A 57671-nucleotide genomic window follows, 5' to 3' on the forward strand; every position below is an offset into this window, starting at 1 on the left:
CGTTGGACTCGGTGAGCGAGATGCCCGGCAGGCGCCGCGCCTCGATCAGCAAATCGCCCTCGTCGAGCTGCGGTACGAACTCGGCGCCGACCCGGCCCGCGAGCCCGATGGCCACCGCGAGGCCGGCCACCGCGGCCCCCACCGTCCAGAGCCGATGGCGCATGCATGCACGAAGCGCAGGGACATAGCGCTCGTGCACCTTGCGCACGATCCATGTTTCGCCCTCGTGGGGGCGCACGAAATAGCTCGCCAGGACGGGCACCAAGGTGAGCGAGAGCAGGAAGGCGCCGAGGAGGGCGAGGAGCACGGTGATGGCCATGGGCCGGAACATTTTCCCCTCGATGGACGACAACGTGAGGATCGGCAAATAGACGATGGCGATGATGGTCTCGCCAAAGACGCTGGCCGAGCGCACCTCCAGGGTCGCGGCCTCCACCACGTCGCGGCGCTCGTCGGGCGAGAGCGCCCGGTCCATGGCGCGCTGGCGCTCGGTGAGCCGGCGCACGGCGTTCTCCACGATGATGACCGCGCCGTCGACGATGAGCCCAAAGTCGATGGCGCCGAGGCTCATCAGGTTCCCCGAGAGCCCGAGCGCGTTCATGGCGATGATCGCAAAGAGCAGCGCCAGCGGGATGGTCACCGCGACCACCAGGCCCGATCGCACGTCGCCCAGCAGCAAGAGGAGCACCACGATGACCAGCGCCGCGCCCTCGGCCAAGTTCTTTCCGACCGTCTTGATGGTGCGCAAGACCAAGGTGGAGCGGTCGTAGAACGGTTCGATGCGCGTGCCCGGCGGGAGCGAGGCCTGGATGGCCGCGAGCTTCTCCTTTACGGCCTCGGTGACGGTGCGCGAATTTTCCCCCAGGAGCATCAGGGCCACGCCGATGACGACCTCGCCCTCGCCGTTCATGGTGGCCGCGCCCCGCCGCAGGCGCCCGCCGAACTCCACGTCCCCCACGGTGGCCACCGTAATGGGCACCCCCTGCGGGGTGGACCCGATGACGACCTTGCCGAGATCGTCGAGGTTCTTCACCAGGCCGCGGGTGCCGATGACGAACTGCTCGCGATCGCGCTCGATGTAACCGCCGCCGGCGTTGGCGTTGGATTTTTCGAGGGCGGTCACCACTTGCGCGATGGACACCCCGGCGGCCTGCATGCGCTTGGGGTCGAGGCGCACTTGGTATTGCCGATCCTGACCGCCGAAGCTGTTGACCTCGACGATGCCGGGCACGATCCGCAGCTGCGGGGCAATTTGCCAATCGAGGACCTCCTCCAGCTCCATGAGCGAGAGGCGCTCGTTGCGCACGGTGAATTGATAAATCTCGCCCAGCCCCGAGGTGATGGGCCCCATCGAAGGCTTGCCGTAGCGATCGGGCACATTGTCTTGCGCTTCGCGCAGCCGCTCGCCGATTTGCTGGCGCGCAAAGTAGATATCGGTGCCGTCGCGAAAGACGATGGTCACCACGGAGAGCCCGTACTTCGATATCGAGCGAATCTCGGTGGCGCGCGGGACGCCGGCCATGGCGCGCTCCACCGGCACGCTGATGTACTGTTCGACCTCCACCGGCGCGAGCGCGGGGGCGGAGGTGATCACCTGGACTTGCACGTTGGTGACGTCGGGCACGGCGTCGATGGGCAAGCGCAGCGCCTCGTAGATGCCGGCGGCCACGAGGAGCAAGGTCCCGAGCACCACGATGGCGCGGTTGTGCAGCGAGAAGCGGACGACCGCGGAGAGGAAGGCCAGCATTACTCGGCCTCCGCCAGGGTGCCGCGCAAGACGGCGCTCTTGAGGGTGAACGCGCCGCGCACGACCACCGGCTCGTTCTCGCGAAGGCCGGAGACGACCTCCACCTCGCCCAGCGCCCCTTCGCCGAGCACCACCTCGTGCAGCTCGAAGTCGCCGTCGGCCTCGCGCACGAACACGATCTTCTTGTCGAAGGCGTCGATCACCGCCGTGCGGGGCACCACCAGCGCCGCGGTGCGCGGGGTGCCGCTGGTGATTTCGACCTTGGCGACCCCGAAGAGCCCGATGCGCAGGCGGTCCTCCTCGTTGGTGAGGCGGACCCGCGCCGTGAGGGTGCGCGCCACCGGGTCGATCTCGCGCCCGATGTACTCGAGCTTTCCGGCGAAGGGCTGATCGGGAAAGGCGTTGAGCCGCACCTCGGTGGCCGAGCCAACCCGGAGCCTCCCGAGATCTTTCTCGAAGACGCGCCCGAGGAACCAAGCCTCCGACAGGTTGGCGATGGTGGCGATGGTGGCCTCGGTGCTCACCGGCTGCCCCACCACCGCGTCGCGCCGGGTGACCACCCCGGCGATGGGCGCGCGGAGCACGATGCGCGAGCTGACCGCGTCGCCCGGCGATCCCATGGCGCGCACCAGCTCACCGGCGGCCTTGGCCTGGGCGTCGAGGGCGTCGGCCTCGGCGCGCGCGGAGCGGACCTCTTGATCGGCGGCGAGGCCCTTGGAGGCGAGCTCCGTCAAGCGATCGGCGTTGAGCTTCGCGGCTTGTGCGCGCGCGACGCTGCCGGCGAGATCGGCCTTGGCGCGCGCAAAATCCGGCACGCGGACGGCGGCCAGCACTTCGCCTTTCTGGACGGTGCTCCCTTCGCGGAAGCTCACCTGCTCCAGGCGTCCGGCGACGGGCGACGCGATCTTGGCGATGCGATCCGGATCGGCGGCGATCTCGCCGGGGAGCTCGAGCACGTTGGCGAGCACTTTGCGCGCGGCGGGCGCGGTTTCGATTTTGGCGTCGGCCACCGCGCGCGGGGTGAGCTTGACCCGCTTCGGGAGCTCTTCGTGCTCGGGTTCGTCGGAGTGCTCGGGGTGGTCGGTGGGCGCTTTCGCGGGTTTCGCGGCGGCGGGCGCTTTGGCGGCGGGCTTTTCCTCCGCGGCCTTCGTCTTGGAGCACGCGGGGAAGAACGTGATGAGCGCGGCGCATGCGGCGAGGCGCGCGGCGCGGGTGGCGAGGCGCGCGGCGCATGCGGCGAGGCGCGCGGCGGGCGGGGCGAGCGTGGTGCGGTTCATCGGGCGCTCCCTTCCAAGGCGACGCCCGTCACGCGGGCGAGCTCCACCGAGGCGAGGCAAAGCTTTCGCCGGGCCTCCACCGAACCAAAGAGCAAATCGATGAGCGAGCGTTGCATGATGAGCGCGTCGCGCAAGGCGAGCTTTTGCGCGGCGACTTCGTCGGCGATGGCGCCGAGGGCGATCTCCGCCTTGCGCACGGCCTCCGGATCGAACTGCTCGGCGGCGCGCTTGCGCCGGGAGAAGGCCTCGACGGCTTGCACCACCTGCACCGCCGTCTCGCGCCGCAGCTGCTCGGCGCCGGCCTCGGCGCGCTCGGCGAGGGCGTTCGCCTCCGCGATCTCGCCGGCGTTCGTTCGTCCGACCGGGGAGGGCAGGGGAATCGGGAACGACAGACCGACTCCGAAGCCGCGCTCCTCGGGCCAATCGCGGCGAAGGAAGATCGACACGGTGGGGTTGGGAATGCGCATGCGCCGGAGCACCCGCGCGCGCGCTTCTTCCGCGCGGCGCTCGGCCACGGCGGCGGCGATCTCGGGTTTTCCCGCCAACGCCGTCGCCGTCAGCGCGGCCGTCGGTGCTTCGCGCACCGCCACCGGCGTCAAGCTCCCCATGGCGCGCGCACGCTGGGAGGCAGGATCGCCCCCGACCAACATGGTCAGCAAGGTCGCGGTCTCCACCCTCCGCTGCTCCGCCTCCAGCGCCAAGGTGGTGAGCTGCGTCGCCTCCGACTCGGCGAGGACGGCGTCCACCGGCGCCGCCAGCCCAATTTGCGCGCGCGCCGAGGCGTACCCTTTGAGCGCCCTGGCGAGCTTGGTGAGCTGCTCGGCGATGCGTTCGCCCTCCACCGCCGCGAGCTGATCGAAATAGGCCGACAGCGCCGCCGCCGCCACATCGCGCCGCGCCGCCACCAGGCGATGGCGTTGCGCGCTTTGCTGCGCCTCCGCCTGCTCCACCCGCGCCCCGCGCTGCCCTGCGATCTCCAGCTCCTGCGAGAGGGTGGCGCTATAGAGCGTATTCGCCTGCCGCATCGGAAGATCCGTCGGCGTGCCCAAGGTGAGCGACAGCGAAGGATTCGATGGCAAAACGACGGACGCCGCCTCCCGCCTTCCTTCGCCCGCGCGCACGCCGCGCTCCTCCGCGCGCACCGTCATGCTGCGGGCGAGCGCGCACGCCACCACCGTCTCCCGCGTGACATCCGTGCACTGCGCCCGCGCCTCACGCGCGAGCGCGACCGATGCAGCAAACCCTGCCACCTTCGCAAACAAAACCCAACGATTCATAAAAGACCCCTGCGTTACCGCGACATCCGCCAAAGGGCGCGCCACGGCTCCCCGCATCGAGCCTGCCCGAGTGCTCTGCGCGCGTGAACGCGAAACGCTGCGCATCCATACGCGCGGCACACGGGTTGAGGCTCGAGCGATGGACCTTGCCCGAGGCCACGCCCAACCCATTCATCTTTCGAGCTCGCGAGCTTGACCAGCCCGACCCGCTTGATCCGCTCGACGTGCTCGAACGAAGCGCCCGAAGGCGCTTTAGGCTCGAGGTGGGCGGTAGACGGATCGCGGGGGTGGCGAGCGCGGAATATCCGCCTCGTAGGGCGTTATCGTTCCGCGGCTCAAGGTGGGAAGCCGATCCATCGCCATGGCTTCCGTCCTTGGTACCACCGGCACACCGGCATGGGTGCAATGGCAGGTCGGACAGCCCGTGGGGCAATCGCAGCCACCGCGCTCGTCGCCGCCGCAGTCGCCGCACAAGTCGGGGGTTACTTCACCCTGGACCATTCCAACCACGAGCGGCACCACCCCGGAGAGCGGCACCGTTCCGACCACCACCAGCACCCGCGCCACCGCAAAAAACAACGCGATCCCCCATCGGGACAATCGTTGCGCGCGGTAGCTGCGGCCCATGCGGATCACGGTCTCGTGGGAAACCTAGCACGCCCGCCGATCTTCGGTACCGCGGACCATCGAAATACCGTGTCCCGCCCGGTCGAGCGATGCACGGCATTCGAACCGACCGGTGCTCTCCGAGCCACCGCCCACGGCGGAACACCGCACGATCGCCGGCGACGACGCGACCGAGCCGTGCCGCCGGAGTCCACGCAGAACCTCGAGCAAACGAAGATCGATACGATGCCTGCACATACCTGCCGCGCAGGGTAGCCTCATCGAACGTGCCATGACGGGTTCGAGCGAGGCCGATCGTCGAAGCGAGGGGTGGATTCTTCGAGGATCCTTCGACGATGTGCTGTTGGTTCGACCCGGCCACGAAGGGGATCGCGCCTCGTGGACGCGCGAGCGGCCGGCGCCCTGGGATATCGAGCGATGGCTGGAGGATCCGTTCGCGCGTTCGACCTTGCTCGACGTGTACGAGGCCCTTACCGGGCGTTCACAGTGCGGCGGGGCGGGCCTTTCGGTACCGTATGCCGGGGCCGGCGATCCCGCGATCGACGGCGCGGTCGTCCGCGCGATCGTGGACGCCCTCGACATGGGCGAGCTGGTCGCGCGGATCGCACCTGCGCCGAGCTTGTTCGCGCGCCATGTCGAACCGGAGCCGCCGCCGCCCCGCCCCGTCCCCACGGAGGATTGGATCGTGATCCGGCTCGTGGGCGAGGATCGGCGCCCGATCGCCGGGCAAACGTACCGGGTTACGCTCCCGGGTGGCGCCATCATCGAGGGTGTCCTCGGGTCGAACGGCGAAGCGCGCATCGACGGAATTGCTTCGGGCCACTGCAAGGTCGAATTTCCCGATCTCCATCCGAACGAATGGGCCCCCGGCACATCGCAATAGTCGTTGTCGACTCGCACTTCGCGGCGCCCCGGGCGCTACGGGCGTCGCCGCAGCTCCCGAAGATCGAGTGCTCGGGGGTTGCCCGTTCCGCGTTGGACGTCCCATACGCCGAACACGTCCCGGTCCGTCTCGGTTATTAAGTTTGGACCGATGAACAAGATGGATATCACCGCGCCGAGATCTTCCGGCGAGCGAATTTCGTGCACCAACTTACCGTCCTTCAGGTCGAAGATTCGAACCAGCCCGGCCCGATCCAGAACCACGAAGCGCCCCTGTTCCGGCGCCCAAAGCACGCGCAGGGTCGGATTGGGGCACGCAAGGATCGCGATGCGCTTACCCGAGCGCAAATCCCATAAGAACAATCGAACGACGTGCTCCGGCTCGGTTCCCTGGGAGAGCGCGCGGTCGCCGCCGGGCGAGAGGATCTCGTAGGGCTGCGTCCAACCGCGCACGTACTTTTCGTGCGTGAAAGGGAGATGGAGGACGGTTTTTCCCGTGGCCGCCTCGTGGACATCCACGTCGCCTCGGCCATCGTTCGTGGGCGCAAGGAGGTATTTGCCATCGGGTCCCCAGTCGACGCTTTCCGCGAGCGGCGGCCCCAAGACGATGGCTCTTCCCGTTTCCGAATTCACGAGCTCCGAAGGGCGATGTCCCAGCCAATCGACGCTCAAGAGCTTACCCCGCGGCTGCCAAAGGACCCGATGAACCCCATGAAGTGGAAACGTCGATTCCATGGGCTCCGCGTCTCGCGTACGGAGGACATGCAGGTCATGATTCGAAATCATGGCGATGGCCTCGCAGTCGCGCCGCACGCCCCAGTCGGAGAGCGGTGCCGTCTCTCCCGCCGGATTCGAGAAGCGTCGAACGAACCGCGGCGGCTCACTCTCCCATTCTTCGATGGCCGATGGTGTGCGAAGGAAGACCTCTCTTCGTCCGCTCCCGATCCCTGGCTTCACCTCCCGCTCGCAGTACCGCACGCCCTCGATCGTTCCGGAGGTCGGTCCGATTTCTCCGCGTCGATTCCCGTCGACCGACCAAAGTGGCATGACGTCGTCGTGCGGTTCGCCGATGAAGCCGGCCGTCCCGAGCGGGGTCGGAAAATCGGCCCACTCGTCCGCGAGCGCCGAAGTCGCCGTCACCCTTCCCGATGCGGGCTCCCATAGCCACACGTGATCCTCGCCGGTCCCCACCAGGACGATTCGCTCGTTGTAGGTGAGGATCCCATGCCGCCGGCCGCGATGATGGCCTGCATCGTCCGCCGCGGGCGAGGCTACGGAGGAGACAGCCGGCGCCGCGGCATCGGTGGAAGCTCGTCGCCCGTCGTTGCGCGATGGATGGCATGCGCACGAGCACGCGGCGATGGTGCAAATAGCCCACGCCCGGCGGGCTCGATGCACGGCACCGCCTCGGTGCTCAGGGATCATCGTGGCGCGTGACCTGGTGCATGAAGTTTGGTGGCCATATTTCGAAGCCCGCGTCCTTGGCGTCGGCCCCGCCCGGGAGAACCGTGAAGCGTGGCTCGGTCCGGGTGCCCGCCGTTGCCAGTGCCGTCCAGCTCGCGTTGATGAGCTGGATCTTCTCGTTGTTCTCGTCGCGCAGCGGCCTCCCATCGGGGCCGGGGACATCGTCCAGTTCTTTGACTTCCACGACCCCGGACACGTCGGCTTCCCACGCAATATGCGCGTAGACCACGACCGAATGCGGTGCATCCTTGCTGATCGCGGCGAGCGCCGTGCGAAACTTCATGCTCCCATCGATCCTGCGAATGCTGGCATCCTTGTGTCCCGGATGCTTCAGGGGGAACGACAAGGTCCTTGGTGAGTCGAAAAATTGCACGACGAACTCGTTGCCCCAGCGCTCGATCGTGATGGCATTCGTATTCGTCGCCTTCGGAAAATGCTGGAGCGGATCATCGACGTCCCGGTCGTCGGTATCGACCACCGGGACCTTGGGCAGATGCTCCCGCGATTGCTTCGTCACGAGCGCGTCGTTCACGTAAGTCGCCGTTACATCGGTTCCCGTGCCGTTGCTGAGCATGTTCAACGCGACGGAATCGATGCCCAGCCGATGGTCAAACGAGATACCGCCCCCGACGAGCCGGACATCGAGCATCGATGCCCAACCATGGTTGGGCGCGGCGCCGCTCACGACCTGGATTGCCCCGGAACCAAGTCGAGAGGCGGACCCCGAATACCCGCTCCCCGGATTCGCGTGTATCTTGCTGCGCGGCCTGAGCACCTGCACAGCGACGAAAACGACATTCCACACGATGGGCGGCGACCCATCGGTACCCGTTGCCTGCACCGAAAAGGTACCTTGCTGCGTCGTCTTCAGCACGGCTTTGCGCCCGCCGTCGATGGGATCGAGCGCCGGTGGCGAGGCCGTATTGTCATTCGCCATGACCGACCAGGTGACGGGCTGGTTCGCCTTGTCCGTCTCCGCCTCGAGAAGCACGTTGATCATTCCCAGCAGCAGGACGACGGGCGGATTGGCCCTCAAATCGGCGCTCGTCGACGCGCTGCTCGCGAGCTGCTGGAACCCCGGAACCGCGGTCACCGCGCTGCCGTCCGCGTGACCCGTCACGGGGGCGAACCCCAGGATCTTCGTCACCTTGACCTTGGAGGTCAGGACGAATTCGTGCTTTTGCCCCGTCGGCACGGTCACGGTTTTTGGGTCGCCCATGCGTGCCCCACGGTATCATTGCGCTCGCCGCCCGAGGTGGGCGGTCCCGCGGCTCAGGTCGAGGACCGCAGCTTTCCGAGCCACGGTCCGCGGTAGAACACCACCACGTTGCCCGAGATCACCAGCAGGAGCCCCAGCAGCGACGCGGGCGTCCACACATAGCCCTCCGCGCGGGCGGAGATGTTGAGCGCCACGATGGGAAAGAGCACCGCGCAATACGCCGCGCGCTCGGCGCCCAGGCGGCCCACCAGGGTGAGGTACGTGTGGAACGCGACGATCGAGCCGAAGAGGGTCAGGTACACCAAGGTGCCCACATAGACGGGCGATGCATCGAAGCGAAGCCGCTGGCGGCTGGCCAGCGCGTAGAGCGATATGACCACCGCGCCCACCAGCATGCCCCATGGATTGGTCTGCGCGGGGGTCTGACCTTTTTGCTGCAAGAGGCTCGACGCCGAATTCCCTACGGAGAAGCAATAGGTGCCCGCGAAGGCCAGGCCCATGCCCCAAAACGTCTCCGTTCGCCAGAGGTTCTTCGACACCTCGGTGCCGAACAACACCAGGAGCCCGGCCACGCCCAAGGCGCTCCCCGCGAGCACGCGCGGCGCCAGGGGTGTGCGCCGAAAGAGGCGGGCGTTGAAGGCGTTCCACAAGGGGGCGGTGGAGAAGCACACGGCCACCAGACCGCTCGCGATCCATCGGCTCGCGTTCAGCATGCACACGAAGTTGAGGCAGAAGAGACACAAGCCCTGCACGGCCACCAGCGGCCAGAGCGCGCGCGGGGGCAGCTCCAGGCGGCGGTGGCGCACGAAGCTCCAAGCGAGCAGCACGGCAGCGGCCAGCCAGAAACGGTAGGCGATGGACCAGGCGATGGGGACCACGCCCAGCTGCAGCTTCAGCGCAAACCAGGTGGTGCCCCAGATCAGCACGGTCGTAACGTAAAGCAATGCCGTGGACATAACGGAAATCTGCCGCGGCGCGCGCGCCCGGGGTGGCAGGAACTTGCGCATTTGTAGGTGGCGGGCGCGCGCGGCACGCGGGCAGCTCGATTAGAATGAGCGCCATGGATGCCCCGCTGGCCAACCGCTTTCCCCTGTTTGCCGATTTGCTGCGCTCACGCGCGACACCGCTGCGATCCACCGCGGTGGGGCGAGACGGCACGTGGTTGGTGCATTGGCACAACGCCGATACGGAGACCGTCTATTCGCACCCCGGGCACCACACGCTCTCCTGCTACCTGCGTGGAGGCCACGGCGTGCGCTGCGTCCAGGCGCCCGAAGCCCGCGGCGAGCCGGGGGTCATGTGCAGCATACCGCCCGAGCACGAGTCCAAGTGGTATGTTCGAGGCTCGCTCGAGCTGCTCCACGTGTACTTGCCGCGGCTGTCGCTCGAGCAGGCGGCGGAGCGTTGGTTCGACTTGGATCCCCGCGCCGCCGAGCTCGTGGATCGGGTCCTCTTTCACGACGCGCAGCTGGCCAGTTCGTGCGCCCGATTGGCGGCCGAAGACTGGACGCACCCCGATGCCCCGCTGCGGCTGCAGCACCTGGTGCTGGAGGTGCAAGCCCGCCTCCTGACCCAGCACGCCGAACGCCGTCGCGCGCCGCTGCCCACCTTGCGCGGCGGTCTGTCCCCGGCCGCGCGCCGCCGCGTGCTGGAGTGGATCGAGACCGCGCTCTCCGAGGGCGGCGCGTCGCTCGATCTCGCCGACTTGGCCCAGATCGCGTGCCTGTCCGAGTTCCACTTTGCGCGCATGTTCAAGGCGAGCTTTGGCATGAGCCCCCACGTGTGGATCATGCAGCGCCGCTTGCACCGGGCGCGCGCGCTGCTGCACGAAGGTCGCTTGAGCTTCGAGGCTGTCGCACATCGCTGTGGCTATGCGCACCTGCAGCATCTCAACGCGGCCTTGCGCCGCGCCGGGTTTGGCTCGGCCTCGCGCTACCGCGCAAGCGTGGGCGCCCGTCGAGCTTGATGAGCCACCCTGCGCGAACCGCAGGGGATGGCGTATGACGCGTCGCTTCCAATCCAATGATGGCACAAGGTTGTTGGATTGACTCCCGCCGTCCCGTACTATGGGCGAGACATCGGATGTTTTGGCCGATGGCCCGTATTTCAGGGAATGACAACGTTATCGGGACGAAGGGAGCGACCGCGATGAAGCAAGGAATCGTGCTGGGGTTGTCGGCCGTTTGCGTACTCGCGGGATGCAAATCGGGTAAGGAGACCGATTCGGCGCCCGCGGCTGCTACCGGTGACAAGAACGTCGCGGCGGTCGCGGAGGCCAAGCCCAAATCGGGAAAGCGCACCATCGCCTATATTCAAAAGCAGGGGGATCAACAGTACTTCGTCGATCAGGCGGCGGGGGCCCGGGAGGCGGCGGCGAAGCTCGGGGTCGAGGTGAAGGTCTCGAACGTGGCGCTCGACTCCAATCTGGCCGTGAGCACGCTCGAGACGATGATCGCGCAAAACGTCGATGGAATCGCGGTCGTGGTGCCCGATCAGCGGATTGGCCCGCAGGTGATCGATCGGGCCAAGCAAGCCGGCATTCCGCTGGTGGCCTCCGACGATGGCATCAGCGACGCCGCAGGCAACGCGGCGCCGTTCGTGGGCTTCGACGGTGGGGCCATGGGGCGCGAGGTCGGCCTCAAGGCGGGGGCGCTCTACAAGGCGAGCGGCTGGAAAGCGGCCGATACGCGCATCATCAGCTCCTCCAAGCAGGATCTCAGCGTCTGTCAGGACCGGGTCAACGGCGCGAAGAAGGCCTTCATCGAGGCCTCGGGCGAGTCGGGGGTGAAGGTGGTGGATCTCGGCACCGACAACACGCCCATCGATGCACAAAACCGCACGGCGGCGCTCATCACGGCCAACCGAGGGGTCAAGCACTGGGTGGTGTGGGGCTGTAACGACGAGAACGTGAGCGGGGTGGTCACCGCGCTCGCCAACGCCAATGTCGAGGCGAAGGACGTCATCGGCGTCGGCCTGGGCGCATACCTGGCGTGCAAGGATTGGAAGGCGGGCAAGCAGACCGGCATGAAGGCGGCCCTCTTCATCGACGGACGCGATGTGGGCGCCGCGGCCGTGCGCGTGCTCTCGGAGTCGATTCAAAACAAGACGCCGCTCCCTGCCAAGACCATCGCCGAGACCCATATGGTCGACGCGACGAACTGGCAAAACGCCGGGGTCAAGTGTGAGTAGCCGCGTGATGCCATGAACGACGCAGCCACGACCGCGCTCACCCTCGAGGGCGTGAGCAAGGGATTTTCTGGCGTCCAGGCGCTCTCCGGGGTGACCCTCGCGTGCCGCGCCGGCGAGGTGCTCGCGCTCATGGGCGAGAACGGGGCCGGCAAGTCGACATTGCTCAAAGTGCTGAGCGGCGACCACCAGCCCGATGCAGGCCGCATCCTCGTGGAGGGCACGCCGCGCGTCTTCCGTACGCCCGCGGAGGCCCACCGCGCCGGCGTGCGGGTCATCTATCAAGAGCCCGAGATCATCCCGCACGTCTCCGTGGCCGAGAACGTGTACGTGGGCGCGCTGCCGCATCGCTTTCATTGGTTCGATCGCCGCGGGCTCCTCCGGCGCTTTCACGAGGACCTCGAGCGCTTCGGCTTCTCGGGCATGCTCGACCCCGAGCTGCGCGGGAACCAGCTGTCGGCCGCGCATCGGCAGCTGGTGGAGATCCTGCGCGCGCTGGTGGGCGACGTGCGCATCCTCGCCTTCGACGAGCCCACGTCGTCCTTGGCCGAGGGGGAGACCGACGTCCTCTTTGCGCTCATCGAGCGGCTGCGCGCGAGCGGGGTGGCCATCATCTACGTCTCGCACCGCATGCAGGAGATCTTCCGCATCGCCGACCGGGTGGCGGTGCTGCGCGACGGCCGCTACGTGGGCGATCGCCCGGTGCGCGCGGGGCGCGGAGAGCCCGCGGAGCTCACCGAGGACGAGGTGGTGCGGATGATGGTCGGGCGCGATCTCTCGGCCATGTACGTGCGGGAGCCGCACGCGCCCGGGCACGTCGTGCTCTCGCTCGATCGGGTGACCAACGCCGACGTCCACGGCGTCAGCTTCGAGGTGCGCGCCGGCGAGATCGTGGGGTTGGCCGGCTTGGTGGGCGCCGGCCGCACCGAGCTGGCGCGCGCCATCTTCGGCGATGTGCCCATCGACTCCGGCCGCATCCTCTGGGGCGGCGACGATCCTCCGCCCGGCGGCGATGCTCCACCCGGCGGCGCGCGCCCTCTTCGCGAGCTGCATTTGCAGAGCCCGCGCGACGCGATCCGGGCGGGCATCGGCCTGGCGCCCGAGGAGCGAAAGACGGAGGCGCTCCTGATGAAGCGCTCCGTGCGCGACAACACCTCCTTGGCGGTGCTCGATCAGCTGCGCCGATTTCGGTTCATCCGCGGCGACCTCGAGCGCGATCTGGTGCGTGAGTACGCGAGCAAGCTGCGCGTGCGTACGCCCTCGCTCGAGCGCGAGGTGCGCACCTTGTCGGGCGGTAACCAGCAGAAGGTGGTCCTCGCGCGGTGGCTCGCCCGCCGGCCCAAGCTGCTCATCTTGGACGAGCCCACCCGCGGGGTCGACGTGGGGGTCAAAGCCGAAATCTACGCCATCATCGCGGAGCTGGCGCGCGAGGGCATCGCCGTCTTGGTCATCTCCTCCGATCTGCCGGAGGTGATCGGCCTCTCCGATCGCATCGTGGTGATGCACTGCGGCCGGGTGACCGGCGAAGTGCATCGCTCGGAGGCCACCGAGGAACGTATCATGGCCCTCGCGATGGCCGACTACCTCAAGGTCCCCGCGGCCTCCGTGTCCGCGCGGGCGCAACAAGAAGGTGCATCGTGAGCCTAGCTGCCGCCAAATCCATGCCGATTCGCGACGAACGCTCCCTGCCGCGCCGGGTGCTCGACGCCGTGGGCGCGCAGAACCTCAGCCTGCTCATGGCGCTCGCGGTGGTGGTGACCATCATCGGCGTGCAAGACGCGAACTTCTTCTCGCCGCGCAACATGGTGGCCATCGGCACCACGGTGGCCATCGCCGGGCTGCTCGCGTCGGTGCAGACGGTGGTGGTCATCCTGGGGGCGCTCGATATCTCGGTGGGCTCCATCACCGGGCTGACGTCGGTGGCCTGTGCCATGGTGTTCACCTCCACCCGCAGCGCGTCGCTCGGCGTGGTGGCCGCGCTGGTCATCGGCCTTTGCTGCGGCTTGGTCAACGGCGCCACCATCGTCTACGGGCGGGTAAACCCGGTCATCGCGACCCTGGCCACCCTCGCCACCTTCAAGGGCCTGGCGCAGCTCGTCTCCGGCGGCCGCGCGCAAGGCTACACGGGCGGCGACGACGTCTTCATCTTCCTCGCGCGCGGCAGCTTCGCCGGCATCCCCACGTTGATCTGGGTGCTGGTGGCCATCGCCGCCGCCCTCCACGTGCTGCTCAAGTACACGGATATCGGGCGAAACGTCTACGCGGTGGGCGGCAACGACACCGCCGCGCGCCTGGCCGGTATTGCCATCAACAAATACGTGATTGGCGCATATGCGCTCTCGGGCGCCATCGCGGGGATCGCCGGCGTGCTCTTGACCGCCCGCACGGGCTCGGGGCAACCCGTCTCCGGGAGCGAAGGTCTGGAGCTGGAGTCCATCACCGCCGCGGCGCTCGGCGGGTGCGATTTGCGGGGAGGGAAGGGCGCCGTACCCAGCACCTTGCTGGCCGTTCTTTTGCTCGGCGTTCTGAGCAATGGGATGACCGTGCTCGGTGTGAATCCCTTCTGGCAAAACGTGGCAAAAGGGACTTTGCTGGCGGTCGCCGTCATCATCCAACAAAAGCGCAGCGGCGAGCGCGCGGTCGGTCTTCCGCGCTAGCATTGCGATAACCACGAAGGTCCGATCTCATGCGATTGTTCGTTACGGGTGGCGCGGGGTACATCGGGAGCGTGGTGGCGGCGAAGCTCCTCGAGGCGGGCCATCGGGTCACGGTCTTCGATGATCTCTCGACCGGTCACCGCGAGCTCGTCCCCCGAGGCGCCCGCTTCGTGCAGGGGGATCTCCTCGACCGCGCAGCCCTCTGGAGCGCCCTGTCGGAGGGCTTCGACGCCATCTTGCACTTTGCCGCCAAGTCGCTCGTGGGCGAGTCGGCCGAGAAACCCATCTTCTACTTCGGGACCAACATCGGCGGCGCCGTCCATCTCCTGGACGCCATGCGCGAGGCATCCATCGCGACCATCGTCTTTTCGTCGACGGCCGCGGTTTATGGCGAGCCCGAGTCGGTTCCCATCCCCGAAGAGGCGGCGGCGCGCCCCGGAAACCCCTACGGCGCCTCGAAGCTCGCGATCGATCAGCTGCTCGGCTTTGCCGCGCGCGCCCACGGATCGACGGCGGTGAGCTTGCGCTACTTCAATGTCGGGGGAGCCTACGGCGCACAAGGCGAGCGCCATATGCCCGAGACGCATTTGATCCCGCGGGTGCTCCTGGCCGCGAGCCGCGACGAGGCCATCGACGTCTATGGCACGGACTACGAGACCCCCGATGGAACCGCCATTCGCGACTACGTGCACGTGGCCGATCTCGCCGACGCACACCTCCTCGCGCTCGAGGGCGGCAAGCCCGGGGAGCACCGCATCTACAACCTAGGAAACGGCGAGGGCTTCTCCGTGCGCGAGGTGCTGGCCGTGGCGCGGCGGGTCACGAAGAAGCCGATACCGGAGAACCCGCGCCCGCGGCGGGCCGGCGATCCCGCCCGCCTGGTGGCCGCCAGCGAAAAGGCGCGCCGCGAGCTCGGTTGGAGGCCGCGGCGCTCGGAGCTCGAGCGCATCGTGAGGGACGCGTGGGCCTTCATGACGAACGGGGTTGCGCGATGAGCGGGCCGTCGAACGCGGAGCTCCTCGAAACGCTGCGCGCGGAGCTTCAGGCCCTGACCGGGCACGCGCCGGAGGGCTTCTGGCGCGCGCCCGGGCGGGTCAATTTGATCGGCGAGCACACCGACTACAACGACGGTTACGTCTTTCCGCTGGCCATCGACCGGCACGTGGTCATCGCCGCATCGCCGCGCCGCGACGGCATTCTTCGGGTGCGCTCCGTCGAGAAGCGCGAAACCGTGGAGGTGCCGCTCGCCGATCTGAGACCGGGTCCCACGTGGAGAGGCGCCTGGGCGGCCTATGTGGCCGGCACGGCGTGGGCGCTCATCGAGGCGGGGCACGCCATCGGCGGGGCGGATCTGGTCATCGGCAGCACGCTCCCGGCGGGGGCCGGCCTCTCGTCGAGCGCCGCGCTGGAGTGCGGAACCGCGCGCGCCCTGCTCGATCTCCACGGCGCCGCGATGCCGGACTTGGCCCTCGCGCGAGCTGCACAGCGGGCGGAGAACGTCTTCGTGGGCATGCCGTGCGGCTTGATGGACCAACTCTCGTCGACCTTCGGCCTCCGGGGCCATGTGCTCTTCATCGACGTGCGCGCGCTCCACGTCGCGCCGCACCCCTTCGACCTCGAGGCGGCGGGTCTTTCGTTGTTGGTCATCGATACCCGCGCCCACCACGCGCTGGTCGACGGCGGCTACGCCGATCGGCGCGCGGCCTGCGAGCGCTCGGCGACCAAGCTGGGCGTGCCCGCGCTGCGCGACGTGTCCCTCGCCCAGCTTCCGCGCGCCCTCGAGACCTTGGCGGACCCGCTCCTCGCGCGGCGCACGCGCCACATCGTCACCGAGAACGACCGCGTCGTGCGGGTGGCCGATCTCCTCCGCGAGGGCCGCGTGGCCGAAATCGGCCCGCTGCTCGACGCGTCGCACGTCTCGCTCCGCGACGATTTCCAAATCTCGTGCGCAGAGCTCGACCTGGCCGTCGAAACGGCGCGAGCCTCGGGCGCGCTGGGGGCGCGGATGACGGGCGGTGGCTTCGGTGGATCGGCCATCGCCCTCGTTCCCGAGGAGAAGGCGGCCGCGCTCGAAGAGGCCACCCTCCGCGCCTTCGCCGCGCGCGGTTTCACCCGTCCCTGGATCTTCCGAGCCGTTGCCGCCGACGGCGTACACCGAGTCCACCCGTGACCATCCCCACGAACAAGACCCGCACGGTTCTCTCCGACGGCCGCGAGCTCATTTACTTCGACGATCGGCCGGGCATCCCACGAACCGCCCCCGATCTCCGCAACCTCGCGCCGCACCGTCCGCAGTCGGAAATCCGCTACGATCCCGTCCTCGACGACTGGGTCATCGTGGCGGCCCACCGCCAAACGCGCACCAATCTCCCTGCCGCCAGCGAGTGCCCGCTCTGCCCCACCCGCGGCGCCTCCCTCTCCGAAATCCCGGCGGACGACTACCACGTCGTCACCTTCGAAAATCGCTTTCCATCCTTGGGAGGGGCCTACGAGGGGCGAGGGGACATCGCGGGCGGGGGCGTGCGGGGTGCCCCGGGTGGTCTCGCGGACGACGGCGCGCCATCCGCCGCCTTTCAGCCCATCGAGCCAGGCGTGGGTCGGTGCGAGGTCGTCTGCTTTACGAGCGATCACACCTCGTCCTTCGTTCGTCTCTCCCCGGAGCGACTGCACACGGTCGCGGCGGCCTGGGTGGACCGCACCCTTCACCTCTCCCAGGTCCCCGGCGTGGAGCAAGTCTTCATCTTCGAGAACCGAGGCGCCGAAATCGGCGCCACCCTCGATCATCCCCACGGCCAAATCTACGGCTACCCCTTCGTCACCTCGCGCACCTCCCGGGCCCTGGCATCGGCCGCGCGCTGGCGTGATGGTCACGGCAGCACCAGCTGCCTCTTTTGCGCCATCATCGCCGACGAACGCGAAAAACGCCTCCGCATCGTCGAAGAGACGCCCTCCTTCATCGCCTTCGTCCCCGCCGCCCCTCGTTTCCCCTACGAGCTCCACGTCTACCCGCGCCGCCACGTCCCCGACTTGCCGTCGCTCACCGCCCCCGAGCTCACCGAGCTCATGTCCCTCCAAGTCGATCTCCTCCGCCGCTACGAGCGCCTCTTCGACAAGCCGATCCCCTACATGGCTTGCTGGCACCAAGCCCCCGTCCGCGTCGGTCGCGACTTGAGCCACCTCTCGCTTCAACTCATGAGCCCCCAGCGCGCGCCCAACGTCCTCAAATTCTTCGCCTCCAGCGAATCCGGCATGCACGCCTACACCATGGACGTCCTCCCGGAGACGATTGCCGCTCGCTTTCGCGACGTAAAATAAACACCGGCCCTCACCACGAGAGCTCGCCCGGCGTCGGATATCGACTCCCAACGCGTTCGCGCGGATGAGAGGTCGTCGGGACCGCGCTCATGGAACGACGGTCCAGACGACATTGTCATGGCGAAACCGCCATGTGAACGTGGTCTTCTTCTTTTCTGAGCAGTTCCACGTCGTCGACGAGTAGCCGAAATGTTTGCGTGTGCCACTGAACATGCAACGAGATGTTGACCCATTGGCCTCCTGCTTCACGAGCCGCAACGACACGCGCTTCGCCATTCTCGAGGAGCGCATTGCACGCGGTGAGGCCGACGGCGATGGATGCGATGGTGAGGCCCTCGGCAAGTCGAAGGCGCGACTTCTGTGTAGAACGCATCGATTTCGTACCCTTTGGCTCCGTATATGTCATGTGCGTCGATCTCGATATCGGAGTCTGCGGGCAGCACCTCGCTTGTGTATTTCGGGTGCTCGCGATGGATGGCACCGCATCCTTCGGTCAGGCGCGCTTGGCGACGAGGGCACAATATTCATGCGTCACCGGGACCTCCCCGCCGCGTCTGCGCTCGTCGTCCACGGCGATGGCGAGCTCGCGGATGATCCGATCGGCCATGGCCGGGTCGAGGGCGTCGATAAAGCCGGCCGCCGCTCCCGATTTGACCACGTACTCTGCCACGTCCACACCGCGCATGCACGGCACGGACACCGCACCGTCCCAAGAGTCGATCGCGACGAGCCCTCGCTTGCACAAGGTTCGGACGAGGTGCGACGCGTCTTTCGGGAGATCGATGGCGATGTTCTTGACGATGGCGTCTGGATTTCGAACGAGTACCCTTCGAAAGAGATCGGACACCTTTTTGAGCGACGTGCTTTTGTTCTCGATGATCCCCAAAAAGCCGTTGGGGCGCAGGATGCGCTGCACCTCGATGCAAAACTCGGCGTGATCCAGGTAGCAGATCCCCCAGCCGCAGACGATTCCATTCAGGGACTCGGCGCGGGTCACGCGCAGCACGCCCATCGCGTCGGACTGGACGAAGCGAATGTTCTCGAGGGCGCGCGCCTGGGCGCCGCGACGATTGCGCTCGAGCATTCCGCCCGAGATGTCGACCGCCGTGAGCCGCCCATGCGGACCAATGGCCGCCGCCAGGCGATGGGAGAAGAAGCCGGTTCCGCAGGCCAAATCGAGAATTTTGTCCCCCTGGCGAACCGGGAGCTTGTCCAGGAGGACCTGCGCGCTCGGCCCGAGGTATTTCGAATAGTACTCGTCGTAGGTGGCGGCGGCCTTATCGTAATCGCTCGTGGGATCGGAGTTCTTGCGCTGAAGCTTGAAAGCTACCGTGCGACACGCAAGCTTGAGCGCGTTTAGGGGCATCATCATGGAGCTACTCCTTTGCTCCGTAAGCGGGCCAGCGCCTCGCCCGTGGCGTCGACGGTATGACGAATCTGTTCGATCGTGTGATCCGCGGCGATGAAGAAGCGGAGGCGCGCGGAGTCCTTCGCCACCGCCGGATAGACAATCGGCTGCACGTTGATCCCCTTCTCCGCGAGCGCATCCGCGAGCTTCACCGCGATCACGGAGTCACCGGTGATCACTGGGACGATCGCGGTGTCCAAGGAGATGCCGGTGTCGAGCCCGCGCGCCTTCGCGAGCTCCAAGAAAAGGCGGCCGCGCTCATGCAACGTGTGGACCCGCTCCGGTTGGCGCACCAGGATGCGGAGCGCGGCGAGCGCCGCCGCCGTGGTGGCCGGCGGCATCCCCACCGAGAAGACGAAGGCGGGCGAGGTGTATTTCAAGTACCCGATGAGCTCCTTGTCTCCGGCGATGTATCCGCCGCAGCTCCCCAGCGCTTTGCTCAACGTCCCCATCCAGAGATCAACGTCGGCCCGATCGACCGCGAAGTGCTCACCGATCCCTCGACCCCGCTCTCCGAGAACGCCCAGAGAGTGTGCCTCGTCGACCATGAGAAATGCGTTGTACCGCTTCTTCAACTCGATGAAGCGGGGCAGATCGGCGATATCGCCGTCCACGCTGTAGACCCCCTCGAGCACGATGAGGGCGTGACGGTACGTGCCGCGATGGGCGTCGATGAGACGGTTTGCCTCGCGCGCGTCGTTGTGGGGAAATGCGATGCGTTGCGCGCCGGACAGCTTGCAGCCTTCGATGACGCTGTTATGAATGAAGCTGTCATGAAAAATGATATCTCGATGGTCGAAGAGATGGCCGATGGTACCGACGTTCGTCGCGTGTCCACTGACGTGGAGCAGGCAGTCCGGAACCCCTAGAAACTCGGACAATTCACGCTCGAGGTCCTGGTGGAGCGCGATCTCGCCGGAGGCAACGCGGCTCGCGGAGACGGACGTACCGAAGCGATCGATCGCACTTTTGGCGTAGGCCGATGTCTCTGGATCGCCGGAGAGCGCGAGATAATTGTAACTTGCAAAATTGATGAGCTCTCGCCCTTCGATCACCGTGGTGTTATTGCTCGCCCCCTCGTGCACCAGGAAATAGGGGAGGGTAAGCCCCGACCGGGAGAGCTGCTCTTGCACATGTTTGAGGTGCAGATACTTCGGCTCCGTGCGGAGCGCGGAGGCTATCGACGCATTTTTATGCACGGGGGTGGTCATGGCCTCTCCAATTGAGTCGTTGACGACGGCGGTGGCCGCCGCCGACTTCCATATGTCTTGCATGCGTAACTCCTACGTGTAATGAATTTGCTAGTACCATTCGTGACTGCCCCAGACGTGGCAGTCGTATCGGACGATGCGCGCTCCTTTCAGGGCGCCATCCAGGCCCTATTCAAGCCGATAATCGAGCCACGCTTGGCACGGCTACGCGCTCCTGCCCCCGGCAGACGTTGCGTCAATGAAGGCTTCGATCGCTTTGACCGAGCGGAAATTCTCCGGCGTTAGCTCGACCTCGTCCTCCGCGAGCCCAAAGGATTCTTCCAGCCAGCTGAACACCTTGAGCAGTCCAAGGCTATCGATGACACCGCCGGCAAGCAGATCGTAGTCGGCCGCGAGCTCGCGGGCTGGGAGGTCGGGGAGGAACTCCTCCACGATGAACTGGGTGATGCGTTCAACGTTCTGGGTGCGCGCCGTCTGGGTCTCGGAGGCAATGCGCCGCCGGTCGATCTGGCCGGTGGTGCTCCTCGGGAGTGGTTCGTCGACCAGCTGGATCGTCGACGGCATCGCGGATCCGGGCAGCCGGTCGGCGCAGTACTGTCGGAGCTCCACGCCGTTCAGGGTCGATTGAGGTTTGCGGCGGACAATCGCATGCAGAAGGTGTCCGGCCATTGCATCGGGGAGCGCGATCACGACGGCCTCCGCCACCTGACCGTGTTCCCCGAGCGCGGCCTCGACCACCTGCGTGTCGACCCGGGTCCCCCGGACCTTCACGACGAAGTCGTTTCGACTTTCGCGGGTGAGCGTCCCGTCCCGATCACGCCGGATGATGTCGCCGCTGCGGAAGAACCGCGCTGGGCCGCCGTCGATGGGGTGCGGCGCGAACTTCTCAGCCTCGTCTCCACCGAGGTAGTTACGGGCTTGAAAAGGCGTCGACACGTAGATCTCGCCGACGCCCGCGCCCGTGACGATCCGGGCGTCCTCGTCGACCAGCAGATAATCGACACCGGGCAGCGGCTCACCCAATGGGACGGACACGTGTCGAGGCGCCTCGGGGGCGAGCTCGTACAGGAAGCTCGCGTTGGTCTCCGTGCACCCATACACGTTGTAATATCGTGCACGCGGAAAGAGTCGGCCCAGCTCGTCCAGGCAGCGGGCGGGCATCGCGTCCCCGGTAAACAGCACCCGCTCGACGCTCTCGAAACGCTGGCCGCCACCTGCCGTGGCGTCGGCGAGCAGCTGGTACAGCATGGGCACGGCCTGCACGAGGTGCACCTCGGAGGACTTGAGGAGCTCGACGAGGTGGCGCGGCTGGGTGGCCTTGACCGGATCGACCAGGACGGCGCAGCCGCCGAAGCGCAGCGTGGTCCAGATATCGAGCAGGCAAAGGTGGAAGTGGAGCGGGGCGTAGTTGAGCACGCGCGTCTGGGGACCGATCGCGAAACGGGCGCCGGCCCAGGACGTGAACCGGTCGATCGCCTCTCCCGTGATCGGTACAATCTTCGGCACCCCGGCCAAACACGATGTGGTGAGCATGAACGAGACGGCATCGGAAGCCCTCGTCTCCGCGAGGGCTGGCCCGGTGAACGTGGTCAGTTCGGGGGTGAGGACGTGACGGCAGCCACCCCGCGAAAACAGTGTGCGCAGTGTCGTCTCGCCCAGATCGGGAGACGGAAGCAGGAACCGGCGGCGGGCCAGAAGGCAGCCGAGAATCAACGCGATGGATTCAGGTGATTTGGGGGCCAGTACCCCGATGGGGGCCGTTGCAGGGATTTCCAGGTTTTCGATTCGGCGATGGACGTAACGTGCCAGCTCGTACAGCTGGCCGTACGTCGTTCTCCTTCCATGCCAGGTCAGCGCGGGTTTATCGGGCCGCTGGATCGCATGCTCGATAAAAGAATCCAATAATGTATCCGTTGCCATCGATTCTCCTCGTGTGCATGCCGGTTTCTCGTGTAGGCCGGTGCAGTAATGCCAAACCTGCACCAGCAGACCCTTATCCGTGTGAATGCGAAGCTACGAGCATCATGCTCCGCCTCACCGTCTCACCATTTCGAGAGACAGGGGGAGCTGGCGAAGGTCGCGCAAAAGAATCAAAGAAGGCTTGATAGACTGATGTGTAGCTCGCTGCGTACCAGCGCCAGAGCGCTCTCCAGCCGCGAGCGCGAACAACGCAGTCGCTCCATCAGCAGCTCACGGGTCATGGTGACGAGACGCTCGCGCGCCTGCAGCAGCCAGCGCGACGCCGTCGCGCGGTGTACATGGTAGTGGCTGCCGAGATCGTCGATGGTCCACCCGTCGATAAAGGACTGCCGCAAGAGGAGTCGTTCCCGGGGGGTCAGGCGGGCTGCAGCGTCTCGCAACGCGCGATCGAACTCCGCGCGATAGAGCGTGCGAAAATAGGCGAGCTCCAGATCATCGGGCGCCGGAAAGCGTTCCCAAGACCTGTCGGACATAGGGAGCCCGCGCTCGGGCCGGTCCACGAGATTCAGCGCCGTGCGCACGGCCACCACGCGAAGCCAGCGTCGCAGCGCGCCGCGTCCCCGGTATTCGGCGAGCTTGGGCCCAGCGCCTTCGCTGCCAACCAGGATACGCTGCCGCACTTCTTGCTTTAACCCCAGTGCTCACCTGGGTCGATCAAGCGTCTTGCTCTTTGGCTCGAGGCATGATCTGGTCGCGGCATGGCGGAAGCGCACCCTCTTGAATTGAGAGCCAGGGTCGTCGAGGCGTACGAAGCTGGCGACGGAAGCTATGCGGTAATTGCCGCTCGATTTCGTATCGGTGAGGCGAGCGTCAAGCGGTGGGTTCGTCGAGGGCGTCGTGGCGTGCCGCTCGGCGCCGACCCGAAGCGAGGCGGAACGCCGTCCCCGATCGGCCAGGGCGACGTTGATGCGCTTGTTGCGAAGCTGCGCGATGCGACCGCTAACGAGATTACGGCGGAGTTCAATCGGCTTCGCCCGCGGGGCGCGCGAGTTCATGTGTCCAGCATGAAGCGCGCGCTGCATCGGTATGGGTACGTCATCAAAAAAAACGCCGACGGCCGTTGGAGTGTCAGCGACCCGACGTCATAGCCAAGCGCCGCTCCTTCCGACGGAGGATCCTCCGGATTCCCGTGGAAAAGCTGGTTTTTCTCGACGAATCGGGCCTAAACCTGGCCATGAGTCGGAGCCACGCCTGGGTGAAGCGAGGTCGCGAATTCATCGATCGCATTCCTATGAACTGGGGCACGAACCTCACACTTCTTGGGGCGATGCGCCTATCGGGATGGGTCGTCCTCAGCACGATGTTCAAAACGGCCAACCGTCCCCGCTTCCTGGCTTGGCTGAAACGCAAGCTGCTCCCTCGACTGTACCCCGGAGACGTCCTGGTGATGGACAACCTCCCCGCCCACCGCGACCCGCGTGTCGTAGCCGCCTGCAAGGCGCGCGGCGTTCGTGTCGTCTACTTGCCCCCATACTCGCCCGACCTCAATCCAATTGAATCCGGCTGGGCCCTCCAAAAGCAATACGTGCGACGCCACGCTCCCCGCCACCCCAAAGCGCTTCGGCTCATCGCCAGACGAGCGCGCTTTCGAGTCACCGAGACGCACGCGAGCAACTGGTTCGTTCACGCCGGTTATCGGGCTCCACTCAGGTGATCTCTGGGGTTAGATCCTCGAACGTGTGCACCGCATGATGAATCCGCCGCAGCGGACCATCGACCTGCGATAGGTAATTGGTTTCTAGCAGCGATAGTGCCGTTCGTTCGCCGGTGATGCACGCATAGGCGAGAAACAAATCCTCACAGTTCAGCTCTTCCAGTGCTTGCCGCACATCGACCACTCCGTCCAATCGTTCGGCGACATACTGGATGTAGCTTTCGTCATCGATGTCCAGAAGTGGCCAAGGCGCGCGCGAACGCTGAACGAACGCGCGCAGAAGTGAAAGCAACTTATCGACCGATGTCCAAGCGGCACGCCGCTCAGGGGCGAGCGCCACCAAGAAAGGCTGCGCGAGGGAATCCGGAGCCATGGGTCGTCACCTCGTCCGTGAAGTATGATCGCTCCACCTAGGGAAGCAACCACGCAATGCGCGATACACGAGGATTTCGCGCCTTATTCGAAGGTAAGCTGGCCATTGCTTTGCAAGCTTTCATCGAGGCGCGTTTGGCCGAATGCGCCGCCTGCGAGAAGGCTCGCTTTGGGGTTGCGCTTGCACATCCTCTCTCGGTCGCGTTTTCTGTGCGGGTCGCGTTTCCGCGCGCGTGATGTATTTCAACTTCGATACGGGCGTCTTGCGTACGACAGATAATCTGGTCGCGGTGGGCGGTCCACCGAGAGCCGTCGAGACCGCGCTATTCCATGCGCAGAACGCTTGAACTCTCGCACACGCCCACGATGATCGATGATGAGCCTTGGTCAGCGTCCACAACCGCTCACAGGCCGCGAAGTATCCGCACCATTATGCAGTGTGATGAGTCGAGACTACTGCATATGTCTATTCGAAACACTGCACAATCGGATTGCGGACCTGAAGGTGTCCACCTCCCGAGCGCACGATGAAAGCGGCGCACGATGGTTCGGGCCGCGTGACATCGAACGTCCCATTGCTTGACAGCGTAGAACCCGTTCACTACCATTTTGCGTAGAGTGGTGACCTGTTGTTCTTTATCTATCTTGTGACTCGCGACCGGGAGAGGGAGCTGGCTGGCTCGATGCCAGGCTGACTGAGTTCTCGCGCGTGGGGTATCCGTTCGAGAATCGACGGATTGAGCGCGAGAGCTTCCGGCGTCATGGTCGTCACCTCGTCGGCGAAGTACGAGCACCGCACAAGGAGCAGCCATGCAATGCCCGACACACGAGGATTTTGCCGCCTTACTCGAAGGCCATCTGGCGATTGCATCGCAGGCTCTCATCGAGGCGCACTTGGCCGAATGTACCGTCTGCGACGAGGCGTGGGGGCTACTCGTTCGTGAGAGCATGAAGAGCGATCCACTCGCGCCACGCTCCCCGCCTTTGAAACCGACGATGTCGGATCCCTCGTTGCCCGCACCCTCGGCGTCGAAAGGAGAATTGAGGGCGGGGACGTACGTGGGGCGTTATCTCGTGATCGATGTCATCGGCGTAGGTGGAATGGGCAGCGTCTACCGTGCCTACGATGCAAAGCTCAATCGCAACGTCGCGGTGAAGCTCATACACGTCGAGCCCAGGCTCGTGGGCGAAGCGTCGTCACGATCGAGGCTCTTGCGGGAGGCGCAGGCGCTGGCACAAATGGATCACCCGCATATCGTTAGCGTATTCGACGTCGGTGAGTTTCGCGAGCAGGTGTTCTTCGCCATGGAACTCATCGAGGGCAGCAGCTTCCGCGATGTCTTGCGCCGCCGAGAGCATGACCGGCGCAGCTTGCTGCGGCTGTTGGAGCAGGCGGGCTGCGGTCTTGCCGCGGCGCACGCCGCCGGTTTGGTGCATCGCGACTTCAAGCCCGAAAATGTGCTGATCGATGCCAACCAGCACGCCAAAGTCGTCGACTTCGGGCTGGCACGCGCCGTCGAGACGTACGAAGCCGAAGACCTCGTGACGGTGTCCCCTGAGGCGTCGATATCGCTTTTGGAGCGGCGTATCACCGAGACCGGCGTACGTATCGGGACGCCAGCTTACATGGCGCCGGAGCAGTACCTGGGGTCCCGCATCGATGCACGTGCCGATCAATTCAGTTTCTCCATCGTCGCCTACGAAGCGCTATTTGGGCGACATCCATTCTCCCATGATAACGGGCGGCTCTCCATGGTGGCGCTCTGTGCCGGAAAAATCTCGGTGCCGAGCCGGCCCTTGGACCGCGGCTATCTACGCGTGCTAGCTCGCGGCCTGTCGAGCGATCCCGCGGGTCGCTATCCGTCGCTTCAATGCCTCCTCGATGAATTGGTCCAGGTTCCACGACGGCGGCGGCGGCGCGGCGTTGCCATCGCAGTGGTCGTGTGCGCCGCTGCGGGGCTCATCGGAGGACCGGCGATCCAAGAACATCGCGCGCAGCGTTGTGACGCGGCCGCGACCCAGGCGCTCGCCGGGATCTGGGACCCGCCGCGGCGGATGCAGGTCGAGAGCGCGTTCGCCGGGGATGGCAAGGTATTCGGCCGTGACATCTGGAACAGAGTCGCCGCCACGCTCGATGGCTATGCGGACCAATGGAAGCGCACAAGCATTGATCTCTGCCGGAACGTGGAGTGGTGGCGTGCCGAAGAGAACGCGATCCAGAGGCGCTCCTACTCATGCCTCGATGAGCGGCGCCGGGAGCTTCGCGCGGTCACGGATGTCTTCTCGGGCGGCGATCCGAACGTGCGTCTCTACGCTCCCGACGCCCTCATTCAGCTTGGCTCACTGTCGACCTGCACCAATTCCGCGGCGCTCGCGTTGACCCCGCTGCGTGCGCATGACATCGGGACGTCCAGCACCGTCGAGCGTATTCGCGACCTTCTCGCGAAAAGCCGGGCGCTCCGTGATGCACACGAAGTGGCCGCGGCCAAGGAAGCGGCACGGCAAGCGCTCGAGCTGGCGCGCACGCAGCAGGATCGAGGGCTCATCGCCGAAGCGCATTACCGTCTCGGCGTCGCGCAGGTCTTTGCCAGTGAGTACGCCGCGTCGGAGTCGAGCCTCGTTCAGGCCCTTGCCGACGCCGAAGCCAGTGGCCACGAACGGTTGCTGCCGCTCGTCTGGATTGAGCTGCTCACGGTCATCGTGGGAGGTAGCCAAACGGAGCGCTTCAGCGACATCGAGTGTCTGGTTCCGTTCATCGAGGCCACGGTGGAGCGCTTCGATCCGCACGGGCCAGCTTCCATCAGGCTCTCGTACGCCCTGGGTCTCCTCGACGAGCACCGCGGTAAGGACGATCTGGCGATCGCCCGGTTCAATGCGGCGCTGAACATGGCACGAACCGCATACGGCGAGAATGACATGCGACGTCTCGAGATCTACGATGTCCTCGTCAATTCAGAGAGGAACGTCAATCAGCTCGACAAAGGGATTGCACACGCGCGCTTGGCTTTGGCGGAGGCCGAAGCACTGTTCGGCAAAGACCATCCTCAGCTCATAAAAATGCTATCGCGGCTGGCACGCATGCTGACCCGACAAGGTGACGCCGCCGACGCGCAAACTGTACGAGAACGTGCCCTTCGCATGGTCGAGCAGTTATCTCCTTCCGAGATTCCAGCCATCGATCTGGGATTGTCACTATTCGAACTAGGATACGCTTACTTGGAGGACGACCAGCCTGCGGCCGCCCTGTCCATCTTTCGTCGATCGCTCGACATTCACAAAGCGAACAAGGAAGAGTGGGCCGAAGCAGGTACGATTGCGGCGATCGCTCGTGCTGAGGCGGCGCTAGGGCAGCTCGACGTGGCGCGCACCATGTTCGAGGAAGCTCTCGCACGCTTTACGGGATTGCTGGGGGCCGGCCATCCGGAATCCATCAAGGCTGGCGTCAAGCTGGGACATACTTTGCTCACCCTGCGTCGTGGGCGCGACGCACTGCAGCTCTGTACGCAATTGCTCGATGCCGGCACGCGTGCGCTCGGACCCCACCATGTTTTGGTCGCCTGGGAGCTTTCGTGTGTCGGCGAGGCAAGCGAGCAGCTCGGTCGGCTCCCGGAGGCGCTGGCAGCATTGGAACGAGCCGAGAAGCTTCTCGAAGAAGGGACCACGAAGCCGTGGCCCGAGTACCGCGCGGGCATCCGTTTCGCCCTCGCACGGGTGCTGTGGCGGACCGGCGGTGATCGCGCGCGCGCCCGACGCCTCGCCGACGAAGCGCTGAACCTCTACCAGCACGGTCCCCGCGCCTTTGCCAAGGACGGTGTTGCCGTTCAGACCTGGCTGTCCAAGATCTCCGCACGGCAACGATAAATATGCGCGCGCGGAGCCAAGCCGTCGATACCGAGCGCCGTCCGCACGGCGGTGGCGCGGTGGCCGGCGTCGAGCCTCGGATCATTCCCTCGGTGCGGTGCCGGCCACGTCCCTGCCAACCCGGAGTGTTCCAACTGGGGTTTCAGAATGGAACGTACTCAGTGGCATCCATTCTTGTTGCCCCAGGCGTCCCACAGCGCGTTTCGGTGGCCATCGTCGTCCTTGGAATAGATGACGAGGTTCCCGTCGAACTGGAGTACCAGCTCCGCGTGCCGAAGGTTGTCACAGCCCCAGGTGTTGGATGCCCATCGCGGATTGTTGTCCCGTCGTAGATCACCACGTTGCCGTCGGTCTGCAACGCCAGATGCCAGTTCTGGCGATTCGGGCCCCAGGTGCCCGAGGCCCAGTAGGGTCGCGTGTGGCCGCTGCCTTCGTACAGCACCGCGTTGCCGTCCGCCTGGAACTCGAAGTGCAGCGGGTCGCTGGTTGGCGGGTTTGAATAGGTAAAGTCGAGGACGTCGCCAGCGAACATGCAGGGTATTGCCGAAGTCGACGTGCATGCCGTCGCTCAACGGTAGAATGATTCCGTCTTCGTATCGGACGCGGTAGTTGCATGGCGGGGCGCTCGCGGATGTGGTCGGCGAGGCGCTCGCCGAAGCGGAGCGGGTATCCCAACGTGCATTGCGGTCGCGGTCAGGGTCACGACGAGAGAGAGCAAACGTCGTGTGCGCATGGCATTCCTTTTCGCAGAAGGTTCACTGTTTCAATGAGAAGCTCGGGCGTCCGCCAGGGACGCTTCTCTTTGCACAGAAGACGTCAGCGTCCCGGAAAGGATTCGAAATGGTCAGAATCTACGGCGGTTCGTCGATTGGCCCCTCGATCGTGCACCGTTTCGAACGGTACACAACGGTACGGTGATACGTGCGTTCGGTACACTTGGTGATCCATGTGTTTCGCTCGTCGGACGGCGCTATGCACGAAAGCGCGCTACGACCGTGCGAAAGTGAGCCGCATTGGCGCCAACGATCCAGCTATTGCTGGCGTGACTCGCTCGATTAGGACGCGGCCGGGTAGGCTGCCGCCGCATCCTCGAAATATTCGTCGAACCGACGATCCGCGTCCTCGCCGAAGAGGATGCTGCATGCCTCCCGCAGCCCCGGCGCCGTGCGCAGGACGTCCTTTCGAATGACCAGCGCGATCTTGGAGCGACGGCGCAAAAAATCGTCCAGCTTGACGATCATCTCGCGCCGCGCGGCCTGCGCGATTTCACAGCGAAGGTACTCGGCCCCCTCGACCAGCACTTCGGCCATCGCAGGATCGGCGCGGATGTCTTCGAGGAGGCCCAGCGCCTCGGCCCCGTAGCGCCGCCAGAGGCGCGACGTCAGCACCTCCGACGAGCTGGGCGAGGTCATCGCGTCCAGGTTCATCAAGCGCGCTTGGTGCAGAAACTCGCGGTGTGTCTCCTCCGGCGATTCGCCATACCAGCGCGCCTCGGGGAAGGGGAGATCGATGCCGAGCCCGCGCACGAACTCGGCCACCTCTTCGCCCACGTTGAGGCAGTCGGTCAGCTTGCCGCCGAAGATGCTGATGTGCTTTCGCGACGCGTCCACCTCGATGGCGTGCTTGCGCGAGAGCTGCGTCCAGTCGGTGTTCCCATTGCCCCCTCCGCTGATGGCGAGGGGACGGACGCCGCAGCGCTCGGCGATGACGTCGGCCTCGGTCAGCGGCTTCTTCAGGCGCAGGCGCTTGTTGATGTTGTCGAGCACGAAGCGCCGGTCCTCGTCGGTGACCTCGCTCTCGGGGCGGTCGACGCGCGTGTCGGTCGTGCCGATGCACGAGCGCGGCCCCATCGGCACCACGAAGAAGGGCCGCCCGTCGTCGGCGAACAAAGTGATGACCCGTCGATGCGGCGTGATGCGATCGACGATCAGGTGAATGCCCTTCGAGAAGACGTGCCGGTGCGACGTGGTCTCGCCCGCCTTGGAGTTCATGGCGTCCACGTACGGACCGCACGCGTTGATGATGACGCGCGAGCGAATGGTCCACTCGCGCCCGTCGCCCGCGGCGCCGTTCACGTCGCGCGCCCGCGTCGCCCATAGTCCATCTTCGTAGCGCGACCCCAGCGACTCGACATAGTTGGCGGCCACGCAGCCGTAGTTGAGGGCGCCGCGCACGAAGTTGAAGACGAAGCGCGCGTCGTTGTCGTGCAGGTAAGCGTCGGAGTACTCGAAGCCCCCGTCGCTCACGTTCAAATCGATGACGGGCTCCTCGCGCTCGATGGCCTTCCTCGGCAAGAGGCGCGGCTTCTTGGTGAAGAGGCTCCCGATGAACCAATAGAGCCACGCTCCCACGAACAGCTTGAGCAGGCTGTGGCGGAAGCCGCGCGGGTGCGCCGCGAAGAAGCGGATTTCCTGCACCGTCGAGGGGTAGCTGCGGATCAGATGGTTGCGCGAGACGCAGAGCTTGCGGACCAGGCCGAACTCCAACGTCTCCATGTACTTGATGCCGCCCCACGCCAGGTTCGACGATTGCTGGCTGGTGAACCCCGCGAAGTCCCCCTTGTCGATCAGCGCGACCTTCGCGCCGCGCGCCGCGAGACAGGCCGCCGAGACGGCGCCGTTGATTCCGCCTCCGACCACGAGAACATCGAAGACCTCTTCACCGAGACGGCGGACATTGGCAACACGCAGATTGGACATATTGGGTCACGACGGAAGGACTGGACGGAGATCCGGGCTTTCAGACCGGTATTTAGGACCCCTTCGTCGCATCTTTAAGCAGCGAGATCGACTCCAAAAGGGGGGACCCGCCCAGGTCCACATGAGCCCGTCGGCGCGGAAGGTGCATTCGCCGAGTAAATCCTGCGCGGGGCATGCTAAAAGAGCTCGCTAGATGGCACTCGGCTGACGCGTATCCGTCACCGGTCACAGCTACGGGGCTTACGCATGCGTCTTCGTCGATCCACCGTGCTCTTCTCGATCCCGGCTGCCCTTGCGGCGGCAAGCATCCCGCTCGCCGTCTCGTGCTCGGACGAATCGACCTTGGTGGCCAACCCCTCCGACGCATCGATCGACCGCGCCCCGCCATCGACCTCCGATTCCACGGCGCCCGTCAAAGTCCAAATCTTGGGCTTCAACGACTTCCACGGAAACCTCGAGGAGCCGACGGGGAACAACGCCAACGTGCTCGCCGAGGGCAACGATCCCGCGATTGGCGATGCGGGCGTCCCCCTCGACGGTTCGACGAAGAAGAACGTGCCGGCCGGCGGCGTGGTGTTCTTGGCCGCGCACATCGCCAAGCTCCGGGCCCAGAACCCGAACACCGCCGTGGTCTCCTCCGGCGATATGACCGGCGCCAGCCCGCTCGTATCGGCCATCTTCAGCGACGAGCCCACGGTGCTCGCGATGAACGCCATCGGCCTCGATTTCAATGGTGTGGGCAACCACGAGTTCGATCATGGCGTGGGCGAGCTTCTGCGCTTGCAATATGGCGGCTGTCACCCGACCAAGGGCTGCCCGCCCGACATCGCCGACTTTCCGGGGGCCAAATACCGCTACCTCGCGGCCAATGTCGACGTGGCCAAGGACCGCACCATCTTTCCCGCGTATGGCATCAAGGAGCTCGGCGGACAAAAGGTCGCGTTCATCGGGATGACCCTCAAGGACACGCCGTCGGTCACCGTGCCGTCGGCCGTCGCCGGGCTCAAGTTCGATGATGAGGTGGCCACAGTCAACGAGCTGATTCCCAAGATCAAAGGCGAGGGGGCGAGCGCCATCGTGGTGCTCCTGCACCAAGGGAACATCCCGCTCCCGGGCACGGTGTACAGCGACTGCGGGGTCGAGAGCGGCACCATCGTCGACATCGCGAAGAAGCTCGATCCGGCGGTGAGCGTCGTCTTTAGCGCGCACACGCACCAAGCGTACAATTGCAAAGTGCGCGACGGTGCCGGCGGCGAGAAGCTGGTGACCAGCGCGGCGTCGTTCGGGCGTGTCGTCACGCAGGTCGAGCTGACGATCGACCCCGTTCAGCACAAGGTGACGGAGAAGAGCGCGAAGAACCACATCGTCACGCGCGACATCGCGCCCGATCCGGCCGTGAAGCAGATCCTCGACACGTACAAGACCCTCGCCGGCCCCGTGGGCAACGAGCCCATCGGGCGCATCACCGGAGCCCTCACCAAGGACACCACCAGCGCCTCGGGCGAGTGGATCATCGGTGATGTCATCGCCGATGCCATGCTCGCGGGCATGCAAGACCCCAAAAAGCCCGGGTACGACGCGGTCATCGCGCTCATGAACGCCGGCGGCGTGCGCGCCAGCGTTCCTTGCGACGGGTGCAGCGAGGCCAGCCCGGGCACCATGACCTACGCGCAAGCCTTTACGGTGCAGCCCTTTACGAACTACCTCGTCACGGTGAGCTTGACCGGCGCCCAGATCGAAACCTTGCTCAACCAGCAGGGCAAGGGCATCCTCCAGATCGCGGGCTTGAAGTACGCGTACAAGCGGCCCGGTGGCGGCGCCCCCGTGGTCGAGCCAAACACCATTCAGGTTCGCGAAGCCGGCGGTTACGTTGCGCTCGACCCCGCCAAGACCTACCGGGTGGTGACGAACAACTTCCTCGCCACAGGCGGCGATGGATTCGATGAGTTCAAGAAGGCGACCAACCCGACCAACGGTCCGATCGACCTCGACGCGCTCATCGCATACATGAAGGCCAACAACCCGCTCAAGCCGCCCGCGCTCGATCGCATCACGCGCTTGCCGTGATCGATCGCGCCGCGCGCGCGGATCGGATGAACGCGGGCAGCGCGAACGCGCAGCGTGCATACGTCGCTCGAACGTCAGCGTGACACAAGCGTCACAGAGCTGACATTCAAGTACGGTAATTTTCGCTCCCAATAGCAAGTGGCTACTTCAGCACGCTTTGGTAAGTATCGCTTCGTTGCAACCCTCGGACGCGGAGGGATGGCGGATGTCTACCTGGCGCTCCAGAGCGGTCCCCAGGGCTTTCGCAAGCTCGTCGTCGTCAAAAAGCTGCGCGCCGATGTCGCGGAGGAGGATACCTACCGCGCCATGCTGCTCGACGAAGCGCGTCTGGCCGCGCGGCTTCGTCACCCCAACGTGGTGCAGACGCTCGAGGTGGGCGCCCACGATGGAGAGAACTTCATCGCGATGGAGTACCTCGAGGGGCAACCGCTCGGGCGCATCGCCACCGCCGCCTTTCGCGCGAACCGACCGATCGAGGCGCCGTTGGCGGTGCAGATCGTCATCGATGCGCTGAGCGGCCTTCACTACGCCCACGAGCTTCACGACTTCGACGGCATGCCCCTCGGCATCGTGCACCGCGACGTGAGCCCTCAGAACATCTTCGTGACGTACGACGGCGAGGTGAAGCTGGTCGACTTCGGCATCGCGCGCACCGTTCTCAGCAACACGGCCACCGCCGTGGGCACCTTCAAAGGCAAGCCCTCGTACACGGCGCCCGAGCAAGTGCGCGGCGATCCCATCGACCGGCGCGTCGACGTCTTCGCCACCGGCATCGTGCTCTGGGAGCTGCTCGCGCAACGCCGCCTCTTTCGAGCCGACACGCCCATGGAGGCGATGCACAAGCTCCTGCTCGAAGAGATCCCGCGCCTCTCCACGGTCGTGCACCACATCCACCCCCTGCTCGACGCCATCTGCGCCCGCGCCCTCGAAAAAGACGCGAGCGCCCGCTTCGAGACCGCCCTCGAGATGCGCACCGCGCTCGAAGCGTACTTCGACGAGGTGGGCGTGCGCCCCCTCGGCCGCGACAAACTGGGCGCGTGGGTCGCGACCCTGTTCGAGAAAGAGCGCTCCACCGTGCGCGCGCGCATCAGCGAGTGCATCCGCGCACAAGACGGCGAGCGCAGCATCGAATCGGTGCCCACCTTGGTCGTCGCGCCGGGCGCTTCGGGCTCCACGCCGCAGTCGACCAGCCATCCGATTTATTCCACGTTGCACCCGCCCAAGGTGCCTGCGTCCGAGGCCAAAGGGCGCCGCGGCACCTTGATCATGGCCGGCGTGGCCGTCGCCGCGGTCGCAGGGATCGCGGGGTTGTTCGTCTCCAACGGCCTCCGGAAGAAGGCCGCCATCGCGCCCGGATCGCAGGAGGCCGTGGCCGCCCTCGCCGATGCCGGCGGCGAGCGGGTGCTCAGGCTCTGCGGCTCCAACACCATCGGCGCCGAGCTCGCGCCGGCGCTGGTCGAGGCGTACTTCAAGAAGAAGGGGATCACCACCACGTCGCGCACGCCGGGGAAGAAGCCGGCGTCCGTCGATATCCGCGCCGGCAGGCCGGACGAGCGCGTTCAAATCGTCTCCATCGAGGCCGAGGGGACGGCCACCGCCTTCCAGGGCCTCGCGAATGGAACGTGCGACGTGGGCATGGCCTCGCGCGCCGTTCACGACGACGAGAACGCGCTGCTCGCGCAAAAAGGGCTCGGGGAGATGCGCTCGCCCGCCAACGAGCACGTGATCGCGCTCGACGGCATCGCGGTGGTCGTGCACCCGAACAGCAAGGTGCGCGCGCTCGACGCCGATCAGCTCCGCCGCGTCTTCACGGGCGCCGTGAAGGATTGGTCGGAGGTCGGGGGCGCCCAAGGCCCCATCAGCGTCTTCGCGCGCGACGACGCCTCGGGCACGTACGATACGTTCAAGCATTTCATCCTGGGGAAAGAGAAGTTGAGCCCCGCGGCCAAGCGCTTCGCCGACAGCGACGCGCTCTCCGACGCCGTCGCCAACGATCCGGGGGGCATCGGCTTCATCGGCCTCGCGTACATCCGCTCGGCCACCGCGCTCGCGGTCTCCGATCGCGGGGCGCCCCCGATGTTCCCTTCGCCCTTCACGGTCACCACCGAGGGTTACATGCTCTCGCGCCGCCTCTACTTCTACACGGGCTCGCGCCCGACCAGCCCTCTCACCCGCGAGCTCGTCACCTTCGCGCTCTCGCCCGAGGGGCAGGCCGCGGTGCGGGCCTCGGGGTTCGTCGATTTGAGCGTTCGCGTGCACGACGCCGACGCGTGCACCGGCCGCTGCTCCGCGCGCTACCTCGGGACCATCAAAAAAGCGCGCCGCCTCTCGCTCGATTTTCGCTTCCGCACCGGCAAAAATGAGCTCGACAGCCGCGGCACGCGCGATCTCGACCGCGTCGTGTCCTTCCTCAATGGCCAGCCGGGCGCCCGCGTCCTTTTGCTGGGGTTCTCCGACGGCACCGGCGACGCCACCCAGAACCTGCGCCTCTCGCGCGAGCGCGCCAAAGCCGTCGGCGACGAGCTCTCCGCCCGCGGCGTTCATCCGGCCACGGTCGACGGCTTCGGCTCCGAGATGGCCGTCGCCTCCAACATCGACGAGTCCGGTCGCGAACGCAACCGGCGCGTCGAGGTCTGGCTGGCGCCGGAGTAGCGCTCCCGCAGGCTATTTCGGGGCCGGCGCGGCGGGGGAGGGCGGGGTCGGCGAGCTGCCGCTCCCGCTCTCCGCCTTGTCCTCGGCGAGCAGGTCCTTGAGCCGCTTTTGGCGCGTGTTCTCGTCGAGCCCCACGCCGAGCTTCGCGGCGTCGAAGGTGAGCATCGGCAGCTGCCCGGCGCCGTTGAAGGTGGGCAGCTTCCCATCCCAATGCTCGAGCGCGCGGTACTGAAGGATCGCGGGGCTGGTGGACAACCGAATGATCTCGTTGGCCCGCGCCTCCGAGCGCGCACGGATCAAGAGCGCATCGGCGTCGCCTTGCGCCTTTTGCCGGGCGGCTTCGGCCGCGCCGTGCGCTTGCGTGATCGCTTGGTCCGCCTCGGCCTTCACCTGGCGCACCTTGTTCTCGCTCTGGATCGCGTTTTGGGTGGCCTCCATCGCGCGGTTGATGGCGTCGGCCACGTTCTGCGGCAGGCGCAGGGCACCGTTGATGGTCAATTGGTCGATGACGAAGCCGTCCTTGTCCAGCACCTCCCGGCATTTGGCGGTGACGTCGGAGAGCATCTTCGATTTACCGGAGCCGTACACGTCTTGGACGGGCAGCTTCGAGGCCACGTCGTTGAAGGCCTCGCGCACCGTGTTGCGCACGTATCCATCGGCGAGCACGTTCAAGTTGTTCTGCCGAAACCGCCCATACAGCCGCGGCACCAAGGTGGGCTCGATGTGGAACGAGAGGCCGATGTCGGCGTTGACGTTCACGCCCTCGCTCGACGAGAACGTAATCGACTCGTCGATCTGACGGCCCTCGTGGGCGGCCTGCGTCCACACCACGTTTTGCACGCTGGTGGGAAACTCGATGATCTGCTCCGTCAGCGGATTGAAAAAGACGTAGCCGGTGACCACCGGCGCGTCTTGCACACCGCGCTCGCTCCCCGCGAGCTTCACCCGCACCCCGACGTGCCCCGCGTCGATGCGCTGCGTGGTGGCGCACCCCACGAACACAAGCACCAACAACACGGCGACCGACGAAATGATTCGGAACACCGTTTTCCCATCCGCGCTCGGGGGATTCAACTTGATCGCCATCGCCCTTCACCTTTCGCCGATTCAATCCGCTCTTCGTCCATGCCCGAAAGCGCTGAGCGCCGCCGCGATCCCTAGCGCCACGAGGATCGCCACCGCGCCCCAAAACCGAACGTCGCTGGGCGCGTTGAGCCAGGGCTGCAGCGCGAACAGCGCGATCAGCTCCAGGGCGATCAGGAGCGCCGTCACCCAGGGGCGCCTCCACCTCGGCCGCCTCGGGCGCTGCGCCCCGAGCTCCGCGCGAAGGCGCTCGTTCTCCGCGCGGAGCGACTCGACCTCGTTCCGATAAGGCGGTGCCATGGCGCTTCCTCGCTCTCCTTCGTCCGGTCAGCTGGCCGCGCGAGCTGCGCTGGCCGCCGTCGCGTCATCGACCAAGGTCACGGTGCGCGTCTCACCCGGCTCGAAGCGCACGGCCGTTCCTGCGGGGACGTCGAGGTGCTTTCCCTCGGCGAGCGCCCGGTCGAACTCGAGCGCCGCGTTCGTTCTCGAAAAGGGATAATGACTCCCCACTTGAATCGGCCGATCCCCGCGGCTGGTCACCGTCAAGGTCGTGCGGCGCCGCCCCGCGTAGAGCTCCACCTCGCCCGGTGCGACGGAGATGGCGCCGGCGGGCGACGCCTCCACCTCGGACGTCGCGCCGAAGACCGCGGGATCGGGCACCGGTAGAAAGCTGCCGTACAGCGCCAAGGACAGATCGCCGTCCTCGCGCACGATGGGATCGTGCACCGTGACCAGCTTGGTACCATCGTCGAACGTACCCTCGACCTGCACTTCGTGGAGCATTTCGGGTACGTTGGGGAGCACCTGCCTTCGCCCGAGGACCCGCCGGCCGAGATCCATCAACTCCGCCACGGAGCGCCCGTCCCGGATCCACTCGAGCAGCTGGGTGGCGAGCAGCGCAACCGCCTCCGGGTAATTCAAGCGAACGCCGCGTGCGAGGCGCTTCTGCGCGAGAAATCCGGCTTGATGCAGGACGAGCTTATCGATGTCGCGCGGCGAAAGATGCATGCCTCCATCATGGACTCGCCACGCTGCGTTGCAAGAGCGCCTGGAGCGGTGCTTCTCCGACGCGGACCCACCGCGACCGAGGCGGTGGACCCGACCCGGACGAGACCTAGGACGAGGCGCCGGACAAGACCAGCATGCACCTCCGGACGTCCAGGTTAAGGTGACCGCCCTTGCGGCGCCGCTTCGGACAGAACATGATGGGGCGTTCCCTTCATGCGCACCGCAGTTCCGCCCGGCGAGCATACCAAAGTACAGACGTTCGAGCCTCGGGCCAAAGCCGCGCCCTGTCCCCATTTGATGTGGCGCGACCTTCGGGGGCACCACAAAGTGAAGCTCGCGCTGCGCTCCACGCTCCTGGGCTCCGCCAGCGGCGTGAGCGTTGTGATCACGGACACCACCGTCTCCCGGCTCCACGCCGAGATCGAGCTGCGCGAGGACGGCGTGTGGATCCGCGATCTGGGCAGCCGAAACGGCACCTTCGTCGAAGGCGTCCTGGTATCGAGCGCGCGCGTGGCCGACGGCAGCAAGGTCAAGCTCGGGGTGACCGAGCTCACGGTGGTCTACGATGGCGAGCAGCAGCCACCCGAGCTCTGGCCCGAGGAGAGCTTCGGACCGCTCGTCGGCCGAACGCCGGTCATGCGCGCCCTCTTCGCCTATTTGGCCAACATCGCCAAGGCCGACTCCCCGGTGCTCATTCAAGGCGAAACGGGCACGGGGAAAGAGCTGGTCGCGCAAGCCATCCACGAAGCTTCACCGCGCGTCGACAGGCCCTTCGTCATCGTGGACTGCGCGGCGCTCCCCGAGAGCCTCATCGAGAGCGAGCTGTTCGGCCACGCCAAGGGCGCGTTCACCGGCGCCACCACCGCGCGCACCGGCGCCATCGAGGCGGCCGACGGCGGCACCGTCTTCCTCGACGAGATTGGCGATCTGCCCATGTCGGTCCAGCCGCGTCTCTTGCGCGCGCTCGAGTCGAGCACCATCCGCCGGGTCGGCGAGACCTCGCGCCGCAAGGTCAACGTCCGTTTCCTCTCGGCGACCCACCGGGACATCCGCACCATGGTCAACGCCGGCGCCTTCCGCGAAGACCTTTATTTCCGCCTCGCGGTCCTACCGGTGACCGTCCCCCCCTTGCGCGAGCACCTCGACGACGTCCCCTTGCTGGTCGAGCGCTTCTTACCGCGCGGCGTCGCCGCCAGCCCCGAGCTCGTGTCCCAGCTCACCAAGCGCCCGTGGCTCGGCAACGTCCGCGCCCTTCGCAACTTCGTGCACCGCGCTGCCGTCATGGGCGCCAAAGAGGCCCTCTCCTTCAGCGACACCGCCGCGGAAGGCCGCCCCATTCCCTCTTCGCGCACGGCGCCACCCCCGAGCCTCGTCCCCACGGCCGGCGGCCCCGCGCCCATTCCTCCCAGCGACTTCGAGTCCTCCGCCTTCGACGCCGACTTCAAACGCTTCCGCGAAACCTGGATCGACGCCGGCGAACGCGAATACGTCCGCCGCCTCCTGGCCCGCCACGACCGCAACGTCTCCAACGCCGCCCGCGAAGCCGGCGTCGACCGCACCTACCTCTATCGCCTCATCCGCAAACACCTGCTCTAAGCCCCGTCGTCCGACCCAATCTTCGACGAGAAGCCGTTCCCGCACCGTCTCGAACCTTCGTAGAAGAAGTCGCTTTTCGAGGCGGCTCCTTCGTAAAAAAAACGCTTTCGAGGCGTCTCGAACCTTCGTAGAAAAAGTCGTTCCGAGGCGCATTCGAGAAGAAGTCGTTCCGAGGCGCATTCGAGAAGAAGTCGTTCCGAGGCGCATCCGAGAAGAAGTCGTTCCGAGGCGCATTCGAGAAGAAGTCGTTCCGAGGCGCATTCGAGAAGAAGTCGTTCCCGAGGCGCATCCGAGAAGAAGTCGTTCCCGAGGCGCCCCGGAGAACAAAGGCGCCCCGAAGAACCATAAACGTCAAAGCTTGTTCATATACGCAATCATCGGCCCATAGTCCTCTACGGGCAAATGCGGAATCCCCGGCACCCCCACGCCAATCAAAAACTCATACGCGGCGGTGTAGTGCTTCATCATATCTTCCATGGTAGCCGCACTGTTGTCGTGGAAGTACGGCGCCGTGTAACGAATACCCCGCAGCTGCGGAATGTCGAACGAGTTGAAATCGTCGATCTTCCCCGTGATCAACGCGATCCCCGGATCCGTGCTCGGACAAGGCTCGGCCTTCCGCGTCAACGGACAAACCGCCATGCTGCCATCCGGATTCGTAAAGATATAAGGCCGAACCGGCAACGTGCTCGGCTCGAACCCAAACGGAACCTTCGGCGGCCGCGGCCCCGACACGAAAATATTCTGCGCCTGCCCAAACCCAATGTTGGACCCCGTCTGCGTCGGCCCACTATGGCAAAGCGAAGAACACTTCGCCTCGAACAGCGCCTTGCCCTGCTTCTCGTACGCCGAGAGCGGCGGATCGACGTTGGGCAGCGGATTCTGCCCGCGCTCGATCGCGTTCGCGAGCACGAACGTCCCCAGCGACGAGAAGAGCACCTTCTGGAAGTTCGACACATCCTCGAGCGCCCGACTCGCCGGCTCCCGCTGAATCAACGCGTGATCGTGGAGCGCCCCCAGCGCCTGCGACTCCAAATTCGGCTGCCGCCCATCCTGCTGGTACGGCGCCGTGAGCGCCGCATTGAGCACCGTGGGCACCGCGCGCAGCACCGTCACGGTGGTGGCGGCCGGATCGTCGGCCAGCTTCACGTTCGGCGGCAGCTTCAGGGTGACCCGCACCAACCCCTTCGTGCGAAGGCTCGTATAGTCGTTCTTGCCGTCGTCGGCGTCGATGGACTTGAAGAGCGGATCGCGCCCCTTGCTCGAGCGATAGAGCCTCTCCGCCGTCGCCGGCGAAAGCGCAAAGCCGTCCTCCGGACGGTGGCACGTGGCGCACGTTCGCCCGTTTCCTTTGACCCCCGGGAACTCGAAGAAGAACAGCTTCGCACCCCGAAGCACGCTCGAACCGCGCCCCGAACAATACGCCGACGTGCCCACGGCATCCGTCAAAGCCGCTTCCGACATCTCCTCGGAGTCGCCGCCATTGCCCGAGCCCGAGTCGTCCCTCGACTCCGCGCCGCTGCACCCCATGCCGCTCCACCCCAGAATGAGCGCCCCGAAGATGCCCCCGATCAGCGTTGTCGTCTTCAATCGCCACCTCATTGTCGAAAGGTCGTTCCACATGGCTCCCTCGGCCTTCGCGGGTGAGAGCCACCGCCATCGCCACCGCAACGGCCCCTACTGCAATGCAGATACCGCCGCTCGGGCCGGCTCCCGCACCTCGTTCACCCGAGAAAATCCCGGGTTATCCCCAATCTGACCGTGGTGCACCGGTGCACTTGTCGACCACCAGTCCACAAAAGTGGCCGAGCATGCACCACGACCCCGGGCGACCCCGCGCCACCACCCGCGCCCTTGACGGGAGCCCCGCGCGCGCTAAACTCAACTAAAAGGTTGAATGACGTGCAGGCCCCCCTCGATCGCGCATTTGCTGCTCTCGCCGACCCCACCCGCCGCGCCATCATCGACCGGCTCGCCCGCGGTCCAAGCCGGGTCACCGACATGGCGGAGCCCTTTGCCATGTCCCTCAACGCCGTCTCGAAGCACATCAAAGTGCTCGAACAAGCCGGGCTTCTACGCCGGGTTCGCATTGGCCGGGAGCATCATCTGACCTTGGAGGCCGCCCCCTTGCGCGAGGTGGTGCAGTGGACCTCCCAGTACGAGCGCTTCTGGAACGACCGTCTCGATCGACTCGAGGCTTTCCTGACCACCCCACCTCAAACCGCCCCCGCGGCACCCAACAAGAAGGACCGATGAACCATGTCCTCCGCCTCGTACCCGAAAGCCCCTCAGGATCTCTTTGGCCTCACCGTCTCCCGCCGCATCCAAGCGCCGCCGGAGGCTGTCTTCGCCGCATGGACCGATCCCGAGAAGTTCCGCAAATGGTTTGACACGACCCAGCTCGTGCTCGAGGCGGAACCCGGCAAGCTTTACTTTTTGGAGGTCGCCTACGACAACAAGCTCTGGGCCCACTACGGCCGCTACCTCCGCGTCGAGCGCCCGCGCCTGGTCGAGTTCACGTGGATGTCCGAGGGCACCGAGGGCAAGGAGTCGATCGTCAAAGTCGAGCTGACCCCCATCGGCGAAGCCACGGATCTCCGCATCGTCCACTCCGGCCTACCTACCGAAAAATGGCGTAAGAGCCACCTCGATGGCTGGACGGACATCGCTGCCGCCATCGCCGCCTTCGTCGAGCCGAAGTAGATCACCCCTGCTGGACCCGTGCAGCCGCGCGAGCTCCACGACGAGCTCGCGCCGCGCGCAGGGGAGGTGAGCGCGTCCACCGAGGTCCACGCACTGCCAGGACATGAGTCCTGGTAATTGCGTCGACCAGGAAGCGCCCGAACCCCCGCGCGGGTGCATCCTCTTTAATGAGAGCGAGGTCCGCGAATGAGCGCGCGCCCGCGAATGAGCGCGAGCGCCTGCGAATGAGCGCGCGCCCGCGGATCGCTCCATTCCATCCGACCGCGTCTCCGTCTTCCCGTCGTCCCGCCAGCACGTTCCATTCGTTACGTCTTCCCGCCGTCCCTCGTCACGCCATCACGTCGCATCGTCCATCACGTGCCTTCGATCGCACACCGCTGAGCGATATCGACCATCGCCCGCGATCCCGAAGGTCGCCGCGACACACGTCGCGACGGAGACCGTTACATGACGATCGCTCACCTCGCGTGACGATCGCGAACGTCACGTCGCGCACAGTTCACCGTCAAGGTTCGCACGCGCACCGCCCGCGCGATCACACGTCCCCGCCATGCGCAGGGCGCGCCTTGCGCACTGGGACCGCGCGTCCATCGACGAAGATAACGTTGTCACGCGCGCAGATTCGCAACAAAGCCCCCACCGAGGCGCGAAGCACGTCGCCGCGCAGGCGACAAGCTGAAGTTCGCATGGCGTTTGCGATCACGACAATGGCTGCCATTCCTCGTCGTTCTCCGATGGACGTGGACGTCATGGAAGGCGTAACGATAGGATCGGGTGCTGGTGAGCATCGCTCGAAGAAGCGCGCAAGCAGCCGATGAATGTCGGCGGAGCGAGAAAGAAGACGAAGAGGAAGAAGAAGAAGGGAGGCGGGGAAGGAAGGTGAAGAAGAAGCAGGGATGTCCAAGAGACGACTCTTGACCTTGGTGAAACTGGACGTAGCCTCAACCGTAAGATTGTCGTAGAAGAGTTTCCCTCTTCGCAAACGATCCAAGTTCTTCTAACTCTTCAGTTTGTCGTCTGATCAAGGGGCATCCTACTTTGGGAATGCGTGTGAAAATACAACGAGGGGCCGCGTGAGCGCGGGAGGAATCATGGGGGCGGGCCGAATGAGACTTTTTGCGAAGGTGCTGGTGGCAAGCGCGCCCCTGGCGGTCGCATGCTCGGTCGAATTTTCGCCGCGGGAGTGTAAGGTCGACAGCGATTGTGGGACCAGTTTGGTCTGCGTCCCCGCGGGTCAAGCCGGAAACGCGAGCCTTTCCCAAGCGTCTTGCGTCTCGCCGGACAAGGCTCCTCTGCGCATCGGCATCTCCGCGCCGGCCACTGGACCGAACCAGGACCTGGGCAACCAGATGAGCGAAGGCATCCAGCTTGCGTTCAAAGAGCAGAACGACAAGGGCGGCGTTCGCGGTCGCCAATTGGAGCTCGTGTTCAAGGACGATGGCTATGTGCCGGCGTCCGCCCAGAGCAATGCCGGCGAGTTGCTCGATGTGCGCGCGGCGACCAGCCTCCCGCCGCGATGCCCGTCCACCAAGGACACACCGCCCACGGAGCCCCCGGTGTCCACCACCCGCCTCGAACGCGGGCCCGGCTCCGTCCTCGCCATTCTCGGGAACGTGGGGACGCCCACCATGGTGCGCTTTGCGCCGATCGCGGTGGAGACCGAGACCTTGTTCTTCGGCGCGTTCACCGGCGCGACATTGATGCTTCGCGACGACCTTGCGGGGCCGTGCAAACGATTCATCTTCAATGTACGGGCGAGCTACGCGCAGGAAGCGCGCGCCACGCTCGAGTACTTTCTCTACCCGCGGTGCGAGGGTGGAGGGTGCCACGTCACGGACTACCAGCACCTCATCAGCTTCGATCAGAAAGATACCTACGGACAGGCCGGCTACACGGGCCTCGTGAACGCGTACAAGGCCCTGTCCCAGCAGGCCTCGCGCAAACTACCGCAGCTCCCCGACGACACGGCCATCCCACGATTCCAATACGAACGCAATATCATTGGGGCTGGTCGAGACGCGGGGCGGAATGCGATTACGCATATCCAAAACAATATCCTCAAAGGAAATACGGCCACGCACTACGTCGGCGTCTTGATGACGGACACCTACAGTGCGGGCGCGGACTTCATCAAAGAGATTCAAGACTGGCGCGCTCAGCTCCCCGCCGAGGACGCGAAGCGGCTCATCGTCTTCTTCAGCAACGTGTCGTTCGTCGGACCGAACTCGCTCGCCACCTTGTTGGCCTCAGCTGGTTCGCGATACACGGAGAACGTCTTCGTCTCGCAGGTCGTGCCGAATTATGCGCAGGACGAGTCGGCCATCGTGAGGGACTACCAACGAATGGTCCCGGATGCGTCGCGACGAAACTATACGTCGTTCGAGGGCTATATCACCGCCCACGTCTTCGTGGAGGGGCTCCTCGCTCAGAATGGTTCGTACACGGCGGACAATCTCATCAATACCTTCGAGAACCTGCGCGATGTCTCGCTCGGTCTCGGGGCAGGCTCGGGCTTCTCGCCCGCGCGGGGTGGCCAGCCGGCGGATCACAATTACACGAAGAGCGTATGGGGCACCGCCATTCAGCCGAACGGGAGCTTCAAGAACGTCTACTTCTGGCAAGAGGGGATTGAAATACAGGTTTACTAAGCCCGTGGCGTGAGTGATGCTAAAAGATCATCGTGAAAGAGCACTGCGGCTCGTCGAGGTAGAGGGAGGAAGTGCGATGTCAGAAAGCACGGCCTCCGAGCACGTGATCGGTAAGTACCAACTAATCGCCGATCTCGAGCAAGGGGGGATGGGGAATGTCTACATCGCTATGGCCCAAGGGCCCGGCAGCTTCAGCAAGCTGGTGGTGCTGAAGGAGCTGAAGCCCGAATTCGCGCGCGACCCGGACTTTTTGGCGATGTTTTACGAGGAAGCGCGGGTCGCTTCCCGGCTGCATCATCCGAATATCGTTCATACGTACGAGGTCGGAAGCGAGGGAGACCGTCATTTCATCGCCATGGAGTACCTGAGCGGCCAGTCCCTGGCGCGGGTGCTCTCGGCGCGGCACTTGGGCTTCCCGCTCGAGATGTACTTGAGGGTGCTCTGTGAAGTGCTCCGTGCGCTGGAATATGCGCATGCGCTGACCGACTTCGATGGAAGCCCCATGGGGCTGGTTCACCGCGACGTGAACCCGGAGAACGTGTTCGTCACCTATGACGGGCAGGTCAAGCTCCTCGACTTCGGCATCGCCAAAGCCAAGAACTCGCGGGTCAAGACGCGGGTCGGCGTGTTCAAGGGAAAGCCCTGGTACATGGCGCCGGAGCAGCTCACGGGCGATATCACCGTGCGCACCGACTTCTTCGCCATCGGCGTGATGATCTGGGAAGCGGTCGCGGGCTCGCCCATGTGGCACCAGAAATCCGACGCCGAGGTCCTGTCGCTCCTATCGCAAGGGACCATCCCCTCGCTCGGCAAGGAAGTGCCCGGCGCGCACCCCGAGCTGGTGCGCATCTGCGACAAGGCCCGCGCCGTCGCGCCCGAGGATCGCTACGCCAGCGCCGTCGAGTTCCTGGGCGATATCGAAGCCTACCTTCGCGAGGCCAAAGAAGCCGTATCCGTGCGTGACGTCTCCGCACGTGTGGCCGATATGTTCGCGAGCGAACGCAACGAGCGACGCGAGACCTTGGAGACGTACCTCGGTGCGATCCGCGCGACCAGCGTGCCGAACATCTCGGCCATCACCCCGCGCCTCGCCCCCGGTGAGAGCATCGGCGGCAGCCGTCCCCGGCTGCGCATCCGGCAGACGCCCAGCGGCACGGCCAAGACCGAGGTCGCTCCCTCCGAGTCGCGCGCTCGTTGGCCATGGTTCGTGGGGCTCGCCGCGCTTGCCCTGGTCGTCGCGGGCCTCGCCGTCGTGCGCCCGCGCTTCACCGTGGCCATTCAGCCCGAGGTGCCGGGGTTCCGCTCCACCGAGCACCCGACCCCCGCCGCGCCGCCCGAGCCGGCTGCAACGCAGGCGACTCCTCCGGCAGGGGCGACACCGCCGGCGTCCGCTGCCGCACCCGTTGCATCTGGCGCACCGGCCGCACCGGCCGCACCGGCCGCAAGTAATGCGAGCCCAAGCCCGAACCCGGCCGTGCCCGTCGTGGCCCCCACGCCGCCCGTTGCCTCCAGCTCCGCGCGCTTCCCATTCCGGCCGCCCGCGCGCCCCGGCCAGCCGACCAAGGCTGCGCCGCGATCGTCGGCGTCCGCGCAGCCCAGCGCGGCACCTCCCGCACCCTCCAGCGCACCGTCGTGCGATCCTCCCTTCTATTACGAAGGGACCAAGAAGCTGTACAAACCCGGCTGCATTTAGACAGGTCCACCGTCATGATTCGATCTTCGATGGCTCGCCGCGCGGCAGCTCCGTTCGCCGCGTCCGTAACGCGACTATCCGTTTGCGTATCTTCTGCGGCCTTGGCCGCCGCCGTCTTCTCGAGCGCTCCCGCCTCCGCGCAGCAGCGCGAACCGATGACGAAGGATCAATGCCTCGAGGCGCACAGCCGCGGCCAGACCCTGCGCGACAGCGGCAAGCTCTCGCAGGCGCGCGAGGTGTTCTTCAAGTGCGCGCAGAGCTCGTGCCCGGCGCTCATCCAGGGCGACTGTGCGCGATTCGCCGACGAGATGACCCGCACGGTGCCGAGCGTGAGCTTCGTCGCGCGCGACGCGCGGGGAAATGACGTGGTCGACACCATCGTCTTCGTGGACGATCTGCAGGTGGCCGATCGCCTCGATCGCGGCAAGAGCATCGACGTCGATCCGGGGGAGCACACCGTGAGGTTTCTCCACGGCGATAAAAAGGTGGAGCAGAAGATCGTCGTGCACCAAGGCGAGCGCGAACGCCTCGTGGTGGGAACGTTCCCCGATCTGGGCGCCCCGCCCGCCGCGGCGCCCGGCGCACAGGCCTCGGTCGAGCCCTCGGACCTCGAAGGGCAGGGCAAGTCGAACACCGCCATCGGCCCCATCGTCGTCATGGGCGCGGGCGCCGCTGCCTTGATCGGCGGCGGCGTGGTCGTCGCCCTGGGGTTCGGCAAGATCCCGAGCCAGTGCAGCTACTCGTCCAAAGACTGCGCCGCGCCCCCCGGCGATCCGGCCCTCGCCGACGCCAAGAGCGGCGCCCAGATGGTGAACGCCGGCTTCATCGTGGGCGGCGTGGGCCTCGCCGCCATCGGCGGCGGCTTGCTCTGGTATTTCCTGCGCAAGCCCGACACCACCGAGAAGGTCGAGAAGAAGGAGACCGCCGGCATCACGCCTTGGTTCGATCACCGCTCCGGCGGCGTCGCCTGGAGCGGCTCGTTCTAATCTCGGATCGAGGGCGCCGCCTCCGCGCGCGGCGCCCCGCCCAGCGCGCGCCCTCGCGCCCTAAAATGCAAGGTCGAGCGCGACCTCGCCGGTGATCCCGACTTGGTACGCGGACACCCGCCGCTCGAAGAAGTTCGTCACCTCCTGCACGTCCTGCAGCGCCATGAACGAGAAGGGGTTCTTCGTCCGGTAGCGCGGCGCGAGCCCCAAGGTCGCCAGCCGCTGATCGGCGCAGAACTCCAGGTAACGGCGCACGTCCTGCACCGAGAGCCCGGCGATGCCGCCCTCCAGCAGATCCTCGGCGAACTGCGTCTCGCAGTCGATGGCCTCGTCGAGCATCGCGTGGACTTCGCGCACCAGCGCGTCGTCCCACAGCTCCGGCTCCTCCTCGCGCACCGTCTTGACCACCTCGAACGCAAACGCCATATGCGCGCTCTCGTCGCGGAAGACCCAGTTGGTCCCCGCGGCCAGCCCGTGCAGGAGCCCGCGCGACCGCAAGAAGTACACATAGGCAAAGGCGCCGAAGAAGAAGAGCCCCTCGGTGCACGCGGCGAAGGCGATGAGGTTGAGCAGAAACGCCTGCCGCTCCCCGCGCGTCCGCAGCTGCGGGAGCTCCTGCACGCCATCGAGCCAGCGCATGCAAAACTCCGCCTTCTTGCGGATGCTCGGGATGTTCTCGACCGCCGCGAACGCCCGATGTCGCTCCTCGGGATCGGGCACGTACGTATCGAGCAACGTGAGATAGAATTGCACGTGCAGCGCTTCTTCATAAAGCTGGCGCGAGAGGTACATGCGCGCCTCGGGCGCGTTGATGTGCTTGTACAAATTGAGCACCAAGTTGTTCGCCACGATGGAGTCGCCCGTGGCGAAGAACGCGATGAGCCGCTGCACCAGGTGCCGCTCCGCGTCGCTCATCTTCTTCTGCAGATCGCCCGTGTCCGTGGAGAAGTCGACCTCCTCCACCGTCCACGTGTTCTTGATGGCGTCCCGGTACATCTCGAAAAAATTCGGGTACACCATGGGCCGCAAGGTGAGGCAAAGCCCCGGATCGAGGATGCGCGCCGGCCGCTCCACCGACGACGGCACGTGCCGCCCGCTCATTGGCACGCCTCGCAGCTCTCCGGGTTCTCGAGCGAGCAAACCACCGCCGCCGTAGCTCTCTCGGCCGCCGCGCGCTCCCCCGCCGCGCTGCCCGAGGCGCCCAGCGCGCCCGCCGCGTCCGAGCGATCGACGGTGGCCTTGGCGATGCGCGTGGCCGGCCGCGAGCGCAGGTAGTACGTCGTCTTGAGCCCCTTCTTCCACGCGTAGAAGTACATGCTCGAGAGCTGGCCGATGTTTGGCGACGCGCTGAACAAGTTGAGCGACTGGCTCTGATCGATGAACGCCCCCCGATCGGCGGCCATGTCGATGAGCGACCGCATCGGGATCTCCCACGCCGTGCGGAAGAGCGCGCGAAGCGCCTCCGGCAGCTCCTCGAAGCCCTGCACCGAGCCCTCCGCCATCTTCAGCCGCGAGCGCATCGACTCCGTCCAGAGCCCGAGCTCCTTCAACGTCGCCACCAGGTAGCGATTCACCTGAATGAAGTCGCCCGACAAGGTCTCGCGCTTGAACAAATTCGAGACCTGCGGCTCGATGCACTCGTAGCACCCGGCGATGGACGCGATGGTCGCCGTGGGCGCGATCGCCACCAGGAGCGAGTTGCGCAGCCCCTCGGCTCGAACGCGCGCGCGCAGCGCCTCCCAGCGCGGCCCGTCCGGCACGATGCCCCACGCATCGAACTGCAGCTCCCCGCGCGCCGCCCGCGTCTCCTCGAAGCTCGGGTGACGGCCCCGCTCGCGCGCCAGATCGGCCGACGTGGCCAGCGCGTGGTAGTAGACCTCCTCGGAGATGCGCTTGGAGATGGCCCGCGCCTCCGGGGCGTCGAACGGCAGACGCATCTGGAAAAAGACGTCCTGCAGGCCCATCAGCCCCAGCCCCACCGGCCGCCAGCGCAGGTTGGAGCGCCGGGTCGACTCGATGGGGTAGAAGTTGAGATCGATGACCCGATCGAGCTGCCGCACCGCCGTGCGAACCGTGTGCGCGAGCTTCGCGTAGTCGAACGACACCGCGCCCTCGGCATCGACGATCGTGTGGCGCGCCAAGTTGATGGAGCCGAGGTTGCACACCGCGCTCTCGTCGTTCGACGTGACCTCCAGGATCTCGGTGCACAGGTTCGAGAGGTGCACGGTCTTGCCCGGCAACGCCGTTTGGTTGCACGCCAAGTTCGACTTGTCCTTGAACGTCATCCAGCCATTGCCGGTCTGCGCCAAGGTGCGCATCATGCGGGAGTAGAGCTCGCGCGCCTTGATGGTCTTGCTCGCCAAGCCCGCCTCCTCGGCCTCGACGTACCTTCGCTCGAACGCCTCGCCGTACAGATCCGGCAGCTCGGGCACCGCCTTGGGGTCGAAGAGGCTCCAGGTTCCGTCGGCCTCCACCCGCTTCATGAACAGATCCGGGATCCAGTTCGCCAGGTTCAAGTTGTGCGTGCGGCTGGCGATGTCGCCCGTGTTGTCGCGCAGCTCCAAGAACTCCTCGATGTCGGCGTGCCAGGGCTCGAGGTACACGCAGCACGCCCCCTTGCGCTTGCCGCCTTGGTTCACGGCGGCGACCGACGCATCCAGCGTCTTCAGCCAGGGGACGATGCCGTTGGAGTGCCCGTTGGTGCTCTCGATGAGCGAGCCGCGCGCGCGCACCCGGTGGTACGCGAGCCCGATGCCGCCCGAGAACTTCGAGAGCAGCGCCACGTCCGTGTAGCGCTTGTAGATCTCCTCCAGATGATCGCCCGGCGAGTCGAGCAAGAAGCAGCTGGAGAGCTGCTCGTGGCGCGTGCCCGCGTTGAAGAGGGTGGGGGAGCTCGGCAAGTACTCCAACGACGAGAAGAGCTGATAGAGCTCGATGGCCTCCGCCGCCGTCTCCGAGAGCGCGCACGCGATGCGCAGGAAAAATTGCTGCGGCGTCTCCAGCACCAAGCGGGTGCTCGGGTGCTTCAGCAAATAGCGATCGTAGACCGTGCGGAGCCCGAAGTACTCGAAGTTCCGATCCCGCGCGGGCTCGATGGCGTCGTTCAGCTTTCGCGCGTTCAACGAGACGAAATCGAACAGGCGCTGCCCGATCAACCCGAGCTTGTGGGCGGCCGCGATCGACTGCGAAAATGCATGAATCTCTTGATTGCGAACTTCCTTGTCGATGTACGTCCCCAGCAGCCTGGCCGCCAGCCGCGCATATTGCGGCTCGGACGCGATGAGCGCCGCCGCCGTTTGAATCGAGAGCTGATCGAGCTCGCGCGTGGTCGCCCCATCGTACAAGCCGCTGATGGTCTTGGTGGCCACCCGCAGCGCGTCCACGTCCACCAGACCGACGCAGCACCGGCTCACGGCGCGCACGATCTTGTTGACGTCGACCAACTCCGTCGACCCGTTGCGCTTCTTGACCCTCATGCCCGACGGCGCATACACCTCTTCGGCCGACCGTGCCCGCGCGGGCGCGACGTACTCGCTCAACATGGACGTCTCCTCGTCGATGGACCGAGCCCCGAAAAGAAATGGAGGCTCGCTCGCTGTTGTGTCCCAAACGCAACGGAACGTGACAAACGCAACCCACCCCAACCCCAGCTCTACGTGGTGCCGCTAGTCCGCTCGTAAACAGACAGGGTGAGGCAAGGTGGGGGCGTCAACTCCCTGAGCAGAATTCACCTGCGCTGCTCGAAGGTTCAGGGAGCCAAACAGGAGGTACAACATATGGGGCTCACTGTACACGTGTCAACCTAGATGCGGTATTCGAGCGCGGAGGACGGAGATCCCGGGGATCTTGGCCCAGTTGTCCGAGGGTTTTCTGGGCGTTGGTACTTTTGAACAATTGTCCCTTGCGTAAACTTTGAAAGCATGCCTGACGCAACCCTGGACCTCGCGACCGAGCCCACCATTTCCCACACCTCGCCACCCGTTTCCCAACCGCTTCCGCCGATCGTCCCGCTGGGCGAGGAGGCTCTCCCGGAGGCCTTGACCCTCCTCGAGGGCACCTATTGGAACGAGGGCATCGCCCCGGAGGCCGTGGGGCGTGCGATCCTCGCGTCCACCGTGTGGGTCGGCGCGCGCGAGCCTTCCGGCGCCCTGGTGGCGATGGCGCGCGTGCTGAGCGACACGGTGAAGGTCGCGTGGATCTTCGACGTGATCGTGCGGCCGGACTGGCGCGGCAAAGGTCTTGCGCAGGCCTTGATGCGCGCCATGCTCGAGCACCCTGCGGTGCGCCACGTGCGGAAGGTGCGCCTGGGAACCCGCGACGCCCATGGCCTCTACGCGAAGTTTGGGTTCCGCAGCACCACCCAAGCTTTGCACGTCGTCGAGATGGTCTTGGAGCGCGCTTCGCTCTAAGAAGGAGCCGTGACCATCGAAATCAGGCAGCTCACCGCCGACGACTCGGGCGATTTCGTCCGCCCCATCCACACCGCCTTCGGCCGCCCGTTGTCGCCGGAGATCATCGAGCGATTGCGCGCGCTGCCCGAGCTCGACCTGCGCTTCGGCGCCTACGACCAAGGCAGCATCGTGGGCGGCGCGGGCGCGTTCACCTTCGGCATGACGGTCCCCGGGGGCGTGTCGGTGGAGACGGCGGGGCTCACGGGCGTGGGCGTGCTGCCCACCCACCGCCGGCGCGGGATCCTGACGCAGTTGATGCGCAGCATCTTCGAGGAGAGCCACCGGCGGGGGCAGGTGCTCTCGGCGCTCTTCTGCACCGAGCCCGCGATCTACGGCCGCTACGGCTATGGAATGGCGAGCCTCGGGGGCGATATGGAGCTCTCCACGCACCGCGCGTCCTTCGCCGATCCCTCGCTCCCGGATGCGCGGGTGCGCTTCGTCACCGAGGAGGAGGGCGCGTCGCTCTTTCCGCCCATCTGGGATCGCGTGCGCAGGGTCACCCCGGGCATGCTGACCCGCTCCGAGATCTGGTGGCGCTCGCGCCGGCTCAACGATCCCGACTGGGTGCGCGCCGGCCGTTCACCGCTCGCGCGCGTGCTGCTGGAGCTGGGCGGCCGCCCCGCAGGCTATGCGCTTTACCGGATCACCACGGGGACCGACCGCTACCTGATGACGGGCTCCGTCGATATCCGCGAAGCCATCGCCGACTCGGTGCCCGCGACCCGCGCGCTCTGGCGCTACCTCTTGGATCTCGACTTGGTGCAGGTCGCTCACATGGCCCTGATGCCCATGGATCACCCGCTCTTTTTCCTATTGACCGAGCCCCGCGCGATGCGTCTCTCGATTCACGACGTCATCTTCGTGCGCCTCCTCGACGTCCCCGCCGCGCTCTCCCAGCGCCACTACGAGGCCGGCCCGCCGCTGGTCTTCGAGGTCACCGACGCCTTCTGTCCCTGGAACGCGGGCCGTTACCTCCTCGCCGACGGCATCGCCAAACGAACCGACCAGGCCCCCGATCTCTCCCTCGATGTCACGGCCCTCGGCTCCGCCTACCTGGGTGCGTTTCGCTTCACGCAGCTGGCCTTGGGCGGCAGGGTGGTCGAGCACACCCCCGGCTCCTTGCGCAACGCCGACATCGTCTTCAGCGCGGACCGCGCCCCCTGGTGCCCCGAGATCTTCTGACGGCTCACGTCGATTGGATCAGCAGCCGTTCACCGGAAGCTCACCCCGAGCTCACCGTAAGAACTCGTACAGCGCGTCGCCATCGGCGACGCGCGCCTTGACCCCTCCGAGCTGCAACGTGTCCCCCGGCTCGAGCACCACGGGGTGTTGCGGCTCGAGGATCACGTGGTTGACCCGGGTGCCGTTGCTGGAGCCGAGGTCGACCACCCGCAAAGGCCCCGGGGCGCCGGCGCGAAAATCGTGGAAGTGGGCGTGCAGCTTGGAGACGGACGCGTCGCGGAAGACGATATCGCAGTTGGTGGCGCGGCCGATGGAGACGCGATCGGGGTAGGGGTTGTGCGGCGCCTTGGCGATGGGGACGATGTCGAAGGTGGCGGGGGGCGCCCCCTCGGATTTGCGCGCGCTGGCCACGCTCATGGCCACCGTGCGGTATCCAATGTTCAGCGACTCGGGGTTGGGGGTGACGACCAAATAATATCCGGGGTAGTCGCGCACGAACTGCTCGCGCGTCAAGGCACCTGCGCGAACTCGAAGGGTGCTGACATCGAGGGCGCGGTTGCTAGCGATCTGCATGTCGTTTCTAGCTCCATGAACCGCGGAGCCGTTCGGCTTTCTGGAGCCAGCCAAGGGCCCCCGCGGCGGTCAGATACTTCTGTGCTAGCGCAAGCAAGGCGCACGCGCCGCCCGGGTGGGTGCCCGCGCGCCGCTCGGCCAAGGTGAGCAAGGTGATGCCGTGCTGAAGAACATTGCCCGAGCCCTCGGCCACCTCGCGCGCGATCTCCAGCTCCCGATCGCCCGCGCTCCCGTGCACCAAATCCGCGATGGCACGGCGCGCCAGGATCTCGTCGAAGGGGTTGGCATGGAGCGGGGCGGTGGCCCGGGCCAGCGCGAGCTCCGCCGCCTCCCGCGCCGCGGCCAGATCCCCCCGCAGGCGCTCGAGGCGTGACAAGTAGACGAGCGCGTACGTCTCCATCCGGAAATCGCGCGCGTGCGCCTCGCGGATGGCGTGGGTCAGCGCCGTGTGGGCGAGGTCGTACTCGCGCCGGAGCACCAGCAGGCAACCGCGGTAGACGGCCACGTACAGCTTCAGCCATGCGTCACCGGGCAACACGTTCTCGCTGATGTGAATTCCCCGCTGCACGATGGCCGTGGCCAGATCGATCTCGCCCCGCTCCAGGTAGTAGGGCGGCGTATAGATGGCCAGGTTCCGCTCGGGGAGGGAGGGGCTGCCCAGGCGCCGCATCCAGTCGTTCATCTCGCTGTAGTGCGGCGCGAACGAGCTCTGATCGCCGATGAAGGAGGCGCGTACCAGCTTGGAAAAGACATGGTAAATCCTGAGCTCGATGAACCCGAGTTCGGCCGCGATGGACATTCCATCGTCCGTGGCGCGCGGCTCCATCTCTTTCCCCATCAGGGCCAAGTTCATATTCAGGAAGTAACTCCCCATGGCCAGCGCCCAGGAAAGCCGTGCGGGTGCTCCGATTTTTTCCGCGTGGAACGCGCGCAGCACCTCCAAGTGGCCCTGGAGCTCGTCCACGATCCCCGCAAAGTGCCCCGTATGGGCCGTCAGTCCGCCTTTTGCAATGTAGGCCGCCGCTCGGAAAGGCGAGTCCGAGTCGCCATCGAGGTCGGCCTTCTCGAGCACCTTCTGGAACTCCGCCGTGCGCCCCATGATGGCCAGCGCGATGCTTTGCAAAATGCGGTACTCGGCGCGCTTGAGAAACGCCTCCTCCGCGCTCATGTTGGCGCGCACCGGGATCTCCCGATACAGGTTCTTCTCGCCCTTGCGCCGGTGCACGATGGCGCGACCCGCATCCATGTCGACCGCCGTGCTCCAATAGGAGAAGAGCTTCTCGGCAAAGAAGAACGAGGCGGGTGTGTCGCTGCTGTAGCCGACCTCGATGAGCTTCCCCCACGCCGCCACTTGGAGCTCGGTCCGATTGGGGTAATCGGGGTGCGCCTCCAAGAGGGACTCCGCCTCTTTCAAGATCCGATACCCCGCCAGCATGCCGCTGTGCGCGAGCAAATGTTGCGACGCAAAGAGCAGCGGCGCGATGGCCCGCGCCGGCTCGTGCGAGCGCGCAAAGTGGTAGCCGATGGCGCGCGCCCCCTCGGGCGTTCGCCCCGCGGAGCGCTCCAGGTGCTCGGCGATGCGCCCGTGGTGGCGGCGCCGGTTCGCCTCGGGGGTCGCGTCGTAGATGGTCTTGTGCACCGTATCGTGCGTAAAGTGGTATTGCCCGGCCGAGTACTGCAAGAACTGCCGCTCCACCGCCTCGTCCAGCGAGGAGAAGAGCTTCTCGTCGCTCTCCGGCTCCGCGGCCGCGCGCAGCAACGTCATGTCCAGCACCCGGCCGGCCGGGGCCGTGCGCTGGAGAAAGTCGAGGTGCTCGGGCGAGAGCGTCGCCAGGCGCAGGCCGATGGCCTCGCCGATGCTGCCCGGCAACGCCACCTTGGCCAGATCACCATGGGCGAACCAGCTCCCGTGCACCCGCCGCAGCGCGCCCTGCTCGACCAGCGCGCGCAAACACTCGGTGGCGAAGAAGACATTGCCGTGGGTGGCCGCGTGCAGGTTCAGCACGAAAGCCTCCGGCGCCTCGAAGCCGGGGAGGGCGAGGGCCACCAGCTCGCGCAGGTGCTCGCGCGAGAGCGGCAAGAGCTCCAAAATCTCCGCCGCCCCCGCGTACACCGTTTGGTACAGCGGTGAGAGGCGGGTGAGCTCGCCTACGCGGAAGGTGCCGCAGACGAGCCCGCGCGTCCCTTGCAGCGCCCGGATGATGACATTCAGGTGCTCCACCGTGGCGTCGTCGGCCCAGTGCAGATCCTCGAAGCAAAGGACGAACGGGCGCAGCTTGGCGAGCTCCGTGAGCCAGAGCGAGAGCGCCTCGAACACGATCCACTTCTCTTCCGCGGGCGTGCGGACGATGCGGCGCCGGCTCGGGGCGGGTTCGGCCGGCGCGCCGCGCGCGTCGGTGTCGAACACGGGCCGCGCGGAGCCCCGCACCTCCGGGCTCGCATACTCCGGCGGCAAGAGCAGCGCGAGCGGCTCGCGAATGCGCTCCACCAAATCCGCCGGTGTGACCGGCAGCAGCAAGCGCAGCGCGCGCCGGAGCGGGGCAAGCGGCGCGAGGCCCTCGGCGTGGCATTGCCCGAAGGCGAACGCCACGTCCGACAGCTTGGCGTAGAGCTCCAGCTCCGAGAGCAGCCGCGACTTTCCCGTGCCGGCCGGCGCCCCGATCAGCAGCGCGCGCGCCTCGCCGCGCTCGGCCCGAACCAGCGCCTCCTCCAGCCGCGCCGCCTCGTTCTTGCGGCCCACCACGGTGGCCACGTGCAGGTAGCTGGCGCGCGCGGCGAGCGGCTCCTCCGACGGAATCATGTCGCTCACCGCGCCCAGCGCCGCCACCAAGTCATTGGCGGTCTGAAAGCGATCGGCCGGATCTTTGGCGAGCAGCCGCAAGAGCACGCGCGTGAGCTCCGGGTGCAGCGGCGCGGGCGCGAGCGACGAAGGCAAGGGCGGCGGCATGATCCGGTGCGCGCGCAAGAGCTCCTGCACGGTGGCCGCGTGAAACGGGTGCTGCCCCGTCACGGCAAAGAACCCCAGCACCCCCAGCGAGTACAGATCGGCCCGCCCATCGATGGCCGCGCCGCCCACCCACTCCGGCGCGATGTACGCGGCCGTTCCCCAGAGCCGGCCCATGGTGGGCGTGCCGAGTTGGTGCATCAGCCCGAAGTCCATCAGCTTGATGCTCCCGTCGGGCAGCAGCCGAACGTTGTCGGCCTTGATATCGCAATGCACGAACAGCCGCGCGTGGATGAACGCCAGGATCTGCGCCATGCGCATGAGCAGATCGAACGCCTCGGCGGAGTCGAGCGGCCGCTCGCGCACCCGGGCCCGCAAGTCGACCCCTTCCACCCGCTCCATGGTGATGTAGCGGTTGCCGGAAGGCAGAAGCCCGCAGTCGTAGACCTTCACCGTGAACGGGTGCTGAAGGCGCTTCATCGCAAAGAACTCGCGCCGGAACATCAGCGCGCTCTCTTCTTCCTCGTCCGGCACCGAGGCCGGCATCACCTCGATCTCCTTCAGCGCCACATGGCGGTCCTCGACCGCGTCGCGCGCGAGCCACACGCGGGCCGTTCCCCCGGTCCCCAGGAGCTCTTCGATGCGATAACGCCCCTCGATCTCGTCCCCGAGCTCGAGAAAAGCCGGGGTCGAGGCCTCGCGGGCGCGGGTGGCGCTTTCCGCGCTGGCGGTGATCGTCTCCAAAAGTTGCGTCGCCAGATCGCTCATCGGCAAGGGGGGAAGCCTGGTGGATGTTCCGAGGACACTGTCCTTTTTCGAGCTTACGCGCCTGAAGGGGGCTCCGAGGTCAGCATTATGCGCTTGGCTGAAAGGTAGAGCCCCTTTTTCCTCATTGCAGTGCTAGCGTAACCCAACCCGCGTGCTGCAACGATTTTTTGCCACCAAATCCATCGAGCAGATCCGAGCCAACTGTGAGGAATCGGAGCAGACAGGCCATGGCTTACGCCGCGCCCTGTCCGCTTGGGACCTGATGCTCCTCGGTGTCGGAGCCATCATTGGTGCGGGCATCTTGTCCGCGCTAGGAACCGGCCTCGCAGGCGGCTTCGACATCAACTTCGGCGTCACCCGACCGGCCGCTGGTCCCGCGCTGATCGTCTCGTTCATTCTCACGGCGATAGCCTGTGCCTTCACGGGTCTGTGTTACGCCGAGCTGGCGAGCATGATCCCCGCATCGGGCTCCGCGTACACG

The 57671-nt window shown here is 66.0% G+C and carries 47 protein-coding genes (2 of these 47 running past the window's edge); 24 read left to right on the top strand and 23 right to left on the bottom strand.

Features of this window, described 5'->3' with window-relative positions; translation table 11 throughout:
- From LZC94_17315 to LZC94_17330, 4 genes are all read right to left on the bottom strand, one after another.
- Positions 1–1747 carry the 5' portion of a CusA/CzcA family heavy metal efflux RND transporter gene (locus LZC94_17315; GenBank protein WXB18984.1) on the bottom strand. It extends 1367 nt beyond the left edge of the window, so the window shows 1747 of its 3114 coding nt (coding positions 1–1747); the start codon lies at positions 1745–1747; its stop codon lies off the left edge, out of view.
- A complete protein-coding gene (locus LZC94_17320) occupies positions 1747–3024 on the bottom strand; it encodes an efflux RND transporter periplasmic adaptor subunit (protein WXB18985.1) in 1278 nt (425 codons plus the stop codon). The genes LZC94_17315 and LZC94_17320 overlap by 1 nt, the downstream gene beginning before the upstream one ends.
- On the bottom strand, positions 3021–4301 hold the full coding sequence (locus LZC94_17325) for a TolC family protein (protein ID WXB18986.1): 1281 nt from the start codon (positions 4299–4301) through the stop codon (positions 3021–3023). Before LZC94_17325 ends, LZC94_17320 begins: the two co-directional genes overlap by 4 nt.
- Positions 4302–4553: 252 nt before the next feature.
- Positions 4554–4937, bottom strand: coding sequence for a hypothetical protein (locus LZC94_17330; protein ID WXB18987.1), 384 nt, complete (start codon positions 4935–4937; stop codon positions 4554–4556).
- A 262-nt stretch (positions 4938–5199) separates the two neighbouring features.
- On the opposite strand from LZC94_17330, the gene LZC94_17335 reads away from it, so the two are divergent.
- Positions 5200–5811 carry a hypothetical protein gene (locus LZC94_17335; GenBank protein ID WXB18988.1) on the top strand — a complete coding sequence of 204 codons (612 nt, stop codon included), beginning with the start codon at positions 5200–5202 and terminating at the stop codon, positions 5809–5811.
- 35 nt (positions 5812–5846) lie between these two features.
- Here LZC94_17335 and LZC94_17340 read toward each other — a convergent pair whose 3' ends face one another.
- Both LZC94_17340 and LZC94_17345 read right to left on the bottom strand, forming a co-directional pair.
- A complete protein-coding gene (locus LZC94_17340; GenBank protein WXB18989.1) occupies positions 5847–7235 on the bottom strand; it encodes a WD40 repeat domain-containing protein in 1389 nt (462 codons plus the stop codon).
- Positions 7225–8148, bottom strand: coding sequence for a hypothetical protein (locus tag LZC94_17345; protein WXB18990.1), 924 nt, complete (start codon positions 8146–8148; stop codon positions 7225–7227). Before LZC94_17345 ends, LZC94_17340 begins: the two co-directional genes overlap by 11 nt.
- Before the next feature lie 61 nt (positions 8149–8209).
- On the opposite strand from LZC94_17345, the gene LZC94_17350 reads away from it, so the two are divergent.
- Positions 8210–8386 carry a hypothetical protein gene (locus LZC94_17350; GenBank protein ID WXB18991.1) on the top strand — a complete coding sequence of 59 codons (177 nt, stop codon included), beginning with the start codon at positions 8210–8212 and terminating at the stop codon, positions 8384–8386.
- Between the two features lie 160 nt (positions 8387–8546).
- Here LZC94_17350 and LZC94_17355 read toward each other — a convergent pair whose 3' ends face one another.
- A complete protein-coding gene (locus LZC94_17355) occupies positions 8547–9449 on the bottom strand; it encodes an EamA family transporter (GenBank protein ID WXB18992.1) in 903 nt (300 codons plus the stop codon).
- Positions 9450–9553: 104 nt separating this feature from the next.
- Here LZC94_17355 and LZC94_17360 point away from each other — a divergent pair, with 104 nt between their 5' ends.
- From LZC94_17360 to galT, 7 genes are all read left to right on the top strand, one after another.
- The gene (locus tag LZC94_17360) at positions 9554–10459 is read left to right on the top strand and encodes a helix-turn-helix transcriptional regulator (protein WXB18993.1); all 906 of its coding nucleotides are present in this window, start codon (positions 9554–9556) and stop codon (positions 10457–10459) included.
- 182 nt (positions 10460–10641) lie between these two features.
- The gene (locus LZC94_17365; protein WXB18994.1) at positions 10642–11682 is read left to right on the top strand and encodes a substrate-binding domain-containing protein; all 1041 of its coding nucleotides are present in this window, start codon (positions 10642–10644) and stop codon (positions 11680–11682) included.
- A 12-nt stretch (positions 11683–11694) separates the two neighbouring features.
- Entirely contained in the window at positions 11695–13320 is a 1626-nt protein-coding gene (locus tag LZC94_17370) for a sugar ABC transporter ATP-binding protein (protein WXB18995.1), read from the top strand.
- A complete protein-coding gene (locus LZC94_17375) occupies positions 13317–14336 on the top strand; it encodes an ABC transporter permease (GenBank protein ID WXB18996.1) in 1020 nt (339 codons plus the stop codon). Before LZC94_17370 ends, LZC94_17375 begins: the two co-directional genes overlap by 4 nt.
- A 29-nt stretch (positions 14337–14365) precedes the next feature.
- A complete protein-coding gene (gene galE / locus LZC94_17380) occupies positions 14366–15331 on the top strand; it encodes a UDP-glucose 4-epimerase GalE (GenBank protein ID WXB18997.1) in 966 nt (321 codons plus the stop codon).
- Entirely contained in the window at positions 15328–16506 is a 1179-nt protein-coding gene (gene galK / locus LZC94_17385; protein WXB18998.1) for a galactokinase, read from the top strand. The genes galE and galK overlap by 4 nt, the downstream gene beginning before the upstream one ends.
- Positions 16503–17651, top strand: coding sequence for a galactose-1-phosphate uridylyltransferase (gene galT, locus LZC94_17390; protein ID WXB18999.1), 1149 nt, complete (start codon positions 16503–16505; stop codon positions 17649–17651). The genes galK and galT overlap by 4 nt, the downstream gene beginning before the upstream one ends.
- Positions 17652–18144: 493 nt before the next feature.
- On the opposite strand, the gene LZC94_17395 is transcribed toward galT, so the two are convergent.
- The 4 genes from LZC94_17395 to LZC94_17410 form a co-directional block, all read right to left on the bottom strand.
- Positions 18145–19023: a methyltransferase domain-containing protein gene (locus tag LZC94_17395; GenBank protein ID WXB19000.1), complete on the bottom strand. Its 879-nt coding sequence runs from the start codon at positions 19021–19023 to the stop codon at positions 18145–18147.
- A complete protein-coding gene (locus LZC94_17400) occupies positions 19020–20333 on the bottom strand; it encodes an aminotransferase class I/II-fold pyridoxal phosphate-dependent enzyme (GenBank protein WXB19001.1) in 1314 nt (437 codons plus the stop codon). Before LZC94_17400 ends, LZC94_17395 begins: the two co-directional genes overlap by 4 nt.
- 141 nt (positions 20334–20474) lie before the next feature.
- Positions 20475–22190 carry an AMP-binding protein gene (locus tag LZC94_17405; GenBank protein ID WXB19002.1) on the bottom strand — a complete coding sequence of 572 codons (1716 nt, stop codon included), beginning with the start codon at positions 22188–22190 and terminating at the stop codon, positions 20475–20477.
- Between the two features lie 170 nt (positions 22191–22360).
- Positions 22361–22870, bottom strand: a complete 510-nt coding sequence (locus LZC94_17410; GenBank protein ID WXB19003.1) for a sigma-70 family RNA polymerase sigma factor — start codon at positions 22868–22870, stop codon at positions 22361–22363.
- A 78-nt stretch (positions 22871–22948) separates the two neighbouring features.
- Here LZC94_17410 and LZC94_17415 point away from each other — a divergent pair, with 78 nt between their 5' ends.
- Entirely contained in the window at positions 22949–23338 is a 390-nt protein-coding gene (locus LZC94_17415) for a helix-turn-helix domain-containing protein (GenBank protein ID WXB19004.1), read from the top strand.
- A gap of 41 nt (positions 23339–23379) precedes the next feature.
- On the top strand, positions 23380–23904 hold the full coding sequence (locus LZC94_17420; protein ID WXB19005.1) for a transposase: 525 nt from the start codon (positions 23380–23382) through the stop codon (positions 23902–23904).
- On the opposite strand, the gene LZC94_17425 is transcribed toward LZC94_17420, so the two are convergent.
- Entirely contained in the window at positions 23897–24277 is a 381-nt protein-coding gene (locus tag LZC94_17425; protein ID WXB19006.1) for a hypothetical protein, read from the bottom strand. The genes LZC94_17420 and LZC94_17425 overlap by 8 nt on opposite strands.
- 56 nt (positions 24278–24333) lie before the next feature.
- On the opposite strand from LZC94_17425, the gene LZC94_17430 reads away from it, so the two are divergent.
- Both LZC94_17430 and LZC94_17435 read left to right on the top strand, forming a co-directional pair.
- Positions 24334–24513: a hypothetical protein gene (locus LZC94_17430; GenBank protein ID WXB19007.1), complete on the top strand. Its 180-nt coding sequence runs from the start codon at positions 24334–24336 to the stop codon at positions 24511–24513.
- A gap of 573 nt (positions 24514–25086) precedes the next feature.
- Positions 25087–28137 carry a serine/threonine-protein kinase gene (locus LZC94_17435; GenBank protein ID WXB19008.1) on the top strand — a complete coding sequence of 1017 codons (3051 nt, stop codon included), beginning with the start codon at positions 25087–25089 and terminating at the stop codon, positions 28135–28137.
- A gap of 142 nt (positions 28138–28279) precedes the next feature.
- Here LZC94_17435 and LZC94_17440 read toward each other — a convergent pair whose 3' ends face one another.
- Positions 28280–28669 (bottom strand): hypothetical protein, encoded by a 390-nt coding sequence (locus tag LZC94_17440; protein WXB19009.1) that lies wholly within the window; start codon positions 28667–28669, stop codon positions 28280–28282.
- Positions 28670–29192: 523 nt separating this feature from the next.
- A complete protein-coding gene (locus LZC94_17445; protein ID WXB19010.1) occupies positions 29193–30836 on the bottom strand; it encodes an FAD-dependent oxidoreductase in 1644 nt (547 codons plus the stop codon).
- Between the two features lie 246 nt (positions 30837–31082).
- Between LZC94_17445 and LZC94_17450 the strand changes: the two genes are divergently transcribed.
- Together LZC94_17450 and LZC94_17455 are read left to right on the top strand one after the other, a co-directional pair.
- Positions 31083–32903 carry a bifunctional metallophosphatase/5'-nucleotidase gene (locus LZC94_17450; protein WXB19011.1) on the top strand — a complete coding sequence of 607 codons (1821 nt, stop codon included), beginning with the start codon at positions 31083–31085 and terminating at the stop codon, positions 32901–32903.
- A gap of 198 nt (positions 32904–33101) precedes the next feature.
- Entirely contained in the window at positions 33102–35555 is a 2454-nt protein-coding gene (locus LZC94_17455) for a protein kinase (protein WXB19012.1), read from the top strand.
- A gap of 12 nt (positions 35556–35567) precedes the next feature.
- On the opposite strand, the gene LZC94_17460 is transcribed toward LZC94_17455, so the two are convergent.
- Genes LZC94_17460 through ureA form a run of 3 tightly spaced genes read right to left on the bottom strand, consistent with a single transcriptional unit; the run spans position 35568 to position 37646 of the window.
- Entirely contained in the window at positions 35568–36641 is a 1074-nt protein-coding gene (locus tag LZC94_17460; protein WXB19013.1) for a hypothetical protein, read from the bottom strand.
- A 21-nt stretch (positions 36642–36662) separates the two neighbouring features.
- Positions 36663–36938 (bottom strand): hypothetical protein, encoded by a 276-nt coding sequence (locus tag LZC94_17465; GenBank protein WXB19014.1) that lies wholly within the window; start codon positions 36936–36938, stop codon positions 36663–36665.
- 27 nt (positions 36939–36965) lie between these two features.
- Positions 36966–37646 (bottom strand): urease subunit gamma, encoded by a 681-nt coding sequence (gene ureA / locus LZC94_17470; protein WXB19015.1) that lies wholly within the window; start codon positions 37644–37646, stop codon positions 36966–36968.
- Positions 37647–37859: 213 nt separating this feature from the next.
- Here ureA and LZC94_17475 point away from each other — a divergent pair, with 213 nt between their 5' ends.
- Positions 37860–39242, top strand: coding sequence for a sigma 54-interacting transcriptional regulator (locus LZC94_17475; protein ID WXB19016.1), 1383 nt, complete (start codon positions 37860–37862; stop codon positions 39240–39242).
- Between the two features lie 351 nt (positions 39243–39593).
- Here the strand turns inward: LZC94_17475 and LZC94_17480 are convergent, their stop codons facing one another.
- Entirely contained in the window at positions 39594–40832 is a 1239-nt protein-coding gene (locus LZC94_17480; GenBank protein ID WXB19017.1) for a hypothetical protein, read from the bottom strand.
- 312 nt (positions 40833–41144) lie between these two features.
- On the opposite strand from LZC94_17480, the gene LZC94_17485 reads away from it, so the two are divergent.
- The gene (locus LZC94_17485; GenBank protein WXB19018.1) at positions 41145–41498 is read left to right on the top strand and encodes a metalloregulator ArsR/SmtB family transcription factor; all 354 of its coding nucleotides are present in this window, start codon (positions 41145–41147) and stop codon (positions 41496–41498) included.
- A gap of 3 nt (positions 41499–41501) precedes the next feature.
- Positions 41502–41945, top strand: coding sequence for an SRPBCC domain-containing protein (locus tag LZC94_17490; GenBank protein ID WXB19019.1), 444 nt, complete (start codon positions 41502–41504; stop codon positions 41943–41945).
- 535 nt (positions 41946–42480) lie between these two features.
- Here the strand turns inward: LZC94_17490 and LZC94_17495 are convergent.
- Positions 42481–42936 carry a hypothetical protein gene (locus tag LZC94_17495; GenBank protein WXB19020.1) on the bottom strand — a complete coding sequence of 152 codons (456 nt, stop codon included), beginning with the start codon at positions 42934–42936 and terminating at the stop codon, positions 42481–42483.
- A 115-nt stretch (positions 42937–43051) separates the two neighbouring features.
- Here LZC94_17495 and LZC94_17500 point away from each other — a divergent pair, with 115 nt between their 5' ends.
- The 3 genes from LZC94_17500 (at position 43052) to LZC94_17510 (ending at position 47272) form a co-directional block, all read left to right on the top strand.
- Entirely contained in the window at positions 43052–44593 is a 1542-nt protein-coding gene (locus tag LZC94_17500; protein WXB19021.1) for an ABC transporter substrate-binding protein, read from the top strand.
- Positions 44594–44669: 76 nt separating this feature from the next.
- Positions 44670–46286: a serine/threonine protein kinase gene (locus LZC94_17505; protein WXB19022.1), complete on the top strand. Its 1617-nt coding sequence runs from the start codon at positions 44670–44672 to the stop codon at positions 46284–46286.
- A 155-nt stretch (positions 46287–46441) separates the two neighbouring features.
- Positions 46442–47272 (top strand): hypothetical protein, encoded by an 831-nt coding sequence (locus LZC94_17510; GenBank protein ID WXB19023.1) that lies wholly within the window; start codon positions 46442–46444, stop codon positions 47270–47272.
- A gap of 60 nt (positions 47273–47332) precedes the next feature.
- Here the strand turns inward: LZC94_17510 and LZC94_17515 are convergent, their stop codons facing one another.
- Both LZC94_17515 and LZC94_17520 read right to left on the bottom strand, forming a co-directional pair.
- Positions 47333–48373 (bottom strand): ribonucleotide-diphosphate reductase subunit beta, encoded by a 1041-nt coding sequence (locus LZC94_17515; GenBank protein ID WXB19024.1) that lies wholly within the window; start codon positions 48371–48373, stop codon positions 47333–47335.
- Positions 48370–50748, bottom strand: a complete 2379-nt coding sequence (locus LZC94_17520; protein ID WXB20205.1) for a ribonucleoside-diphosphate reductase subunit alpha — start codon at positions 50746–50748, stop codon at positions 48370–48372. The genes LZC94_17515 and LZC94_17520 overlap by 4 nt, the downstream gene beginning before the upstream one ends.
- A gap of 444 nt (positions 50749–51192) precedes the next feature.
- Here LZC94_17520 and LZC94_17525 point away from each other — a divergent pair, with 444 nt between their 5' ends.
- Positions 51193–51681 carry a GNAT family N-acetyltransferase gene (locus LZC94_17525; protein ID WXB19025.1) on the top strand — a complete coding sequence of 163 codons (489 nt, stop codon included), beginning with the start codon at positions 51193–51195 and terminating at the stop codon, positions 51679–51681.
- A gap of 9 nt (positions 51682–51690) precedes the next feature.
- The gene (locus LZC94_17530) at positions 51691–52905 is read left to right on the top strand and encodes a GNAT family N-acetyltransferase (GenBank protein WXB19026.1); all 1215 of its coding nucleotides are present in this window, start codon (positions 51691–51693) and stop codon (positions 52903–52905) included.
- A gap of 51 nt (positions 52906–52956) precedes the next feature.
- Here the strand turns inward: LZC94_17530 and LZC94_17535 are convergent, their stop codons facing one another.
- Together LZC94_17535 and LZC94_17540 are read right to left on the bottom strand one after the other, a co-directional pair.
- On the bottom strand, positions 52957–53478 hold the full coding sequence (locus tag LZC94_17535; protein ID WXB19027.1) for an FHA domain-containing protein: 522 nt from the start codon (positions 53476–53478) through the stop codon (positions 52957–52959).
- Positions 53479–53485: 7 nt separating this feature from the next.
- Positions 53486–57190 (bottom strand): protein kinase, encoded by a 3705-nt coding sequence (locus LZC94_17540; protein ID WXB19028.1) that lies wholly within the window; start codon positions 57188–57190, stop codon positions 53486–53488.
- A gap of 151 nt (positions 57191–57341) precedes the next feature.
- On the opposite strand from LZC94_17540, the gene LZC94_17545 reads away from it, so the two are divergent.
- Positions 57342–57671, top strand: the beginning of a protein-coding gene (locus LZC94_17545) for an amino acid permease (protein WXB19029.1). The gene runs 1263 nt beyond the window's last position; only the first 330 of its 1593 coding nucleotides appear in the window; its start codon is at positions 57342–57344; its stop codon lies off the right edge, out of view.

It is taken from the genome of Sorangiineae bacterium MSr11954, from assembly GCA_037157815.1.
Classification (GTDB): domain Bacteria; phylum Myxococcota_A; class Polyangia; order Polyangiales; family Polyangiaceae; genus Pendulispora; species Pendulispora albinea.

Coding starts and splice junctions, on each gene's coding strand:
- LZC94_17320 (WXB18985.1), bottom strand. CDS start 3,024: ATGAACCGCACCACGCTCGCCCCGCCCGCCGCGCGCCTCGCCGCATGC.
- LZC94_17325 (WXB18986.1), bottom strand. CDS start 4,301: ATGAATCGTTGGGTTTTGTTTGCGAAGGTGGCAGGGTTTGCTGCATCG.
- LZC94_17335 (WXB18988.1), top strand. CDS start 5,200: ATGACGGGTTCGAGCGAGGCCGATCGTCGAAGCGAGGGGTGGATTCTT.
- LZC94_17340 (WXB18989.1), bottom strand. CDS start 7,235: ATGATCCCTGAGCACCGAGGCGGTGCCGTGCATCGAGCCCGCCGGGCG.
- LZC94_17350 (WXB18991.1), top strand. CDS start 8,210: ATGACCGACCAGGTGACGGGCTGGTTCGCCTTGTCCGTCTCCGCCTCG.
- LZC94_17355 (WXB18992.1), bottom strand. CDS start 9,449: ATGTCCACGGCATTGCTTTACGTTACGACCGTGCTGATCTGGGGCACC.
- LZC94_17360 (WXB18993.1), top strand. CDS start 9,554: ATGGATGCCCCGCTGGCCAACCGCTTTCCCCTGTTTGCCGATTTGCTG.
- LZC94_17365 (WXB18994.1), top strand. CDS start 10,642: ATGAAGCAAGGAATCGTGCTGGGGTTGTCGGCCGTTTGCGTACTCGCG.
- LZC94_17370 (WXB18995.1), top strand. CDS start 11,695: ATGAACGACGCAGCCACGACCGCGCTCACCCTCGAGGGCGTGAGCAAG.
- galE (WXB18997.1), top strand. CDS start 14,366: ATGCGATTGTTCGTTACGGGTGGCGCGGGGTACATCGGGAGCGTGGTG.
- galK (WXB18998.1), top strand. CDS start 15,328: ATGAGCGGGCCGTCGAACGCGGAGCTCCTCGAAACGCTGCGCGCGGAG.
- LZC94_17395 (WXB19000.1), bottom strand. CDS start 19,023: ATGATGATGCCCCTAAACGCGCTCAAGCTTGCGTGTCGCACGGTAGCT.
- LZC94_17400 (WXB19001.1), bottom strand. CDS start 20,333: ATGCAAGACATATGGAAGTCGGCGGCGGCCACCGCCGTCGTCAACGAC.
- LZC94_17405 (WXB19002.1), bottom strand. CDS start 22,190: ATGGCAACGGATACATTATTGGATTCTTTTATCGAGCATGCGATCCAG.
- LZC94_17415 (WXB19004.1), top strand. CDS start 22,949: ATGGCGGAAGCGCACCCTCTTGAATTGAGAGCCAGGGTCGTCGAGGCG.
- LZC94_17425 (WXB19006.1), bottom strand. CDS start 24,277: ATGGCTCCGGATTCCCTCGCGCAGCCTTTCTTGGTGGCGCTCGCCCCT.
- LZC94_17430 (WXB19007.1), top strand. CDS start 24,334: ATGCGCGATACACGAGGATTTCGCGCCTTATTCGAAGGTAAGCTGGCC.
- LZC94_17435 (WXB19008.1), top strand. CDS start 25,087: ATGCAATGCCCGACACACGAGGATTTTGCCGCCTTACTCGAAGGCCAT.
- LZC94_17440 (WXB19009.1), bottom strand. CDS start 28,669: ATGTTCGCTGGCGACGTCCTCGACTTTACCTATTCAAACCCGCCAACC.
- LZC94_17445 (WXB19010.1), bottom strand. CDS start 30,836: ATGTCCAATCTGCGTGTTGCCAATGTCCGCCGTCTCGGTGAAGAGGTC.
- LZC94_17450 (WXB19011.1), top strand. CDS start 31,083: ATGCGTCTTCGTCGATCCACCGTGCTCTTCTCGATCCCGGCTGCCCTT.
- LZC94_17455 (WXB19012.1), top strand. CDS start 33,102: ATGGCGGATGTCTACCTGGCGCTCCAGAGCGGTCCCCAGGGCTTTCGC.
- LZC94_17460 (WXB19013.1), bottom strand. CDS start 36,641: ATGGCGATCAAGTTGAATCCCCCGAGCGCGGATGGGAAAACGGTGTTC.
- LZC94_17465 (WXB19014.1), bottom strand. CDS start 36,938: ATGGCACCGCCTTATCGGAACGAGGTCGAGTCGCTCCGCGCGGAGAAC.
- ureA (WXB19015.1), bottom strand. CDS start 37,646: ATGCATCTTTCGCCGCGCGACATCGATAAGCTCGTCCTGCATCAAGCC.
- LZC94_17475 (WXB19016.1), top strand. CDS start 37,860: ATGCGCACCGCAGTTCCGCCCGGCGAGCATACCAAAGTACAGACGTTC.
- LZC94_17490 (WXB19019.1), top strand. CDS start 41,502: ATGTCCTCCGCCTCGTACCCGAAAGCCCCTCAGGATCTCTTTGGCCTC.
- LZC94_17500 (WXB19021.1), top strand. CDS start 43,052: ATGAGACTTTTTGCGAAGGTGCTGGTGGCAAGCGCGCCCCTGGCGGTC.
- LZC94_17505 (WXB19022.1), top strand. CDS start 44,670: ATGTCAGAAAGCACGGCCTCCGAGCACGTGATCGGTAAGTACCAACTA.
- LZC94_17510 (WXB19023.1), top strand. CDS start 46,442: ATGACGAAGGATCAATGCCTCGAGGCGCACAGCCGCGGCCAGACCCTG.
- LZC94_17515 (WXB19024.1), bottom strand. CDS start 48,373: ATGAGCGGGCGGCACGTGCCGTCGTCGGTGGAGCGGCCGGCGCGCATC.
- LZC94_17520 (WXB20205.1), bottom strand. CDS start 50,748: ATGAGGGTCAAGAAGCGCAACGGGTCGACGGAGTTGGTCGACGTCAAC.
- LZC94_17525 (WXB19025.1), top strand. CDS start 51,193: ATGCCTGACGCAACCCTGGACCTCGCGACCGAGCCCACCATTTCCCAC.
- LZC94_17535 (WXB19027.1), bottom strand. CDS start 53,478: ATGCAGATCGCTAGCAACCGCGCCCTCGATGTCAGCACCCTTCGAGTT.
- LZC94_17540 (WXB19028.1), bottom strand. CDS start 57,190: ATGAGCGATCTGGCGACGCAACTTTTGGAGACGATCACCGCCAGCGCG.